At 39.6% G+C, this 57,671-nt stretch carries 57 protein-coding genes and 4 pseudogenes; 18 read left to right on the top strand and 43 right to left on the bottom strand.

The genetic code is table 11. The features are described from left to right. Nucleotides 1-306: 306 nt before the first annotated feature. Nucleotides 307-1,242, top strand: coding sequence for a replication initiator protein A (locus ArsFIN_RS24100; RefSeq protein WP_135678972.1), 936 nt, complete (start codon nt 307-309; stop codon nt 1,240-1,242). A gap of 142 nt (nt 1,243-1,384) precedes the next feature. After that, entirely contained in the window at nt 1,385-1,747 is a 363-nt protein-coding gene (locus ArsFIN_RS24095; protein ID WP_135678970.1) for a ParA family protein, read from the top strand. Between the two features lie 155 nt (nt 1,748-1,902). Here ArsFIN_RS24095 and ArsFIN_RS24090 read toward each other — a convergent pair whose 3' ends face one another. Both ArsFIN_RS24090 and ArsFIN_RS24085 read right to left on the bottom strand, forming a co-directional pair. Next, a complete protein-coding gene (locus ArsFIN_RS24090; protein WP_135678014.1) occupies nt 1,903-3,105 on the bottom strand; it encodes an IS91 family transposase in 1,203 nt (400 codons plus the stop codon). Between the two features lie 9 nt (nt 3,106-3,114). Beyond that, complete coding sequence (locus ArsFIN_RS24085) at nt 3,115-3,573, bottom strand: hypothetical protein (RefSeq protein WP_135678317.1); 459 nt, start codon at nt 3,571-3,573, stop codon at nt 3,115-3,117. A gap of 402 nt (nt 3,574-3,975) precedes the next feature. Between ArsFIN_RS24085 and ArsFIN_RS24080 the strand changes: the two genes are divergently transcribed. The 3 genes from ArsFIN_RS24080 to ArsFIN_RS24075 all read left to right on the top strand — a co-directional run bounded on the left by ArsFIN_RS24080 (nt 3,976) and on the right by ArsFIN_RS24075 (nt 4,961). Continuing rightward, nucleotides 3,976-4,230, top strand: a complete 255-nt coding sequence (locus ArsFIN_RS24080) for a hypothetical protein (RefSeq protein ID WP_246067604.1) — start codon at nt 3,976-3,978, stop codon at nt 4,228-4,230. A 75-nt stretch (nt 4,231-4,305) separates the two neighbouring features. Next, the gene (locus tag ArsFIN_RS26820; RefSeq protein ID WP_167876780.1) at nt 4,306-4,446 is read left to right on the top strand and encodes a hypothetical protein; all 141 of its coding nucleotides are present in this window, start codon (nt 4,306-4,308) and stop codon (nt 4,444-4,446) included. Next, nucleotides 4,443-4,961 carry a helix-turn-helix transcriptional regulator gene (locus ArsFIN_RS24075; protein WP_135678968.1) on the top strand — a complete coding sequence of 173 codons (519 nt, stop codon included), beginning with the start codon at nt 4,443-4,445 and terminating at the stop codon, nt 4,959-4,961. Before ArsFIN_RS26820 ends, ArsFIN_RS24075 begins: the two co-directional genes overlap by 4 nt. A gap of 162 nt (nt 4,962-5,123) precedes the next feature. Here ArsFIN_RS24075 and ArsFIN_RS24070 read toward each other — a convergent pair whose 3' ends face one another. Together ArsFIN_RS24070 and ArsFIN_RS24065 are read right to left on the bottom strand one after the other, a co-directional pair. After that, the gene (locus ArsFIN_RS24070; RefSeq protein ID WP_135678014.1) at nt 5,124-6,326 is read right to left on the bottom strand and encodes an IS91 family transposase; all 1,203 of its coding nucleotides are present in this window, start codon (nt 6,324-6,326) and stop codon (nt 5,124-5,126) included. A gap of 9 nt (nt 6,327-6,335) precedes the next feature. Next, nucleotides 6,336-6,794, bottom strand: a complete 459-nt coding sequence (locus tag ArsFIN_RS24065; protein ID WP_135678353.1) for a hypothetical protein — start codon at nt 6,792-6,794, stop codon at nt 6,336-6,338. A gap of 272 nt (nt 6,795-7,066) precedes the next feature. On the opposite strand from ArsFIN_RS24065, the gene ArsFIN_RS24060 reads away from it, so the two are divergent. The 4 genes from ArsFIN_RS24060 to ArsFIN_RS24045 all read left to right on the top strand — a co-directional run bounded on the left by ArsFIN_RS24060 (nt 7,067) and on the right by ArsFIN_RS24045 (nt 10,636). Then, complete coding sequence (locus ArsFIN_RS24060) at nt 7,067-7,561, top strand: hypothetical protein (RefSeq protein WP_135678966.1); 495 nt, start codon at nt 7,067-7,069, stop codon at nt 7,559-7,561. A 62-nt stretch (nt 7,562-7,623) separates the two neighbouring features. Then, on the top strand, nt 7,624-8,394 hold the full coding sequence (locus ArsFIN_RS24055; RefSeq protein WP_167876779.1) for a DsbA family protein: 771 nt from the start codon (nt 7,624-7,626) through the stop codon (nt 8,392-8,394). 161 nt (nt 8,395-8,555) lie between these two features. Beyond that, complete coding sequence (gene traA, locus ArsFIN_RS24050; protein ID WP_246067603.1) at nt 8,556-8,927, top strand: TraA family conjugative transfer protein; 372 nt, start codon at nt 8,556-8,558, stop codon at nt 8,925-8,927. Between the two features lie 191 nt (nt 8,928-9,118). Further along, nucleotides 9,119-10,636: a UvrD-helicase domain-containing protein gene (locus ArsFIN_RS24045; protein WP_026823384.1), complete on the top strand. Its 1,518-nt coding sequence runs from the start codon at nt 9,119-9,121 to the stop codon at nt 10,634-10,636. 199 nt (nt 10,637-10,835) lie between these two features. On the opposite strand, the gene ArsFIN_RS24040 is transcribed toward ArsFIN_RS24045, so the two are convergent. Next, entirely contained in the window at nt 10,836-11,042 is a 207-nt protein-coding gene (locus ArsFIN_RS24040; protein WP_026823385.1) for a hypothetical protein, read from the bottom strand. Nucleotides 11,043-11,576: 534 nt separating this feature from the next. Beyond that, nucleotides 11,577-12,218, bottom strand: coding sequence for a helix-turn-helix transcriptional regulator (locus ArsFIN_RS24035; RefSeq protein WP_167876778.1), 642 nt, complete (start codon nt 12,216-12,218; stop codon nt 11,577-11,579). A 243-nt stretch (nt 12,219-12,461) separates the two neighbouring features. Here ArsFIN_RS24035 and ArsFIN_RS24030 point away from each other — a divergent pair, with 243 nt between their 5' ends. Beyond that, complete coding sequence (locus tag ArsFIN_RS24030; RefSeq protein ID WP_026823387.1) at nt 12,462-13,754, top strand: purine-cytosine permease family protein; 1,293 nt, start codon at nt 12,462-12,464, stop codon at nt 13,752-13,754. An 829-nt stretch (nt 13,755-14,583) separates the two neighbouring features. Here the strand turns inward: ArsFIN_RS24030 and ArsFIN_RS24025 are convergent. From ArsFIN_RS24025 to ArsFIN_RS23970, 14 genes are all read right to left on the bottom strand, one after another. Further along, nucleotides 14,584-15,159, bottom strand: a complete 576-nt coding sequence (locus tag ArsFIN_RS24025; protein ID WP_026823388.1) for a hypothetical protein — start codon at nt 15,157-15,159, stop codon at nt 14,584-14,586. Between the two features lie 86 nt (nt 15,160-15,245). Then, the gene (locus ArsFIN_RS24020; protein WP_026823389.1) at nt 15,246-16,124 is read right to left on the bottom strand and encodes a hypothetical protein; all 879 of its coding nucleotides are present in this window, start codon (nt 16,122-16,124) and stop codon (nt 15,246-15,248) included. 107 nt (nt 16,125-16,231) lie between these two features. After that, the gene (locus ArsFIN_RS24015) at nt 16,232-17,164 is read right to left on the bottom strand and encodes a restriction endonuclease (protein ID WP_026823390.1); all 933 of its coding nucleotides are present in this window, start codon (nt 17,162-17,164) and stop codon (nt 16,232-16,234) included. 270 nt (nt 17,165-17,434) lie between these two features. Next, complete coding sequence (locus ArsFIN_RS24010) at nt 17,435-17,803, bottom strand: hypothetical protein (protein ID WP_026823391.1); 369 nt, start codon at nt 17,801-17,803, stop codon at nt 17,435-17,437. After that, a complete protein-coding gene (locus ArsFIN_RS24005) occupies nt 17,781-18,374 on the bottom strand; it encodes a hypothetical protein (protein WP_026823392.1) in 594 nt (197 codons plus the stop codon). Before ArsFIN_RS24005 ends, ArsFIN_RS24010 begins: the two co-directional genes overlap by 23 nt. 2 nt (nt 18,375-18,376) lie before the next feature. Further along, a complete protein-coding gene (gene lepB / locus ArsFIN_RS24000) occupies nt 18,377-19,132 on the bottom strand; it encodes a signal peptidase I (protein ID WP_135678964.1) in 756 nt (251 codons plus the stop codon). 48 nt (nt 19,133-19,180) lie between these two features. Next, nucleotides 19,181-19,615 carry a hypothetical protein gene (locus ArsFIN_RS23995; RefSeq protein WP_026823394.1) on the bottom strand — a complete coding sequence of 145 codons (435 nt, stop codon included), beginning with the start codon at nt 19,613-19,615 and terminating at the stop codon, nt 19,181-19,183. Between the two features lies 1 nt (nt 19,616). Further along, nucleotides 19,617-19,793, bottom strand: a complete 177-nt coding sequence (locus ArsFIN_RS26815) for a hypothetical protein (protein WP_167876777.1) — start codon at nt 19,791-19,793, stop codon at nt 19,617-19,619. 49 nt (nt 19,794-19,842) lie between these two features. Further along, the gene (locus ArsFIN_RS26810; RefSeq protein ID WP_155846998.1) at nt 19,843-20,001 is read right to left on the bottom strand and encodes a hypothetical protein; all 159 of its coding nucleotides are present in this window, start codon (nt 19,999-20,001) and stop codon (nt 19,843-19,845) included. Continuing rightward, nucleotides 19,998-20,963 carry a tyrosine-type recombinase/integrase gene (locus ArsFIN_RS23990; RefSeq protein WP_051297076.1) on the bottom strand — a complete coding sequence of 322 codons (966 nt, stop codon included), beginning with the start codon at nt 20,961-20,963 and terminating at the stop codon, nt 19,998-20,000. Before ArsFIN_RS23990 ends, ArsFIN_RS26810 begins: the two co-directional genes overlap by 4 nt. Nucleotides 20,964-21,407: 444 nt before the next feature. Further along, nucleotides 21,408-21,812, bottom strand: a complete 405-nt coding sequence (gene vapC, locus ArsFIN_RS23985; RefSeq protein ID WP_026823396.1) for a type II toxin-antitoxin system tRNA(fMet)-specific endonuclease VapC — start codon at nt 21,810-21,812, stop codon at nt 21,408-21,410. Further along, on the bottom strand, nt 21,805-22,044 hold the full coding sequence (gene vapB / locus ArsFIN_RS23980; protein WP_026823397.1) for a type II toxin-antitoxin system VapB family antitoxin: 240 nt from the start codon (nt 22,042-22,044) through the stop codon (nt 21,805-21,807). Before vapB ends, vapC begins: the two co-directional genes overlap by 8 nt. Nucleotides 22,045-22,150: 106 nt before the next feature. Further along, nucleotides 22,151-22,534, bottom strand: coding sequence for a hypothetical protein (locus ArsFIN_RS23975; RefSeq protein WP_026823398.1), 384 nt, complete (start codon nt 22,532-22,534; stop codon nt 22,151-22,153). 17 nt (nt 22,535-22,551) lie between these two features. Next, complete coding sequence (locus ArsFIN_RS23970) at nt 22,552-23,241, bottom strand: hypothetical protein (protein WP_026823399.1); 690 nt, start codon at nt 23,239-23,241, stop codon at nt 22,552-22,554. Between the two features lie 451 nt (nt 23,242-23,692). On the opposite strand from ArsFIN_RS23970, the gene ArsFIN_RS23965 reads away from it, so the two are divergent. The 3 genes from ArsFIN_RS23965 (at nt 23,693) to istB (ArsFIN_RS23955) (ending at nt 26,645) form a co-directional block, all read left to right on the top strand. Next, a protein-coding gene (locus ArsFIN_RS23965; protein ID WP_135677411.1) for an IS3 family transposase occupies nt 23,693-24,852 on the top strand; the annotation gives its coding sequence in 2 pieces (ribosomal slippage) (nt 23,693-23,972 and nt 23,972-24,852; 1,161 coding nt in all). Next, nucleotides 24,842-25,897: an IS21 family transposase gene (istA, locus tag ArsFIN_RS23960; protein WP_135678962.1), complete on the top strand. Its 1,056-nt coding sequence runs from the start codon at nt 24,842-24,844 to the stop codon at nt 25,895-25,897. The genes ArsFIN_RS23965 and istA (ArsFIN_RS23960) overlap by 11 nt, the downstream gene beginning before the upstream one ends. Next, on the top strand, nt 25,884-26,645 hold the full coding sequence (istB, locus tag ArsFIN_RS23955) for an IS21-like element helper ATPase IstB (RefSeq protein ID WP_135677409.1): 762 nt from the start codon (nt 25,884-25,886) through the stop codon (nt 26,643-26,645). Before istA (ArsFIN_RS23960) ends, istB (ArsFIN_RS23955) begins: the two co-directional genes overlap by 14 nt. Here the strand turns inward: istB (ArsFIN_RS23955) and ArsFIN_RS23950 are convergent. The 11 genes from ArsFIN_RS23950 to ArsFIN_RS23910 all read right to left on the bottom strand — a co-directional run bounded on the left by ArsFIN_RS23950 (nt 26,545) and on the right by ArsFIN_RS23910 (nt 32,886). After that, a complete protein-coding gene (locus tag ArsFIN_RS23950) occupies nt 26,545-27,732 on the bottom strand; it encodes a ParB/RepB/Spo0J family partition protein (protein WP_051297172.1) in 1,188 nt (395 codons plus the stop codon). The genes istB (ArsFIN_RS23955) and ArsFIN_RS23950 overlap by 101 nt on opposite strands. Before the next feature lie 85 nt (nt 27,733-27,817). Beyond that, nucleotides 27,818-28,321, bottom strand: coding sequence for a hypothetical protein (locus ArsFIN_RS23945; protein ID WP_026823980.1), 504 nt, complete (start codon nt 28,319-28,321; stop codon nt 27,818-27,820). Then, on the bottom strand, nt 28,318-28,608 hold the full coding sequence (locus tag ArsFIN_RS23940) for an LptM family lipoprotein (RefSeq protein ID WP_026823981.1): 291 nt from the start codon (nt 28,606-28,608) through the stop codon (nt 28,318-28,320). Before ArsFIN_RS23940 ends, ArsFIN_RS23945 begins: the two co-directional genes overlap by 4 nt. Next, the gene (locus ArsFIN_RS29060) at nt 28,493-28,765 is read right to left on the bottom strand and encodes a hypothetical protein (RefSeq protein WP_071846911.1); all 273 of its coding nucleotides are present in this window, start codon (nt 28,763-28,765) and stop codon (nt 28,493-28,495) included. Before ArsFIN_RS29060 ends, ArsFIN_RS23940 begins: the two co-directional genes overlap by 116 nt. A gap of 14 nt (nt 28,766-28,779) precedes the next feature. Further along, nucleotides 28,780-28,911: a hypothetical protein gene (locus ArsFIN_RS28460; RefSeq protein WP_276324687.1), complete on the bottom strand. Its 132-nt coding sequence runs from the start codon at nt 28,909-28,911 to the stop codon at nt 28,780-28,782. A gap of 39 nt (nt 28,912-28,950) precedes the next feature. Beyond that, nucleotides 28,951-29,142, bottom strand: a complete 192-nt coding sequence (locus tag ArsFIN_RS23930) for a hypothetical protein (protein WP_026823982.1) — start codon at nt 29,140-29,142, stop codon at nt 28,951-28,953. Beyond that, a complete protein-coding gene (locus tag ArsFIN_RS23925) occupies nt 29,139-29,687 on the bottom strand; it encodes a ProQ/FINO family protein (protein WP_051297173.1) in 549 nt (182 codons plus the stop codon). Before ArsFIN_RS23925 ends, ArsFIN_RS23930 begins: the two co-directional genes overlap by 4 nt. A gap of 2 nt (nt 29,688-29,689) precedes the next feature. Next, nucleotides 29,690-30,634 carry an Rpn family recombination-promoting nuclease/putative transposase gene (locus ArsFIN_RS23920; protein ID WP_135678960.1) on the bottom strand — a complete coding sequence of 315 codons (945 nt, stop codon included), beginning with the start codon at nt 30,632-30,634 and terminating at the stop codon, nt 29,690-29,692. Beyond that, the gene (locus ArsFIN_RS23915; RefSeq protein WP_135678959.1) at nt 30,631-31,575 is read right to left on the bottom strand and encodes a replication initiator protein A; all 945 of its coding nucleotides are present in this window, start codon (nt 31,573-31,575) and stop codon (nt 30,631-30,633) included. The genes ArsFIN_RS23920 and ArsFIN_RS23915 overlap by 4 nt, the downstream gene beginning before the upstream one ends. A 487-nt stretch (nt 31,576-32,062) precedes the next feature. Then, on the bottom strand, nt 32,063-32,284 hold the full coding sequence (locus ArsFIN_RS26805) for a hypothetical protein (RefSeq protein WP_167876776.1): 222 nt from the start codon (nt 32,282-32,284) through the stop codon (nt 32,063-32,065). Between the two features lie 233 nt (nt 32,285-32,517). Next, on the bottom strand, nt 32,518-32,886 hold the full coding sequence (locus ArsFIN_RS23910) for a hypothetical protein (protein ID WP_026823126.1): 369 nt from the start codon (nt 32,884-32,886) through the stop codon (nt 32,518-32,520). Between the two features lie 140 nt (nt 32,887-33,026). Here ArsFIN_RS23910 and traN point away from each other — a divergent pair, with 140 nt between their 5' ends. Beyond that, nucleotides 33,027-35,810, top strand: a complete 2,784-nt coding sequence (gene traN, locus ArsFIN_RS23905; protein ID WP_051297046.1) for a conjugal transfer mating pair stabilization protein TraN — start codon at nt 33,027-33,029, stop codon at nt 35,808-35,810. Nucleotides 35,811-35,868: 58 nt separating this feature from the next. Here the strand turns inward: traN and ArsFIN_RS23900 are convergent, their stop codons facing one another. The 4 genes from ArsFIN_RS23900 to ArsFIN_RS23885 are packed head-to-tail and all read right to left on the bottom strand — an operon-like array spanning nt 35,869 to nt 38,344. Beyond that, nucleotides 35,869-36,696, bottom strand: coding sequence for a hypothetical protein (locus ArsFIN_RS23900; RefSeq protein ID WP_026823127.1), 828 nt, complete (start codon nt 36,694-36,696; stop codon nt 35,869-35,871). Between the two features lie 31 nt (nt 36,697-36,727). Next, entirely contained in the window at nt 36,728-37,261 is a 534-nt protein-coding gene (locus ArsFIN_RS23895; protein ID WP_026823128.1) for a FlhC family transcriptional regulator, read from the bottom strand. Continuing rightward, on the bottom strand, nt 37,261-37,800 hold the full coding sequence (locus tag ArsFIN_RS23890) for a hypothetical protein (protein ID WP_026823129.1): 540 nt from the start codon (nt 37,798-37,800) through the stop codon (nt 37,261-37,263). Before ArsFIN_RS23890 ends, ArsFIN_RS23895 begins: the two co-directional genes overlap by 1 nt. Then, entirely contained in the window at nt 37,793-38,344 is a 552-nt protein-coding gene (locus ArsFIN_RS23885; protein WP_081700662.1) for a transglycosylase SLT domain-containing protein, read from the bottom strand. The genes ArsFIN_RS23890 and ArsFIN_RS23885 overlap by 8 nt, the downstream gene beginning before the upstream one ends. A gap of 416 nt (nt 38,345-38,760) precedes the next feature. Here ArsFIN_RS23885 and mobI point away from each other — a divergent pair, with 416 nt between their 5' ends. Next, complete coding sequence (mobI, locus tag ArsFIN_RS23880; RefSeq protein WP_135678953.1) at nt 38,761-39,210, top strand: conjugative transfer protein MobI(A/C); 450 nt, start codon at nt 38,761-38,763, stop codon at nt 39,208-39,210. 1,063 nt (nt 39,211-40,273) lie between these two features. Beyond that, nucleotides 40,274-41,191: a DUF4942 domain-containing protein gene (locus ArsFIN_RS23875; RefSeq protein WP_026823132.1), complete on the top strand. Its 918-nt coding sequence runs from the start codon at nt 40,274-40,276 to the stop codon at nt 41,189-41,191. A 26-nt stretch (nt 41,192-41,217) separates the two neighbouring features. Here the strand turns inward: ArsFIN_RS23875 and ArsFIN_RS23870 are convergent. The 3 genes and pseudogenes from ArsFIN_RS23870 to ArsFIN_RS26800 form a co-directional block, all read right to left on the bottom strand. Then, nucleotides 41,218-41,787, bottom strand: a pseudogene (locus ArsFIN_RS23870) (IS91 family transposase); the annotation flags it as partial. Nucleotides 41,788-41,796: 9 nt separating this feature from the next. Further along, a complete protein-coding gene (locus tag ArsFIN_RS23865; protein ID WP_210409137.1) occupies nt 41,797-42,255 on the bottom strand; it encodes a hypothetical protein in 459 nt (152 codons plus the stop codon). A gap of 300 nt (nt 42,256-42,555) precedes the next feature. Then, nucleotides 42,556-42,726: a hypothetical protein gene (locus tag ArsFIN_RS26800; RefSeq protein WP_155847022.1), complete on the bottom strand. Its 171-nt coding sequence runs from the start codon at nt 42,724-42,726 to the stop codon at nt 42,556-42,558. A 1,230-nt stretch (nt 42,727-43,956) separates the two neighbouring features. Between ArsFIN_RS26800 and ArsFIN_RS23860 the strand changes: the two genes are divergently transcribed. Both ArsFIN_RS23860 and ArsFIN_RS23855 read left to right on the top strand, forming a co-directional pair. Next, nucleotides 43,957-52,422, top strand: a complete 8,466-nt coding sequence (locus tag ArsFIN_RS23860; protein ID WP_135678950.1) for an Ig-like domain-containing protein — start codon at nt 43,957-43,959, stop codon at nt 52,420-52,422. A gap of 54 nt (nt 52,423-52,476) precedes the next feature. Beyond that, entirely contained in the window at nt 52,477-53,478 is a 1,002-nt protein-coding gene (locus ArsFIN_RS23855) for a fimbrial protein (protein WP_026824060.1), read from the top strand. A 493-nt stretch (nt 53,479-53,971) separates the two neighbouring features. Here the strand turns inward: ArsFIN_RS23855 and ArsFIN_RS23850 are convergent. The 5 genes and pseudogenes from ArsFIN_RS23850 to ArsFIN_RS23830 all read right to left on the bottom strand — a co-directional run. Beyond that, a pseudogene (locus ArsFIN_RS23850) lies at nt 53,972-54,274 on the bottom strand (IS91 family transposase); the annotation flags it as partial. A gap of 69 nt (nt 54,275-54,343) precedes the next feature. After that, nucleotides 54,344-55,105: pseudogene (gene istB / locus ArsFIN_RS23845) on the bottom strand (IS21-like element helper ATPase IstB). Beyond that, nucleotides 55,092-56,096 (bottom strand): IS21 family transposase, encoded by a 1,005-nt coding sequence (gene istA, locus ArsFIN_RS23840; RefSeq protein WP_135678948.1) that lies wholly within the window; start codon nt 56,094-56,096, stop codon nt 55,092-55,094. The pseudogene istB (ArsFIN_RS23845) and the gene istA (ArsFIN_RS23840) overlap by 14 nt, the downstream one beginning before the upstream one ends. Before the next feature lie 87 nt (nt 56,097-56,183). Next, a pseudogene (locus tag ArsFIN_RS23835) lies at nt 56,184-57,089 on the bottom strand (IS91 family transposase); the annotation flags it as partial. Between the two features lie 9 nt (nt 57,090-57,098). Next, entirely contained in the window at nt 57,099-57,557 is a 459-nt protein-coding gene (locus ArsFIN_RS23830; protein WP_246067600.1) for a hypothetical protein, read from the bottom strand. Between the last annotated feature and the right edge of the window lie 114 nt (nt 57,558-57,671).

Raw genomic sequence — 57,671 nt, 5'->3', positions numbered from 1 at the left:
TTTAATATAAAAAATAAAATAAATTTTTCCTAAATCCCGATAAATTTTTCCTAAATCCCGATAAATTTTTCCTAAATCCCGATAAATTTTTCCTAAATCCCGATTAGGACTATTACTTATCCACAAAAAAGCTAGTTTTTTGTGATTAAAGTTTAAACATATTTGACTGTTTTCTTAAATCCCGATATTATTTTCTTAAATCCCGATGTTTAGGGGGATTCCTAAATCCCGAAAACAAACCTGTTAAATGATGTTCGCATTTAACAGGTTCTAACTAACAATCCTAAATAAGCTAGGAGTGAAGCTATGGCTGATCATACAAAAAAAATAGGAAAACGCAATTTGACAACGTTACGCCCACAAAAACATAATCAATTAGAGTTTTTTATTGCTGATGAGATTGATGTTTCAACTTTTCGCGATGAAATGGCCAGTATGGAACACCCTTTTTTTGCTCTAAAAGGTGGTGATACCAAAGTCAGGGAATATAAAAATGGCAACGTGACTGTCACGGTTAGGCCAGCAGCTGAAATTGGATTAGCCACAATTTTTGATAAAGATATTTGGATTTATGCCATATCGAAATTACAAGAGGCAATTAATAACGGTAAACCTATTAGCCGTATTATCACCTTTACCCCGTATGATTTTTTTGTAACGACTAACAGAGATAAAGGGGGTAAATCTTATAAAGAATTAGAAAAAGCATTGGACAGGCTTTCGGGTACTCGTATTACTACTAATATTGTTTATTCGGAAGACAAACAAGAAAGTATTGGCTTTGGATTAATTGATAGTTGGAGAATTTTAGAAGAAAAAAAAGGAAAACTTGATATCGGTATGGTTGAAGTGACTTTACCAGACTGGCTTTATCAGGCTATTACTAAAACCAAGGTGTTACAAATTAGTCCTGATTATTTTCGTATACGGAAAGCTATCGATAGACGATTATATGAAATAGCCCGTAAACACTGTGGCAATCAGCATGAATTTATTATTTCACTCGATAAATTATATGCTAAAACAGGTAGTACAGCCGCTTTATCTAAATTCAAATTTAATATTAAGCAATTAGCTAAAACGAATGATCTTCCTGATTATGAAATTCTTTTTGATTCGATCACAGATAAGGTTATTTTCAAAAACCGTAATCAAAATACTCCACAAGCAGAAGCTTCACGTAAGCGAGAAAAAGGTAAAAAGGAAATTCATAAAATGAAAAATAAATTATTTAACAAATAAATTTTTATTGCCGTTAAAATATTGCTTTAATGCTTTAATGCTTTAATGCTTTAATGCTTTAATGCTTTAATTTTTTCATGAAATAGAGTATCATTAATAATGATATTATGAATTAATTAAATCATGATTTAATGAGGTGGTGATGGCTATCATAAGTTGTATTGGACAAAAGGGCGGCGGATCAAAAAGTACAACTGCCAGAACACTTGTGGCTGGTTTTACCGAAGCAAATTGGAGAACTCATTTAGCAGATATAGATGAGAAACAGCAAACTTCTTTAAAATGGTGTAAAAGAAGAGAGGATTTAGGTTTAAGTACTATAGATTGTGCTCTTTACCGCAGGGTTGATACCGTAATAAGGATGAAAGATCATTATCATTTAATTGTAATTGATGGTCGACCAGCAGCTGAAACTACATCATTTGATGTAGCAATGGAATCTGATCTCATTATTATTTCAACAGGAACGACAATTGATGATTTAGAGCCATCTCTTGATGGTTAGGAAATTGAATCGCTTTTAAAGTGAGTAGCAAAAGCCATCCCTTATTGCAAAAAGGAGATGGGGATCGATTTATTGTGTTTAGTGCCAGTTAACATTTCCTCAGAGAGTGTAATTTCTAACCTGATTTCCTTATTTTAGACACATTGATCCTGCGTTTAGCTGCGTAACCATCGCTTTTTCTCCAGGTTATGCAGTCTTTCTGACAACAATTCCGTTGCTTTTTTACCCATTTGCGCCCCGGTGAAAAGCAGCCTGTCGCCACACAGAATACATTTGTACGGATCGGTACGCAGAAATCCTTTCATCAGCACAGAAAAACCTGGGTTCTCCGGTTTTTTACGTGCCGTCATCTCAAGTGCCTTATACACTTTCGGCAATAGTTTTCCTCGTTTACGATTCGACAAAAAACCAGAGTAACGCACCATTTTAAAATGCCTGGCCGGAATATGGCTTATATAGCGTCTAATCATCTCTTCCTGCGGCAGAGTCTGCTGCCGATGCTGGCCAGTTCGGTGGTCATGGTAGTGATGAACAACGGCACCCCCTCGGTAATGCCGCAGTTTTGACGCAGATACCGGTGGGCGTTTAAGGTAGCGACCGAGGTACTTAACACTATGCCATGCCCCTTTCGTTTTTTTAGCAAAGTGCACTTTCCAATAACGTCCGTACTGCGCCCTCAAGTAACGCCGCCAATGTTTTTTGTCACGGATATGGCCAAGACCGGGAAGAAGGCCAGGGTTAATTAAATCATAACTGTGACGCAGTAGTCGGATAACAGCCCCTCGCCAGATTTCTTCGACATCCTTTTTTTTGAAAAACAGCTTTCGCCATACACTATGTTTACTATCCAAACCCCCTCGAGTGACGGAAACATGAACATGCGGATGTTGATTGAGTTGCCGGCCATAAGTATGCAAGGCACAGAAAATACCAATTTCGATACCCTGTTTGCGAGCCAACTGCAGCATAGCTCGAGTGGCTGCCCGAAACAGAGCATTAAGTAGCGGCCAGTTATTGTTAAAAAAAGGCCAAAGGAGATGTGGCATGGTGAAAGTAATGTGTTGCCAGTCGCAGTCGGGTAAAATATGAACCTGCTGTGCTAACCACTGCTCGGTGGCTTTAAAGCCACATGAACTGCAGGCTTTTGACTTACAGCTTTGGCAGAAAAAACGGCTGTGAGAACAATCAGACGAAGCGCAACAATAGCGCCGGACACCCATGGCACAAGTGCCGCAGGCAAGCATGCGCTCCACAGATAAACTCGTCCACGAACTAACGCTATCGCCGTATTTTTCGAGGAATTTATTCCAACCGTCATCAATGGTGAAAAGTAGTTTAGCAGGACGAGGGATATACATCTGACTCAATTACCTTATGGGCATCTTGCCAAAGAAACAGAAATTGTCAGATTCGTCAGCCCAGTTATCGGTGTGTTTATCCCAGGGTTCAAAGGAAACAGGGATTATTCCCAGCTCCGTATAGGTGATGAATTCATCGGCAGGCAGACTTTCAGTTATTCCCCCCTCAGTGTAGTCGTATCCAGCGTCATCGGCTTGGTCTTGGCGTTGTTCAAAACTCCTGATAATCGTGACTAGCGGCGGGTAATACTGCGTGTCGAGAAAAAATTGGGGGCCGAGTCGGACGCAGTGGCGTATGGCTTCTTTTAGGGTGTCATAAAAAAATTCAGGCGGTCTGTCATCATCATTTTCGGGTGGGAGAGAGATCATAAAACGTTTCAGATAAACAGGCGTTGTGGCACGTGAAGTGACGGGCAGCCTGCCTGATTTAACCGGTTTACGCTTTCTGGGAGATTTATTGCGAGCCATCGAGATGAATCCCTGAAAAAAATTAACCTACTGCAGAGTATAAAACAGTACTCAACTCATTAACATCCCCGAAGCAGCACCGCTGCGCCGCTCACGCGTAGCGTGCTACGTTCAACTAGCTAGAGAATTAACAAAAAAAGGAATTAATAAAGATAATATAGTTTTTCTTGTTTCTAAAGCCTCATCAGAATCAGAGGGATCTAAAGCGCAAAAAACTATAAAAGCATGGGGGTTTCACGTTCTTGATACTGTTATACCTCTTAAAACTAGCTATGGAAATGCTCTTGATGAAGGACGGGCATTATATGAAACACCATTTAAAAGTTTAAATTTAATTGCTAGAGCTATGGTTGAAGAAGTTCATGATTTAATTAATTCATGATTTCATGTTAAGATGAAATCATGTTATTGCTAATATGGTTAGATTTTATGAAATTACCTAGTAAAAAAATTAAAATTGCTCCACCGCCGGACAATGAACCAACGTTAAACGTGACAGGGAAGAATATTCAGCCTGATACAATTATAAAACCCATTCAAATAAAGGTCTCTATTAATAAACATAAAGAGATGAAAACATATGCGGCTGAGCAAGGAATAACAATTACTGAAATGCTCCTTGCTGGTTATGAAATGTATAGAAATAAAATGAAGTAAAAAGTCGCTAACTGAAGGGAGTAGTGATCCCGACAGCTAGCTAACCCAAACCCTAAGCAATCTAGGAGTCGGACTATGCGAAATAGTACGCACATTGCACGCATAATGAAAGCGTGTGGCATATCAATCGAGCAGCTTTTGAGCTTTGCTAATACGTCAAAATACCTTACAACCCGTCAGCGTGAGTACCTTCGTAGTATTGGGGGTGCAGTATGAACGCCGAGATGATTAAATTCTTTTTGAGTGGTGGTGTTCCCTGTGGTTTTGCAGATAGTGAAGGGGAAATTAATGCCAATGCTAAAATGGTAGATTTTCTCGGTTTGAATAAAGATGCACCTGAAATGGTGATTTTATTAGAGAAAATCCGCACTGAAAAATCACCGTTTTTTGTCATTATTAATCTGGTTTCTGACTTCAAGAAAGCACCCAAAATTTGGCAATTTCATTTTTTACCGCTTTTTTGTAGTGAAAATGGCTACCTAGGTACTTTCTTTCATGCCCACGAATTCCTGTTTTTGTCGCCGTTGGAGTATGTCGATGGGATTAAGCCTTATGCGGTTACCACCGAAAAGCCTAGCAAGCTGTTTACTGAAAGGGAGTGGCAAGTCTTGTTTTTCACGATGCGCCGCTTAAGTAGCAAGCAAATTGCTAGAAAGTTAGGCATTTTCCCCTCAACGGTTGAATTTTATTTGAAGGCTATCTACGGAAAAGCCAATGTTCATTCTGCTTGATGGTTAGGAAATTGAATCGCTTTTAAAGTGAGTAGCAAAAGCCATCCCTTATTGCAAAAAGGAGATGGGGATCGATTTATTGTGTTTAGTGCCAGTTAACATTTCCTCAGAGAGTGTAATTTCTAACCTGATTTCCTTATTTTAGACACATTGATCCTGCGTTTAGCTGCGTAACCATCGCTTTTTCTCCAGGTTATGCAGTCTTTCTGACAACAATTCCGTTGCTTTTTTACCCATTTGCGCCCCGGTGAAAAGCAGCCTGTCGCCACACAGAATACATTTGTACGGATCGGTACGCAGAAATCCTTTCATCAGCACAGAAAAACCTGGGTTCTCCGGTTTTTTACGTGCCGTCATCTCAAGTGCCTTATACACTTTCGGCAATAGTTTTCCCCGTTTACGATTCGACAAAAAACCAGAGTAACGCACCATTTTAAAATGCCTGGCCGGAATATGGCTTATATAGCGTCTAATCATCTCTTCCTGCGGCAGAGTCTGCTGCCGATGCTGGCCAGTTCGGTGGTCATGGTAGTGATGAACAACGGCACCCCCTCGGTAATGCCGCAGTTTTGACGCAGATACCGGTGGGCGTTTAAGGTAGCGACCGAGGTACTTAACACTATGCCATGCCCCTTTCGTTTTTTTAGCAAAGTGCACTTTCCAATAACGTCCGTACTGCGCCCTCAAGTAACGCCGCCAATGTTTTTTGTCACGGATATGGCCAAGACCGGGAAGAAGGCCAGGGTTAATTAAATCATAACTGTGACGCAGTAGTCGGATAACAGCCCCTCGCCAGATTTCTTCGACATCCTTTTTTTTGAAAAACAGCTTTCGCCATACACTATGTTTACTATCCAAACCCCCTCGAGTGACGGAAACATGAACATGCGGATGTTGATTGAGTTGCCGGCCATAAGTATGCAAGGCACAGAAAATACCAATTTCGATACCCTGTTTGCGAGCCAACTGCAGCATAGCTCGAGTGGCTGCCCGAAACAGAGCATTAAGTAGCGGCCAGTTATTGTTAAAAAAAGGCCAAAGGAGATGTGGCATGGTGAAAGTAATGTGTTGCCAGTCGCAGTCGGGTAAAATATGAACCTGCTGTGCTAACCACTGCTCGGTGGCTTTAAAGCCACATGAACTGCAGGCTTTTGACTTACAGCTTTGGCAGAAAAAACGGCTGTGAGAACAATCAGACGAAGCGCAACAATAGCGCCGGACACCCATGGCACAAGTGCCGCAGGCAAGCATGCGCTCCACAGATAAACTCGTCCACGAACTAACGCTATCGCCGTATTTTTCGAGGAATTTATTCCAACCGTCATCAATGGTGAAAAGTAGTTTAGCAGGACGAGGGATATACATCTGACTCAATTACCTTATGGGCATCTTGCCAAAGAAACAGAAATTGCCAGATTCGTCAGCCCAGTTATCGGTGTGTTTATCCCAGGGTTCAAAGGAAACAGGGATTATTCCTAGCTCCGTATAGGTGATGAATTCATCGGCAGGCAGACTTTCAGTTATTCCCCCCTCAGTGTAGTCGTATCCAGCGTCATCGGCTTGGTCTTGGCGTTGTTTAAAACCCCTGATAATCGTGACTAGCGGCGGGTAATACTGCGTGTCGAGAAAAAATTGGGGGCCGAGTCGGAGGCAGTGGCGTATGGCTTCTTTTAGGGTGTCATAAAAAAATTCAGGCGGTCTGTCATCATCATTTTCGGGTGGGAGAGAGAGCATAAAACGTTTCGGATAAACAGGCGCTGTGGCACGTGAAGTGACGGGCAGCCTGCCTGATTTAACCGGTTTACGCTTTCTGGGAGATTTATTGCGAGCCATCGAGATGAATCCCTGAAAAAAATTAACCTACTGCAGAGTATAAAACAGTACTCAACTCATTAACATCCCCGAAGCAGCACCGCTGCGCCGCTCACGCGTAGCGTGCTACGTTCTTTACCTTAGCGGTTGCAGGCTGTAATTCAAATAATTCACGGCTAGAAAACGGTGACTATGCCAAAACATCCACTATCATCATTGATTCTGCTGGACCGTACTTTGATAGCTCACAAAAAGGCAAAATCAGTCAGAACGTTGCGATAAAACCTGTAAAAGTGAATTATCCACCTGATTACACTTACCGCGAAAGTTGGAAGAACGTAGACAGGGGCGGTGCAGCCTTGAGAGAACAAGGTTATCGGCATGTTATCGCATCGCCCTATGAAATTTATGAACAAGGTAAAAAGCATCTTGTTATCGACCGTAGTTTTCATACCGACTTACTCTTATCCAGCGTAGAGAGAACGGGTAAGAACTTCAAAGGCCGTTATCTTACAAAAACCCAATCACCTTCATTTTGTGGTGAAAACTGGCATGGTTATTTACTCAACGAAACGCCTGAAAACAAATCAATCCGTGATGAATATATCAGAGTCAAAAACAAATATTGCTCAGATCCAAATTACCGACTTACCGAAGAAGAACTCAGCATTTTGACTCGCGGTGAACCAAATAGTTTGAGGGATTATCGCCTTAAAATGTATATCGACAACCAACGTGAACCTATCAGCATTCAGTCAACTAACTTATATCAAAAAGGTATTTTTTAATGGATTCAAAAAAGAATAATACATTATCTACTAAATTACCTATTGCACTGTATTTACTGGTGGTGAGTGTTATAGGAGTAGTTGGATTTGGTATATGGAAGCTATACCAAGCAAATACGAAAACCAACGCATTATTGACATCACTTGTGAAACAGCAAGAGGTTAGCAATAAAGAACTAGCTAAACTCAGATCTTCTTTTAATAAAATCATTGAACTTTCTGAAAATAGTAATGTACCTAGCCATCCACAACAGAAAAGGCAACCAGCAAGGGATTCGAGTTTGAATATCGAGACCGTCAAAATCAACAAAGACGTGCTGACCTACGGTAGCAAAGATGCACGGTTCTCTTTGGTAACGTACATGGATTTTCAATGCACGTACTGCCAACGCCTCGCTGCTACCCCAAGATCTCTGGTAGATTCTGCTAATGAAGGACTGGTGAACTGGAAGTGGAAAAACAGCCCGTTACCAATGCACGAACCGATGGCGACTGAACAGGCGAAGAAATACATTTGCGCTGGCAAACAGGACGAAAAGAACTATTGGGATATTATTGCAAGTTGGGGAAGTAAAAACCTCGATTTGACGGATGCGGCGATTACCGCAAAATACAAACTTGATCTTGCTAAATACGAAGCATGTTTGAAAGATGCAAGCGGTGAAATAAAAAATATTATTGAAAATGATAAAGCAGAAAGCCAAGCGTTAGGTATTTCCGCAACACCGACTACCATTATTATTGACAATAAAACTGGAAAAATGAAACCGATTATCGGTGCATTACCGATGGAACAGTTTATTAATACCATCGAAGAAATGGCGAAAGAATAACCATAGGTCAATATTTTATTACTGCACTGGTATGTTTTTGAAAAACTATTGGTTCGTTTCTTTCATGTAATGAAGCAATCTATAGTATGGTTTTTCGTATATTTACTTTGTAACCAATCTGGTTACGTCTCTTTTCGTAAAAATGAAAAAAGGAAAGAAACATGAGTCAATCTGTACAAGCTGTAAAGACACCACTGATGAAATCGTTCAATGCTAAGAACGTAATGTTAATCGTACTCGCTATCGCCACCGTTGCTGCTCTGGCTCTCGTAGTTGCTTATGGGAAGGGTACTGAACAAACAGGCTTTAAAGACGTTTGGCTGCAAATCACTCAATACATGCAAGGTTCGTTGGGGCGTGTGTTGGTTGGTCTGATTGTGGTTGTTGGTATCGCTGCTGCGGTAGTTCGTCAATCTCTGATGACTTTCGCGGTTGCTGTTGGTGCTGCCATCGGTCTGTACTATGCGCCTGACATCGTCAACGGTATTATGTCTTCTTCGGAAGCAGTTACAACTATCCTACCAGTTCTGTAAGTTTCAAAATACTCTCTCCATGCAAGAAGTCACATAAAATGTGGCTTCTTCTTCAAGATGGTGATGATAAAACAGCCATATTTTGCGTTAATTGATAATTGTAAACTTAAAATAATTCTATGTTTACCAATTTAAAATCATCTTTCAGTATGTTGGAAAATTTTTTTTTACGTTTTTACACGGGAAATGATATGAGTGATGTGATTACCATTTCGAGAGAACAGCAAGACTTCCTTAATTGCCAATCAAATTATGTTTGCTGTATGGCGTATGCTGGCTCGGGTAAGACGTTTATTCTTAAGAAGTTTTCCGAAAAGTACAAAGAGCATCGTATTTTGTATTTAGCGTACAACAAAGGCGTACAGCAAGAGGCACAGCGCAAATTCCCTGACAACGTGAAAGTGGTTACGACACACGCACTCGCATATCGCTATTTTGCTGACTTAAAGCAAAAGATTAAGTTAAATTTTGGCATCTTTGATCTGGCGAAAGAATTTAACATCACGTCATTCTCTTTGCGTTTCATTGTGTATAAAACGCTCTCAAATTTTTACTTTTCTGCTGATGAAAGCATCAATATATCGCATGTTCCAAAGGAAAGCCAAAACAAGAAAACGGTTTACAAAGAACCTGAAAGGATTGAAGCCTTGTCTATTGCAATAAAGGCATACTGCTTACAGGCTGATCCTGAAAATGATTTTCCATGCCCCCCTGACTTCTTCATTAAACATTACCAATTAACAGGTCCATCATTAGACAAATGGTACGACATTATTCTTTTAGACGAAGCTCAAGACGTAAACATGGTGACGAAAGCACTACTGGATAAATGTAGCTGTATGCGGATTTATGTTGGTGATCCGCACCAGATGATTAACCGTTGGCGTGGCTCATTTGATGTGTTGAGTGCTGCTGCCAGTGAGGGCGCAAAGGTGTTGCGTTTGACTGAATCTTATCGCTTCGGGAGAAAAGTTGCTGCCATTGCCAATGTAGTTTTGCGGTTGAAAGGTGAAAATATCCCTCTCCGTGCGTACAAAGAGGATAGGTTGCTACCAAAAAAGACCATTCAGGAAATATACCCTAGAACCATCATATCTCGGAGTAACCTTTCTGTTATCTTCAATGCGATAGATGCTGGCAGTAAAGGGAAAAAAATCTGCTTTGTAGGCGGCGTGGAGAAGTATTCGTTATGGGATATTGTTGATTATTACTATCTGAAGCTGAATGAAAAAGAAAAAATCAAAAACAAAGCAATTTTGGAAAAATACCCATCGTGGGATGCTCTAGTTAAAATTGCAAAAATTACGACTGATTCCACTCTCACCAGAGCTATTGTTTTGATTGACGAGCACGGGAGCAACGTTACCGATATTGTTGATTCAATTACTAAATCATCCATAAAATCTCAGGATGAAGCCGATTTAATACTTGTTACTGCTCATTCATCAAAAGGTTTAGATTGGAATGTGGTAGAGATTGACGGTGATTTCCCTTCAATGATTGAGTACCTAGAGAGAATTGGCAATAAGACAGATCAGATAGATTATGCGTATATCAATGATGAATTAAACTTACTGTATGTGGCTGTAACCCGCGCAATCGACACCTTAGGCATAAGTGCTTGTGTGATGGAACTTATCATGCACATACAAAGGCTACAAAAGGCGAACAAATTTAAACCGCTTGTTTCTTTTTCTCAACTACAGTAACTCAATAATTATAAGGTTATATCTAGGGCCCCCTATCTATCATAAGCCCTTTTTTTATAAAGACAGGTTCATTGTGTCAATGATCACCGAAACCTGATCCGCTTTTTAGCTAAATACGATAACTCGAAATTGATCAACTGCTTTACTCGGTTATTGCTCCTGAACGACACTTATCTTTCAATAGATAGCCTGAAGGTCTTCATTTATTTTTAACAAATATTCGCTTGCCACTTTCACCTATAAGACTTCCGTTACCACCATTAACATCAAAATGATACATCAAGCCTTTCTCGGTCATTTTTCGCTCCCGTAATTTGATGATTTTCAGAATTTCGTCGTTATGAAAAACGAACATACCAGATTTTAATCGCCGAAAGGTGGTTCTGTGTTTGTTGGGTTGAATCATGATTATTTCCCCTTGTTCTCAAACGAAAAAATAGAAATATCAAAAATCTTTTTTTTATTAAAGAAAAGGGAATATGCGTCATTGACGCTACATATTCCCTTTTGGTTTTTCCCTGATATTGGCCAGTTCGCCAGCCAAAATTAGCTATCAAAGCCCCGTTTTTGAGGGTGTTTCATTATTAAAATTCTTTTATTTTTATTTAAAAAATCTAAAGCGTACTCGTGCATCATCATTCCTCTTGAAAAAAAGAATTGAGGCAGAAGTCTAGACACCCAGATTTGAATTGAGATTGGGCGGTAGACTGGACAGGGTTATCACAACCGGAATCAAGATAACGGCCAGCTTTTCAGCTGCCCCATCCAGCCCACCATAGAAGAGATGAGCGAAGGATGCCGGCACTATACTACATGCCGGTCTTGATTCTACGGGGTGATAATCCCGATCTCTAACTTCTCAGAGACATTTTTAGATTACTTACTTTTTTTTAAAAAAACACACCTAAATATTAGGTGTTTAGCTATAAAAAATAAATCACTAATTGATTAACTGTACGCCTTTGCGAATAAAATCAGTAGGAATATATCTATCTAGCCCTGTATGTTTACAATATTCAATTAGCTGAAAATTACTATGAACATCAGCTTTTTTATAGATTAATTTCAAATGCCCTTCAACTGTTTGATAAGAAATGTCTAATCTTTTCGCTATTTCTTTAGCAGTGAGCCGTTGTTGTGCCCAAAAAATAACTTCCAATTCTCTTTTGGTGAAGGTGTCATTAGGCGCATCAAATTGAATAGTGTTTCTATTTAACCGATTCATATAATACAAACATGTAGGGATCTCGATAGCTCTTCCATGACAAACAAGACCAATTATTTGATTTTTATCATCATAAAGAGGGCTTTTATTGCAAAGATGGGGAACCTGATTATTACTCTTTCCATAATAATGAATTTCGATGGCTGATAACATTTTGTTTTTTTCAATAACATTTTTATCATGCTCAACAAGCTCAGGCCAAAGATCTTGACTTGATTGCAATGGAACTTCCTTATCTAACCTACCCTCCATACTAAATCCACTAGGTACATTAAAATAACTTAATGCAGTATTATTCATGTAAATATATCGTGATTCAGTATCCTTTATGAACCAATGTTCTTCGCTATGTTCCATAAAAGATATAAGCGATTGAGGCGACGATGAATATCGTTTAATGCTATTTTGGATGCTAGTCATAATATTGATTCTCCATTTCACTTATTCTAACTTAAGAATAGTTAATTAAATAAGGATAACACACCTAAAAATTAGGTGTATTTGTTATAAGTTTCTTACTAAGGTTAAATTTTAGAATGTTTTTTATTTCCAATAAGAAAATGTTTTCTGATGCAACCATATAACCAAGGATGAAGAAAAATGATAAAAAGAAAAATATCGGAGGATACTTACTCTCTTGATAGAGTTCCAAAGGAAGCAAGAGTTAGTTTAGTTAATGTAACTTTGGTGCGTATGGGAATGGCAACAGCTTTATCACAGTTTATGTTAGGCGCCACTTTAGGCCATGGAATGACCTTCTGGAACGCTATGCTTGCGACATGTTTAGGTAGTTTACTTTTGGAATTTGTTGCTCTTGGCCTTGGTCTTGCAGGGATGAAAGAAGGATTATCAATTAGTCTTCTTGCAAGATGGACTGGATTTGGGCGTTTAGGGTCAGCATTAATCGGGTTGGCAATAGCAATTAGCCTTCTTGGTTGGTTTGGCGTGCAAAATTCAATTCTTGCGGAAGGACTATCTTATGCATTAGATTACAAAATTAACTTTGGGTGGATAACTGCTTTTTCAGGAATATTATTAACTGTATTAGTCGCTTTTGGTTTTCGAGCATTGAGTTGGACAGCAAAAATTTCAGTTCCTTTGTTTTGTTTGGTTGTCGGATGGATTATTTTTTACTTATTTAAAGATGGATGCTATTTAGATTTAATGAATTCTTCACCAAAAGGTAATCCACTGACACTTGGAGAAGGAACTACGATCATATCAGGAGTAGTTATTATTGGCGCATTAATTACGCCCGATATAAGCCGATACTGTAAAAATAATAATCATGTGTTTTGGATGATAACATTATCAGTTATTGTTGGTGAATTTATTATTAATGCAATTGCCATATTAATGGCGCATGCATTAGAGACCGCTGATATTGTAACTATAATGACACATAGCGCAGGATGGATAGGTCTACTATCAGTAATATTATCCGCAATAAAAATAAATGATATTAATTTATATTCTTCATCACTTGGATTATCTAATACAATAAAAATAATTAGCAAGAAAAAAACAAATTATGTTTTTTTGACAGTATCTTTAGGAATGATAGGAACATCATTATCGGTGTTTGGTATTTTAAACTATTTCGTTGATTTCCTTTCCATGCTTGGCGTTATTTTCCCCCCAATAGCAGGTGTGATGCTGGTTGACTACTATATTTTGAAAACGAGTCGGAAATTATTAGACGAAACTAGAGAACAAGGATTACTGCCGAATGATTCATCGACTCATCTCATTGGCTGGTCGGCTATTATTGCCTGTATTGTTGGAACTTTTGTTGGTGTAATCTTTAGATTTGGCATCCCTTCTTTAAATTCTATTCTGGTGGCTGGAATTACTTATTGGCTATTAATGAAATTTAGGAAGCAAGTTGAATAAATAGTCTAGTGCCCACAACAAATTAAGTCTATATTTTACTGATAAACAATTGATTATTATATTTAATCATAAATTTTAAAAGGCTCTCATCTAAAAACACCTAAGACTTAGGTGTTTTTTATTTTGTATATGTTACTTATATTTAATTTAAATAAAAATATTAATTGAACTTTAATTCCAACACTAGGGAAATATCGAAGCATAGTAATTTAAAATCTTCATATTTCTATTATTAATATAGATAATAATTATTTTAATAATAAATAAAGGAGAATAATATGTGGGTATTAATTATTACTATGTTTTCAACTCCTTATTCAACAAATAATTTTGCCAGTATTCATACTCAGAAATTTAAAACATAACAAGGTTGTCAGCTTGCAGTAAAGGAATTTAGAAATAATTTTGAGAATGAATCACTAAACTACCTTGATTCCAAAGCCTTTTGTATTAAAGATGATGTAAATACAAGTAAATAATAAATTGTTATTTGATTGAATTTAAAATAGATATTGTTAGTCACCTCCTGACTTTTTAACTTTCAATATCTAATTTATTGGTACAGTTTTATTTCTGTACCAATATTTTTTTATTAAAGATAGATGATCCTATTGAATCTATTGGTGACTTCCATGATCTTTATTTTATTCGTTAGCCGTAATTTCATTCAGCCTTGCAGATAATTCCGGTTGTTCTTCAACACTTAATGTACTGTTGTCTATCCCATCTCCTGATGATTTCGTTTCCGTAGGTTGATGAGTACGGATTTGGTTGTTATTTTTCCCTTTAGAAGCGTTTTTTTATCACTAGTGGATCAATGCCTGAAAACTTAAAACAGGTTCTGTAGGTTATCTTTGTTGATGATTTTTTCTAAGTGTCGGTTAACTAGCAATTTCAAAATGATTCTTTCATAACCAAGATAATCCGAATGATGAAGGTTAGCGATGTACGCAGCTTCCGTCATAGTTAATCCGGTCACGTTTTTTTCATAATCTAAAATACGTCTAACTGCTTCGGACTCTGCACCTTGCTTTAATGTGAATACTTCATTGGCGGTGCAATGTTTTGGTAGCTGTTTTCTGTTGATAGCGGTTGGGTTGACTGCCCCAAAATAATTATGGTTTTTTTCTTTTTTTGTCAGATTAATATCCGCCATGTTCAACCGTACATTCTCGCACGGATCAACAATCATCCCATCTTCCGTTTCTATCCAAGCATACTCTATGTACTCAGTAGCAAACGGCAGATTGGTTTCTGGCGCGGTAATAAGCTCTTTTTGGTATGTTCCTATCACCGATTCCCCGCGCACAAGGCGGTTGTCGGTCAAGTGACGACATAGGACGTAGGAGTAAGGGATCATCATTACTTCATCAGTCACTTCGATGATATTAATTTTATTTTTCATAGAGAGAACTCTTGTGGTAAAAAAAAGCCCCAAACGGGGGCATAAAAAAATGACTTACAATGTTGAATGCTACATGGGTACATAATCTACTTTTTGGCGATTGTTGATTTCTTGGTGTTGCTGATATATCGGATAGAGTCTGTTCTTTCAGAGGGCGTAGTCGCATTCAATAATATAAAAGTATAGTTTTTGCCCCCAGTCGTTACAAACAGGTCAGTACCGCCCCAACTCTCAACATTTGTGTTTTTTGACAGCAACAAGACGTTGTTTGGTAACAGACGAAGTTTATATGAATCACTATCATCCGATCCGTTAATAAAGTAATCGAGAGTCGTAATATCTTTCTGGTTTTTTTGCTTACCAAGAAATATTTTCACAGAAAAGTTTTTGTACAAATATATTTTGGTTTGTTCACCCTCATTGTAAGGGATCATTACCTGTTGACCTTCATAACTGATATTTTGTTGTGAGTCTTGTTCCGATGTTTTCCCGTTAATTGCATTGTGGTATAGATCGGATAATTGTTTTTCTTGCTGTTCTTTGGTTGTGACATAATCTTTTTTAAATGCGTCAGGATCAGGAGTTAACTCCGTTGAACCCGCATTTGCTTCTGATGCGCTCTCAGCGGCTTTGTTTGCCTCTAGTGCAGGAGGTAGCTCAGTTGAACTCGCATTTGCTTCTGGTGCAGGAGTTGACTCACTGGTTGCCGTTTGCGCTTGTGGATCTTTCTTGTCCTCGCTCTTGAATACAGCTACGGAGCTATCAAGATCACTGTAGAAGTCTACAGTTTCAGGGATTTCTTTATCTGATGTTGTCGGTTTTAAATAGAGTAAAGCGGCAACTGCAACGAGAACCACTATCAGTACAATGAGGTATCGCCCTTTTTTCTTATCTAGCTTAAATTTTTTTTCTTTGCCAGCAATAAATGAGCTACCTATTGTGTTTTTGTTTTCGTCTGGTTTCATCGTGCCTCAGCCTTTTAAACAATCTGTTAATATTGTTGTGATGGTATCTTAAATAAAATGTCGTTTTATTGAGTTAAGCGTCATAGGATGGCTTTAATCCCTTAATTTTAGTTTTTCGAGTTCAAAAAGTGATTCACTATCTCATTACCGTCTATCAACGTGAGCCTGTCAGCGACTTGTTGCCTGAATAGAATAGCGTCATTCGAGAACGATCCCGAAGTCACTAAAAAAACGTGAGTGGCTTCTTTATCTGCTTCCAATACGCCAATCATTTCCCTTGCCACTGCGATTCCAACCTGTTCTGTTTTCCAGTGTTTACATTGTGCAATGGCTTTCATGCCGTCCTTTTGCAGGATAATATCTTTCACGTTGTCTAGACCGTACTTTGTCGTTTGGGCTTCAAACCCTTTGCTTTTGAACAACTCCCTGACAAATTCCTCAAACTCACGCCAAGAGAGCGTTCGGATAAACTCCAAAGTTTCTTTGCTTTGCGTGGCTTGCCTAATAACGCCAGTGAACATGGTTTGTTGCTTATATCGGTACAGGGAGGTTGTTGCATAGAGGGCGATCAGATATAGCGTGATGGCGTGAATCAAGCCTACTATAAAATAGCCATAGGCATTTATGTGATCGCGATTGAAGTAGGTATTAATGATGTTTTCACTACGAAATATCGCCAGTGCATCTCTAACCTCAAAAACACCGTAATGAACTATAAGCCGTGCAAAAACATAGTCATAGCCCATAAAAAATATTGCTAATATCGTAATGATAATAATAGGTATCGTCATATACGGATTTAAAAAAGGAGATTTTATTTTAACGTTGATTGTCGCCCACTCAGGGTTCCCTTTTTTGTAAAGCCGAACGACTTTCGCATACGGGGATAGGGTTATCACCCCCAAGTAAGGGATCACCAATCCAATCAATAAAACGATAAAGTGAAAATCCATGAAAACAGCACCCGCGATATAAAGAGCACACAGAAACAGATGTATATTCAGTGGCGGTGTTTTCTTCCTGTAACGTCTTCTTTTCATTTTTTACCTTGATTTTATTGCATGAACGTCAGTGTTTGAAAAGTCAACCTAGCACTCGCATCGATCACATGTATGCCTTCATTGGTGATTATTTGTTGCCCGTTCATGTATTGAATATATTCCGTTCCTAGCACAGTCCTCATATCCGCAGAAGCGACTTTACTGTATGTTTTTGCTAGCAAATAGGTGAGTGAATATCCTATGAAAAGCAGTTTTCACATTGCTGTTGCGGATAATGCGGTGAACAATACCGTGCTGGTGATTAAGTGTTCAATTGGCATAATCACCTTCGTTTTCATAGCAACTCATGTCAAATACGGACCACATCAGACCCGATGATGTATTATGCTTTTTCAGCAGCATGGAACACGGCATAGTTGAAAGGCTTACTTTCATTATAGTTTCCTGACTCCCATCCAAAAAATAAAAGTCTTTTATTTTTCGGTTATCTAGGTTCAGTTCGTTTCTCACTATCAACAATTCATCACTTTTTTTACTGAATCCAGTAAAATCTTGATATTTGCTGTTCGCGTAAGCCAATTCGGTATTGCGGGTATTTGTGTTTGCCCCGCAGCCCGTTAACAACAGACAAACAACACCGCATATAACCGTTAAATTAGATCGGATGCCTAACTTCACTCAATAATCCCTTCATGTAGAGCTTTTTAAACTCGCTCGCTTTTATCTCCCACCAGTCATTTTCATCTAACTTTTTGTAATTTATGTCATTATCCAAAATCAGAGTTGGATAAATAAGAATAAGCTCGTCTTCCACCAACCACGCCTGACTATGCGTTTCGATGCCAATGTGCTTCGCTATCGAAAACGCATCTAAGGTGTATGTCACAGCATGGCTGAACGAGTGATTTTCCTTGTTCCCGTAAGTGTCTTTTACTTTCATCGAATGTAAGGCGGACTGACTATATTCTGAGAGTTTTTGGTAGAAGTCTGAATGTTTACCCTGTTCTGTAAAAGACATGATTGAACCGACTTTGGAAATTTCCACAAAATCATTTACATTCACAATACCCAGTGATTGTGAGCGAAAAAAAAATATTGGGATCATTAAATCAATCCCCATAAATTTACCAAACCCAGCCCCAACACATGATATTTTTGTATTGGTTTTCCAGTCGTCATAGACGTTCAGAGCGTCTTTATACCTTTCCACCAGATTTTTATTACTGGTTTTAAAGGTTAATGAAATCATTGTTACTTCTCTCCTTTTTTTTGAGCATCACCCATTATATTTAATCCCAAGCGTCCAAAATCAAAATCCTCTTTAAAAAAGGGGATGTTAATCGCGGTTTCCATGTAGCGACTGATTATGTTTTTTGTCGGCAATAAGCCCCTCAATTCTTTCGGTGTACCCACTGGATTTTCCCAATAGCGAGAATCCCAAGAATTATCTCTGTTGTCTCCCATGACAAAAACATACCCGTCTGGAACGTGCCAAGTGGTGTATATAGGCTCAACAAACGGTTTATTCCTGTCGGTCATATATTGATATGTTTTACCGTCACGATCTTGTATTCCTTCGTATATTATATTGAAATTGTTTTTTTCTTTTTCAATTCTAACGGGTTTTCTATTAACCAGTATTTCTTTGTTCGTATTAAAAGAAACGGTATCCCCCGCAACTCCAACGATGCGTTTAACATAAATAAAGCTAGGAAACGCAGAAGGATGAAATATCACAACATCTCCCCTGTATAGCTTGTCACGGCGATCTTTGTAGGGTAAGGAGAGCGTTAAATCGCCCGAATGGATGGTTGGAGACATTGAGGCTGTCGGCACAATGTAAAAATCAAGAAAGAATGATTTAACGATGCTTACAACTGCCATGCAAACTAATAGTGCGATAGAAAAAAAATGTATTTTCTTTTTTTTCAGGTAACGCCTCATTTCAAATAGGATCACCGCAACGGCAAGCACATACATGAGAATATTTTTCAGTTGATGATTCAATCATACGATAGTACCGAATAGTTTTTTTGTTTTCTGGCGGTTTACCGCTTAATCTTTGCCCTTAATGATTAGATTTCTATGTTTTGCGTAGTCAACAATATATTCAATATATTTGATGAAAAAAGTTAATATGACAGGCTTTACGTGGATTAGATTAAGTGTTCTGATTTTTCCGTTATTCTCCAGCGTCAGTGAAAAATTCCTCGCGTCCTCATGTGTAGAGGCTCGAATGATATTCGGGATCTCGCGCTTAATTGGCAGCATGAAGTAGGAATAGCAACAAATTGGAGGCACAAAAGCCAGAACCAGTGTGGTGCTTTTCGCCATAAACTCAAAAATAGGCACATGAAAAATCGTACCCACACAGTATAATATCAGCGCAATATAGAATATCTGACGGGAAATGACTCTCGCGGTTGGGATAGACCAAAACGCCCCATACGAAAAAACAAATAATGAAAAATACATTTTTAAAACTTTCATGTCATTCACTCCACCACTCAGGGGAAATCAAATTGTGACCGTCCACTTGCCATCCGTGCTTAATCAGGTTTCTTTTGGTGTGGGTGGGTTTATCAAAAAACAGCGACATTTCAATAACTCTTGGTTTTTCAGATTTATTTTCAGTTAAACTTACCAACCAGATATACTTAAGCGCCATGTTGTAGGGCGTAGGGTGTCTGTCACCGCTGATAGTGTCCACTTAAATTTTAATGGACACTATCAGCGCTGGATTGACGATGATCTGACAAACGTCCCACACGAGGCGCTTCAGTGTAACTTGCTATTTTTTCGACAAAAAACGGTGCTCTCAGGGTGTTAAACCGTTTCGTATGTTCTGATGCCGTCCACAACATTATATCTCTCATGTTTTTTTTCCAAACGAAAAGTTTAGCGCAGCAGCCTCTAAACGCTTGATACTCCGTTTGTCGTATTGTTGAGTCGTTACCACGCTGGCGTGACCCAGAGCTTCTTTTACTGTCAGTATATCTTCGCCATTTTCCAGTAGTAATGAAGCGTAGGATCGCCGTAAATCATGCGGTGTGAATAATTTAAGTGACAGTTTTGTAACGAGTTGTTTAATAATAAAGCCAATTCCGTTTGTGGTAAGCCTGTCACTGGTTACATCATCGTTTTTTCGGATCCGAGTAAATAGTGGTCCACTATGATCGCCCCTCACCGTGTCTACCCACAGAGACATTCGCTTGGCAGTTTCAGGCGGCATATAGTTGATCCGTTCCTTGTTGCCTTTCCCGTGTATGTCGATTTTGTTATTTTCAAAATCAATATGGTCTATATCGAGGTCAGCCACTTCTGAACGCCTCAACCCACAGCCGAACATGAGCGATATGAGCGCAGCATCCCGTATCGCAGCTCCCGTAGTCTGAATATCCAAAAAAGTAAAAAGATGTTTAATTTCAGTACATTCCAGCATTCTACCCCGACTTATCCGTGCGCCCCTAATTCTCTTTATGTTTTTTACATCATGGTAATTGTCTGCATCCATCAGTCGTGACGCTCTAGCTTCTTCGGCAACCCCTTTAATAGCACAGAGAATGAGGTTAATGGTATTTGGGGCTTTGTGTTCGTTCAGTAGCCGTTGGAGAACCACCTGTATCATATCCCTCGTCAGCGAGGACCAGTCAAAATGCAACGGTTCGTTGCACCCGAACATCGAAGAAACGGTAGTCAGACAGGAACGCATCGTTTTTTGGCTCTTCTTCGATCTCAACCGTAACAAATAACTCAGTGCAGGATTGTTCGGTGATTTCGTTTTGTTTTTTACATAACCGATTGTTGTTACAGCATCACATAAAATCAACTCATTCATAACGCTCTCCGTGAACCCGAAATCTTCACTCGAAAAAAAAGAAAATTTTTGTCGTATAAATTCGCTAATATTCCTCTACTACCGCCCTAAAACGCTCATAGAATTTTCCTTACTGTATTAAATACATATTTAACCAAGTAACGTTGCTTTTAAAAATCCGTCAAAAAAAACGGAGTTGTCACCCTGTAAACTATTTTCGCAGTTAACTGTTATCAACAAAAATAAAACCACTATGGCAGCTAATCCAATCGGTCAATGTCTCACATAGTTTGAAAACGTAAAAAGCATTTTTAAATTTCGTGCTGTTGCAACCACTCACATTAAATAATAATGTAATTTACTTTCTTAAATATTGCACCTTCATCCTCGCATCGTTGGCGGACTCGATGGTAAAAACCGATTTCAAACAAAAATACTGATGATGTTAGCTCTGCGTAACATCTCTTATAATTGTGTCCAGTCTTCGATTCTTAACCCCTCAACTCTTTCAAACTCTCTAGTGTTGTTTGTTACTACAACAAGCCCTTTGCTTCTGGCATGAGCGGCTATATGTAAGTCATTGTCACCAATTGGTTTTTCTTTTTTTTCAAAATTAGCCTTTATATCACCGTAATGAAATGCAGCTTGTTCGTCATAAGGTAAAACGGTTAATCGAGAAACAAAGTCATTAACTGTTGCTAAATTTTTAGCAGAGTTCATGCTTTTTTCAGCACCAAAAATTAGCTCTGCAAACGTTATCGCAGATATAGCCAGTTGATTAGTATGTTGATTGAATTTAGGCAATAGCGATACTGGTTTCCGTTTAATCGTAAATATAACGATATTTGTATCGAGTAAATATTTAATCAAAGGATTCTCTTTCGCTTGTTATCTGTTCAGTTCTGTTTGATAAAAAATCATCCGTTACAGACTGCTCTGATAAGAAAAAACTATCCCATGCGTTTTGTACAGGAGAAATGATGCGTTCTTTACCCTTCACTCGAACAATAACGTCTTTAACATCATCAGGAAAACGTGTGTCTGCTGGCAGTCGAACATTTTGAGTTCGATTGCTCATAAAAACTTTACCTTGCTGTATCATAGTTCACATCCTCCTAATGCTTGCCATATAGCATATGTATATAGCAAGCATTAGGATACACGCAAGAGCAGATAAACGATAGAATATTTTTTCATACAGCCCCCCATTAATTAAGTATTAGCTCTATTTTTTTCTGCACCTTATTAGCCCAATTTTCGGAGTTACCGCAATCGTTTTCTGCAACCACGAGCCGTAACACCTTGCTGTAGACACTCGCACCGACCATATGCTTGACGCTGTTCAGATACCCGTAGAGTGCGTCAGTCACAATCACATCATCTGGACTCAGGGTTTGACCGCAAACCCGACTGCGGATCTGAATAATGTCGTTTACTACGCTCATACATTCAGGGCAGCTTTGCTTGTAGGCGGTCAAATCCTTGTAGGTATACCCCTTTGTACCTTGTTTTTGAGAATAGTCTTCTACAGTTGCTGCCCCGATGCCAGCGCAAAGGAGAATGAAAAGCAGAATTAATTTTGTCTTTTTCATTTTCATTTTCGTGCGAATTAATTGGTCTTTGTGGCGTTTAAATAACGAATGTCTTCTTCAATCTGCTGTTCGGCAGTATCTAATACCTTTTCCAGTTCTTCCGGCGTTTTGGCTTGCAATACATCCTGCATTTTTTCTTCCAGCAACATGCCTTTTAGTATTCGCGTACCCACCATCAGCATGTTGGTGTAAACTTCTATACGGCTGTTCTCGTATCCATCACACAGACAATTCAGCATATCCAGCACACCATGATACATCAGCGATTCTTCATGGGTTGTGATCCCTAACGGTGCAAGGTAAGTCGCTATGTGGGATGCCTCTTGCAGCTTTGACCGTGCTTTTACTAGTGCAAACGACAGCATCGCTTGTTCACGTAGGAATTGACGTTTCTCCACCTCGCCAGCGTTCATATTCTCCTTTTTTAACGCAGCCCGAAACTCCTGTTCAAAGCCCTTAAACGTAGCTCTTACCCGTTCCCGTAAAAAGTCAACTTCTTCACTGATGAGGGGCATATCAGTGAGATGGGTTGGCGTGTATTGCGCGAGGAGCGCTTTAATATCGACTTTTCTACCGTCAGATACCGCATAATCGATATTTTGGGTAATCATCATGTAGTGCTTAACCATTTCTCTCAGTACGAGATTTCGCTCAATTAATTCTTGTGATGAAGCAGTATGAGCATTAAATGATTCTGTCTTTTTCATTTTTAAATGTCCTTTTTTAACAGTTACATTTTCCCCGATTGCTTACTGTTGGAATGAAAAGTTAAAATACTGTTTTTTACGTTTTCTGACTTTGTAAGACAGTTCATTAACTAGGCTGACTATTCTAATATACTACCAGTGGGATCACGGCTCTTTCGCATCGTCAGGCTGGTTTGGTACTTCTAATTCTGTATCGCCAGACAGCTTAATCACGCCCTCGCTGGCATCGTCAGACAACACAACAACAGCTTCTCCCGTATCGGCTGGTGTCACCGATCATGCAAAACTGATCCACTAACGATCATCTAAAACTGATCCACTTGGTATTATTCGCACATTTTTGTACGGATAATTTATGTTAACCAAGGAGATATTTGTGGATATTGTAGTGGTCTAATAAAACTGTAGAGATTTATAGCTTATAATTAAGCAAAATCTTATAGGTATAAATATGACCCGAAAAGTAAAAGTAACCTTTAGCGGAAAGCAAAAACTGGAATATGCAAAACTCATGGTTGAAGGTGGATATAGCAATATCCAAGTTGAAAAAATATCCGGTGCGGGTAAATCTGCCGTATCACGATGGAAGCAACAATATCTTGCCGAGTTAAATGGGAATACGCCTGTAAAATCAAAAGCGTTAACACCCGAGCAACAGCGCATACAAGAATTAGAAGTTCAACTTAAGCGTGCTCAGAGGGATAATGACATATTAAAAAAAGCCGCGGCTTACTTCATCCTCGACAATCAAAACTCAAAATCGTGAAGCAACTGAAAATCATGTACCCCAATTTTACGGTCACTGAGTTATGCCATCTTTTTGAAGTAAGCAGCAGTAGTTTTTATTATGAAACGAAAATACCGACAGTTGAAAATGAAAGACTGTGTGGCGAAATCAAACGTATTTTTTATACATCGGGTCAAATTTATGGCAAAAGACGTATTCAAGCCGAGTTAAAGGGTTTAGGGCACCAAATTGGCACTTATAAAATATCGAACATCATGAAATTAAATCAATTAGTTGCAATTAGACCAACGAAAAAGCACTACTATCACTCATCGGGTAACGAACATCGATATGCCCCTAATTTGCTTAAACGACAATTTTCCCCTGAACAGCATAATCACTATTATGTCGGGGATATCACGTATATTAGACATCACTATGGGTGGAGCTATTTAGCCTGTGTGTTGGATTTAGCCACCAAAGAAATTATTGGTTATGCCTTATCAACAAAACCGGATTCGAAATTAGTGAAAGAAGCCTTAGATAACGCAATTGAACGGCAATTACCGGATACGACAAGTTTGATGTTCCATTCAGATCAAGGTTGCCAATATTCATCGGAGGAGTTTAGGGCGCACCTCTTTGAACGGAAAATAACTCAAAGCATGAGTCGGCGAGGTAATTGCCTCGATAATGCCGTGATGGAAAGATTTTTTAGGAGTTTAAAGACAGAAAGACTTAACCGTTTATCGTTTATGAATCATCAATCTGTTGTCTGTGAAGTTGAAAATTATATTCAGTTTTACAATTATTATCGACGCCATTCAACGATTGGTTATTTAACGCCACATCAAAAATATCATGAACTAAAAAATGCCGCTTAGATCTTCTACAGAATTTGTTGACCATTACAATATTCATGTTCGCTTTGCACAAGGACAAAGCCTTCGAAAAATTGCCAGTGAGTTGGGTATATCCCGTAACACCGTAAAACATCATTTACAACAACAGACAATGCCAACTTATGCTAAAAGAAGTCAACAACCGACTAAATTATCCCCCTTTAAACCTTATTTGCTTCAGCGAATTGAACTGGCTAAACCTGATTGGATCCCTGCAACAGTCTTATTTGATGAGGTAGTTGAAAACGGCTATCAAGGTGGTATTGCTCAATTACGCCGATTTGTTTGTCAATTTAAACCAAGCATTGTTCCCGAAGTAGTCGTCCGTTTTGAAACACAGCCAGGTCAACAAATGCAAATCGACTTCACCAGCATCCGGCGAGGTAAAAAATCGCTGAAAGCGTTTGTTGCAACGCTAGGCTATTCGCGTGCGAGTTATGTAAAGTTCTTTGATAATGAACGAGCAGAATCGTGGCAGCAAGGTTTAAGAGAAGCTTTCGACTACTTTGGTGGTGTACCACAGGAAGTATTGTGTGATAACGCAAAATCCCTCATCATCGAACGGGATGCTTATGCAGAAGGTGATCATAAATTACATGTCGAAATGCTTCAAATGTCGAAAGATTACGGGTTTAAATTGAAGGCTTGCAAGCCCTACAGGGCAAAAACGAAAGGGAAAGTAGAGCGCTTTAACCACTATTTAAAAAACAGCTTTATCGTGCCATTAAACACCGACCTTCGTGCTCATAATCTTGAACTGGATATTGAAATAGCTAATGCAAAAGTGGGTCCATGGTTACAACGCGTTGCCCATCAGCGAATTCATGGAACAACGTTAGAGAAGCCAGCAGATAGATTAGCTAAGGAAGTTAAGTCTCTTCTACCCTTACCAGCAAGGGTTTGCCAATCTATCCCACAGACTAATACGCTTAATATCCCTATCGTACCGCCCCTTGAATCTGTCAGTTTGCAACACTCAATCAGCGTATACGAAGCATTACTGGGAGGTGAACATGTTATTGCATGAACAAATTGAACACCTGTGTGAGTCATTGAAATTAAATTCTATTCCGACTCATTGGTCATCACTTGCCGAAAAATGCATTGCCCAAGACAAAAGCTACGGAGAGTTTTTACTGTCCCTGTTAAAATGTGAGCAACAACAACGAGATGAACGAACTCGTAATCTTTTGAGTCGGATGGCAGGATTCCCAGCACATAAAGAACTTAATACGTTCGATTTTAAGTTTGCAACGGGGATCCCCAAACAACACATACAGGAATTAAGCGCATTAACGTTTATTGAACGTAATGAAAATGTCGTGTTGCTTGGCCCAAGCGGTGTAGGCAAAACGCATTTAGCTATTGGGTTAGGATTAAAAGCAGTACAGGCCAAGAAGAAAACCCGCTTTACCACGGCAGCTGAACTGATGTTGCAACTCTCAACTGCCAAACGACAAAATAAGCTCAAACAATATCTATCACGTTCGGTGATGGCCCCGAAGTTGTTGATTATCGATGAGATTGGATACCTGCCGTTTGGGCGAGAAGAAGCAAACCTGTTTTTCAATGTGATTGCCAAGCGTTATGAGCATGGCAGTGTCATATTGACGAGTAACCTATCATTTGGGCAATGGCCAAGTGCTTTTGCTGATGACGCAACATTAACTGCCGCTATGCTTGATCGTTTACTTCATCATTCGCATGTACTGCAATTAAGCGGTGAAAGCTACCGATTGAAAGATAAGCGGCGCTCAGGAGCAATAACTGAGTAAAACAGTGGATCAATTTTGATTGATCGGATTTAGATAAAAAGTGGATCAGTTTTCGGTGATCGTTGACAGCTGGCACAGCAAACGCAACTTCTTCCACCTTTTCTTCTGTCTCCCGTGCCGATTGTTCCCACTTGGTTAACACATCATTCAGTAGGGTAAGCACATCTTTCGGCACAATCAGACTGACCTTTTCTTCCTTCTCATCGACGCTGTTGAGCGCATTCTCAACTTCGTTTTGGATCGCACTCAGGGATGAAAAGCACGATACCAATTCCTTTTTGGTAAAAGGCACTTTGTTTTTGGACGGTACGCTGCGGCGCGTAATTTTGGATTTCCCCGTCGCTTGAGCTTTCTGCAAACCTTTCATCATCACATCGTAGGCATTTTTGCCGTTACCCTCACACTCCACGATGATTTCTATCGCCAAATCTGCGGTAATCAGGTTCGATTTCACTAGTTGGGTAATATTCGCATCTCCACAGCGATAAAGGCGTAACAGGCGTTCTATCGTGACCAACGTATTGCCTGTTTTTTTGCTGATCTGTTTTTTGTTCCATCCCCAATTCATCAGGCGGTAAAACCCTTCCGCCTTTTCCAATGGCGTGAGTGGCTTCCCTTCGGCAGACGTGATCATGTTAATCACTTCGTCCTGTACTGACCCTATAAACTCGGAAACCGGGACAAACCCAATATCAACCCCTGCCGCTTTTGCCATCTGGAGTGCGAGGTAACGGTGATGCCCGTCAATGATTTTTAAGCGTTGCTCACCGTCAACAAGAATGACTTTCACCGACAATGGCGGAACATACACGCCAGATTGGTATGATTTGAGGAAATTTCTAGCATGTTCTTCATCAATATCACGCAGATTAAAGCCTTCTTCGATATACAGACTGTCAGGCGGTACATTGAAAATGCTGCTGGCATTGCTCACGCTCTCTTTATGGGAGGATGCGTATTTTTTAAGCGGTATAATTGTCGTTTCGTCAGTCGTTACTTTCGTTTCTGTCGCTTCCGTATCTTTGTTCATGGCGACGATAGTGTCTTTATTTAATTTATTTTCAGTGGCTTGCGTATTATTTCTCATTATTCCTCTCTCCAATGGACTATGCGCGTCCACCATATCACAAAGAAAAAGGTATTTTTTTCAACTTACCACCGATTTTCTCCCCTTAACCGTACAGGTACACAAGCGCAGACGAATTGAGTTCTTCTGGTTCACCCACCTCATCGGGAATCAACGTAGCATCAAACAGTATTGATAAGTATCTTTTGCTTTTTTTGATGTACTCACAACATGCGACAGCCAAGTCACCAACGGGTTCCTGATCGAACGTCAGGAGCAAAATCAGCGTGTTGGGTTTCTTCGGGTACTCAAGACCAATCCCAAAGCAATACTGTTTGTTACTTGGTATGTAGTCCATCGAAACCCTTGATTTTGAAAATGATTTAATCAGTTTGTAATTACCACCTTCCGTATCAAACAGCAGTGGTACGGGATTCTCAAGCATCCGTAGGTAGTCCGTTGGTGTGATCTCGTTAAAAATTTCACCGATTTTGTCCTGCCCGTGGGCGCGTACGAAAAAATGCTGTTGGTCTTTTTCCTTATAGGACGGTTTGAAGTTTCTATTGATATCCTCAACGATAGCGTGATGTATATCGAAATTGGTTTTCATTGGTCTTTGTTCCTCGCGTATTGTTTGAAATATTCGATAAAGCCCTTGTCGCTCTCTCTGGTAGCTTTGTCAGCTTCCCGTTGGGCTTCTTCCGCATTCTTTTTCTGCATCTTATCTGCCAGTTCCATGTAGCGTTTAATATTCTCGTCATTCGGCTCTTTCACCACAGCCTCATACGCAGCTTTCTCGCGTTCTTTCAGTGAGTTGATGATTGGCAGCGTTCCGCAACCACTCAACAAAGCCACAAGAGAGACGGCAGTGATATTTGAAAATGTTTTTTTCATCATCTATTTTCCTACGCTGGAGGCTCTGATCCGTATGGTAAAGCGCTAACGGGCCGTACTGGAACTGCTCATCCTGCAATACAATAAAAGGCATAGGCGCGGTGACACACCGCTTCTTACCGTTCGCAAAGCAAAGATTGCCGATAGGCTGCGGTTTCAATGTGCGTCTGACTCTTAATTCATCAGATTGCGGTACAGGTGCAACACCATCACGCCAGAAAAACTGGCTCTGATGGCTGATAAGCGGTCTTCTTTTGGCATCGCATTGACTAGCAATTTTGTTTTTTCATCATTGATTGTATTCACACATTCAACAATTTATATTCTGATTTTTACCTAACCTAATCAGTGATTTATTTTCCCCACTCTTTGGAGGATTTTAAATGCAGCAGATTTTTGTTTTGGAGATATCTTATTCCATTGCCGATACGAAGTAATGACGTTATTTAAAAAACGGATTTCCCAATTTGTTAATTTAGGATATTTTTTCCACAGAGTCGCATTTTCTGCATGAGCAATTAATTCAGACTCTTTCATTTATATTTATTTCGCTTTGCTAAACGTTTCAGGTTATCGTCAACATCCGTTTGAGTGACCTCTCCAACTATCTGACCCTCTTTGTCATAACGAAACGCGCCTAACTGAATAAGCCAACGATAACTGGTATGGTAGCCTATACTCCCTAAACAGGCTCTCAAACGCTTTCTCGCTATCGGTAATGACTTTTCCTTCACCTCTAGCCACATATCTTGCTGTATACCAATTTTCATTGGGCACAACTTGCCATCATGGAAAAGATAAGGCCAAAAAGTGCGGATTTGTGAAATTGCTTCATGTAACGGTAATCGCTTTTTAGGCGGTGTGGACAGTTTTGGAATTTTAACCTTCACTTCCTGTTTAGGTTTAACAACCGGTTTCTTGGGCTGCTGTTTTGCTACCTTTTGGGGTTTCTCTTTTTTTACCTTTTTTTTGGGCGTAGCGTTCACCCAGACCTTTTTACCGTAAACGGGGTTACTTGAGGTCTGTTCTTCCGGTGAAATCTTTCTTGGGCGATTGAGCGTTAATTTCTTGCGTTCTGTCATGGTTAATCTTTAAACAGGTTAGTCATTTCAGTATCAGTCAAGCCCGTAAATTTCATCACAGATTGCCTGTCCATGCCACTTTCCAGCATTTGGCGCGCTATCTTCATCGAAGCCTGTTTCTCGCCCCTTTGTTCGCCAAGATGAATACCTTCTTCACGACCTTTCAAGATACCTTTTTCTATACCTTGTTTCTCGCCCTCTTGCCGTAGCTGCTCTGCAATGGTCATCACTACCTCCCGATAATCAGTCGCTTTCTCCGCAATCTGATACAAAAATTGCTTTGCATCAGAAGTATTTCCTCGTTCTACAATATAACATATTAATCCTCGAAATAGCTCAGGCTCCAATACCCACTGATTGAGCAAGGACGCTATCTCCTGACTTAATTCTAGCATATCGCTGCTGCGGATATGCTTCATCACAAGCTCCATCAGCGCAACGTGCCGATGCGTGACAATCTCCTCGTCAGGGATAACCGTCACGTCAACCAGTGGGAACGTCTGCATATAGACAGACTTTGCCAGTTCTGGATCACCAAAGCAATCCAACCAGTGGGTGCTGTAGGGATAGGGCGAGGTTTTACCCTGATAAAACAGCAGCGGTATCACCACGGGTAAGGTATCATTGCCCTGCTCAAGATGCCGTTGCATGGCAGCAACCGCATACCTTAACAGCCTGAACGCCATCATCTTTTCGGGGCGGCTTTGGTGCTCGATGAGAGTATAGATATACCCCATTCCCGTTGTCGTCTGTACCGAATAGAGCATATCCGAACACTGGCTACGCAAGTCTGGCTCAATAAAACTGCCGGACTCCATCGCCAGTGTACTAAAATCACACAATTGACGAAGTTTTTCAGGTAAATGAATTTTCAGAAAGTCCCTTGCAATCGTGATATCACCGAGGAATTTCTTAAACAGGCTGTCGTGGTGGGATAGTTTACTCAATTTTTAGCCCTTTTTTCTGCCAGTGAATTTTTTAACTTATAAATCTCACGTTTCCCTTTTTCCCGTTGTTGCTCTTTCTCTTCCTGATCCGGCGTCAGATTACGGTTATTAAAAATAACCATATCCGTTTTTGCATCGTAACGAATACTGTAATCTGGCAAGTCATTCGCTTTTTCTAAATTCTTTAACATTCTCTTAAACTCTGCCTTATTCGCTGTGCTTCCTGTTTTCAAATGCAGTTTTTCAAGAGATATGGTAAACTCCCCCTGATTACCACAATGCTTGCGGACTATCTCATAAATTCGTCGATCTACCGCCTTTCTGATACGGAAGTAATCAGGGCTTATTTTTAGCATTTTTTTCTTATGTAATGCCTGATAAAGCCAGTTGGGTAATGTTACCTCAACCATACCAATATCGAGCTTGCCTTTCTTTTCATCAATAATACGCCATTCATCTATTAAGCCAAATCCGATTGATTCCTGCTTTTCATCAGAATAAACAATATTTGTCGTTATTCTTGTTCCTGATAGTCTATCCAATGCTTTTTCCAAATCATTATATGCCCTGCCACATTTAGCTCTATTCGTTGTGACAAAAAAATCATAAGGCGTAAAGCAAATTGTTCTACTAATTGGCTCATTATTATTCATCGATTCCTGCAACTTTGAAATAGAATAAATCCAGACATCTTTATCAAAGACAGTTGCCAAACCAATTTCCGCAGCAGGACGAATTGTCACAGATGTCACTCCATTCTTGTACTCTCGAACTTTCGTATCTCCAGCTTTCAGTGCAAAAAAAGGGTGTTCCATAGTAGCCATCTCATCACGAAAGCTGGAAAGCTCTATCTCGTCGGCGATAAAAAAATCTAGCTCATGTTTGCGGGGGCGTAACGTTTTCAACTTGCTTGCTCTCACTTTGTCAGTATGATCGGTCATAGCCTCAATCCTATCTAGTCTAGGTTTGTTGGTTAGAAGCAACTACATGTTCTCATCATGTGGTTGCTTCGCTGTTCACATCTATTCGACTTTCACACATAGCAAAAAAATCGACCTTTACACATATAATAGCGACTTTTAAACATAAAAACAAAAAAAGATAGCTGAGGCATCTTAAAAAAACTAGATTTGTGTGGATAACCACTCATTAGTTCGACTTTTACACATAAAAGATTCGACTTTTACACATAAGAAATCGACTTTCACACATAATTAATCGACTTTCACACATAGCTAGGCGAAAAAAAATCTTATTTATTATATAGTTGTGTCAGTTTTTTTCCTTTAACTCTTTTAACTTATACATAACTAGTCTTTTAACCGAGTTTCCCCCCCTTGAGCCTGTGGATAACTTCACATCTGACAAACCCATCAGATCCCTAATTTTGCTCTTTCCTGATAAGACTCTCCGTGTCAGTCTCAGGCATCAGTGTGAACGTGCTTCAATCAGCATTTGATGATCTTCCGCTTCCTCGCTTTGGCTGTTCGTTCCTCGTCGCTTCGCTCCTGCGGTACGCCTCAGCCAAAGACTGCGCCGAGCGGTGGAAGTTACAGCAACGTCTTCTTTTTCGATTTTAAGGTGCCTGTAAGCCTCTCTACGATGTTTTCTCCCATCAACCCACTTATTTAGTCTCCTAGTGCTCAGCATCGCGTCTAGGGGCTTACCGACATAATCAATCAGTTAGTATGATCTGACTTATATTTTTGACTGTATTTTAACCAAAATCACTTTGAAATTCCTAGACGTCAAGGATGATGATAAATTTGTCCGATTTGAGTGAACAGGAAAGCATTGAGATTTATTTAATGAATGAGTGTATTAACATTTTCAGCTAATGTATTGGTAGAAAAAGTAAAGCCCTGATTCTGCACTGAAATCTATTAAATAGGAGTAAACAACAAGAAAAATACAACAGCACAAATAGCGACAATACCATAATTTTCAATAAAGCCGTCTAATCCCAATCCAGCAAACATTTTATTGGCGTTGTCACGCTTTCTGACATAAGCCCTTCCATACAAAGCCAAATCTTTTTCGCGTTCAATAGCGCGTTCCCTTTCAATTTGTTGTCTGCTTTTTCTTAACGGTATACTGTTTACACTATCATGTGGTAAGTCAACTTCATCAATCACCCAGTCCATATAGTCATGATAATGAATGTTATTAGGAAAAGCCTCCAACATTTCAGGTGGATATTCAACCAGATTATTTATGTCGTTTAATATTTGATAATCATCGTCAAAATCCATAATCCCTCCAAAGGCGGTTTTTGCGTATTTTGAAAAAACTGCCACATTTTCGTATCGTTTTTTTCTTTATCCGACAAGAAAAAAACTTTGCTTACCGATAGTATAGCCAAAAATACAATTACTTTAAATCAGGAGTGTTCATGTTCCACTGGATGAGAGGTCAGCGCACTTCTGCCATAATCACAAACATATCGCTGGTTGCGTATCTTTCCGTTTTGTTTACACCACTTTATGCGTTTTCAGCAGATACAGTACCGACAACGCCCACAAATCCAAGCGTATACCAGTCAGACAAAATCAACCTAGACGGGGCAAAAGCTGGCACAAAAACTTCACAAGAAGCGATGGACTTCTACAAGTCACTGCCGAACATGAACTTTGATGCTTCTGGTAAATCACAATTTGGTAACGGTCAATCCGTTGATTTTAATACAATATATCCCAAAGACCAAACCAGCCCAACACTGAGTGATATTTCAGGCGTTTACGGAGACGATAAAGGAACAAACGCCATCGGTATCAAAGAGTCGAAAACGCTAAAAACCGAAAAAAGCGCAAAGGGAGAAGCTTACCGCACGATGATAGGCGCATCCCGCCACACGTCTATTGATTTGAAAAAAGAAGATCCAATTTTCAAAGGTCATAATAATTTCATTGAGAACGAACAGAAATTTGTCAATGGTTTGTCAAAATGCGAAACGAAATACGTCTTTGACGAGTTCACCGATAAAAAGCATCTACCAGACTACAAAGAATGCACCAAGACAGTTGATGTTACGGGTCGCTACATCGTAGATCATCCGTTCAGCGCGGGTCTGGTGTCACACAATGCAGGACCAGCCAATATCAAATCATGCGGAGATAATTGCGTGGATATTTGGTTGGGTAAGGTAGGAGATGACTATTGGTATGGTCATTGTCGAATATTTGAAGATTTCATGTCTGTTAATGTGATTAATCCCGAGGCGGTCAAAAAAGCAACAATTACCCGCGCTAAGTGGGATGATTACATGCAAATTTATGTTGGCTCAAAAGATCGCCTCGAAAAAGTATGGGGTGGACCAACCGGAAAAGATGTGTTTCCGCCTGAAACGAAAGGTCGCTGTGAGTTAAGTACCAGTTGGGATCAGAAGCTCAATGTAGATGTGACAAAATATTTCAAAGATGCAAAACCAAATGAAGAAATTTTCTTCAAAAATAGGGTGTCTGTTACTGGTAAAGGTGAAGGGTTTGCACAACTGCGTATTGAGTTCGACAAATCACGGGCTATCACTAATGACGTTTGGACTTCCCCAAATCAGAATGAATTTGATAAAGCAGTAAAAGCTATCAAAGAAGGGTACTGTCAAGATTATCAGGTCATTTGCCATGATAAGATTGTGCCAGATGAAAACCATTGTACCACGATTGATGGCGTAAAAATTTGTGATCCCGATTTTGCCCCGCCTCCACTTCCTCAAATATCCCCTTTCTGCAAACGAGCCGAAGTCATTACCAACTGTGGTAAAGACTTCGGCGTAAACAACACCTGTAAAAATTATGAAAAACAGGGTTGTGCATTCATCAAATCGTCCTGCATTGTGGGTAAAGAAGGGGGGGAATCTGGTTGCTGGCAATCCTCCGAAGTATGGGATTGCGGAAAAGATGTCCCTATCAGCAACGGGCGGTCAAACGAGCAGACCGTATGCGATGGAGAGATGCAATGTTTAGACGGTAAATGCCTTACGCCAGCTACACCGCCAAACGGTGATTTTGCAACGGCAGCAGCTATGCTACACGCTGCAACATTCGCACTGGGCGATACCTCTTGCCAAGATGCAGAAGCCGTGAAAAACGGTGAATCCTCACTCAATACCAATTCATGCGTAGTTTTCCAAGGTGAAGCATTAACGTGTCGTACCGCGATGGGCGGGTGGGTTGACTGTTGCGATCAGCCTGTCGGGGTCAGTTGGATAGAATATGTCAAACTCTCAATGATGACGATGAAAGCTGCCGATGCGCTTGCTGCAAAAGCTGGACTGTTTGAGAGTGGAAAAGGCGTCTTCGACATGGCAAGTGACGCTGCTTTGCAAGCTGTGGACGCTATCACCAAACCCGCTATTTCCGCATTTAACTCCTTTATCGGTAATGCGGGAGCAGACGTAGCCAAAAAAGCGACTGAACAAGGGATTGTGAGTCTGGCAAATGCCGCAATTAATGACCTGACAACGAAAGTGGCTGAATGGACGCTGAAAACATTTGGTGAAGGAGTAACCAATGCCATATTTCAAGGTGCTGCTAATGAAGGAGCGCAAACTGCATCTCAAGCATTGGCTGATAATACAGCACAGCAAGGCGGTCAAGCGGTCGTAGAGTTATCGTCCTCTATTACTACTGCTATCTCCGTTGTCGGCTACGCATACATGGCATACCAGATTGCAAATATGCTGGTTCATATTATATGGTCTTGTAGCGAAGACGAGTTTAAATTAGCGGTCAAAAAAGAAACAAAACTGGCAACGAAAGTGGGTAGTTGGTGTTCCAAAAAGTTGTTAGGGGCATGTATAGAGAAAACTAGTAGTTATTGTGCCTACAACTCTCAAGTAGCGAGGATAATCAATGACTACAACCACAATCAACAGGGTGGTTACGGTGATAAAAAAAATCCAAATTGTGAAGGAATTAAGCTAGGAGATTTGAAAAATGTAGACTTCACTAAAATAGATTTTTCAGAATGGACCGCTACACTGAAAGAAGCTGACATGTTGCCAGACTTCAACAAATTTGACCTCGATAAATACACAGGAAAAGGTAGTGCGTTGAACGCCAACGGAGAACGTTTAAATTCAGTAGAGCGCTTTGAAAAGGGGCTAGATGGTGTGGATATGGAAAAGGTCAGAGAAAAAGCCAAAGACAACTTGAAGGTAACTGAGCAACAGGAATAGGACTTTCTTTAGCAGATTGGCGTTATCTATAATCTAGGTAACACCAATCTATCTTACATCACATTCTGAATTTCATCACTTTACCATCGTGCAAGATCATCGGTTCACTTTTCAATGTTGCGGGAAGATACATGGCGTAAGTTCGACCAAGATCTTTACTGATTTCAATAAACTGTGGCAAATACTTACCTGTATCATGCGCCATAAGGTAGCACCTGTTGGAAGAAAAAAGATTCAGATATTGTTTATTTTCAAATGGAGGTTTATTTACCGTTTTATATTCTGTTTCACTTTTCATACCAAGAGGAATAGTAACTATATCTATCCCTTTATCACAATTAGTTAATCCTGATGCGGGGGCTATATCATTCATAGGTCCATCTAAGTGACGTTTAAAAATTGGTGCGATTAAATTGCGTTGTGCTATTAACTGTTGATGAGAACTAAGCTGTTCATTCCAGTGAGCAATCTTGATGGAACTTTCATAAGGAAAAGCCTTTTCTTTTTGACTACGAGTATCCAAAGCAAAAAAACCAAATACAGGATTGATTACCATGCCTAAACCAATTTGCCCCAAATCAATAGGGTTTCTGCCTTCGATTTTCTTAGCATTTTCAATATCTTTAATGCGTACAGGCTTTTTGAGTTTAGTACGAAACGTTTGTTGTTGGGTAACTCCATAGGCTGCGTAGATTTTGTAGTTATCGCCATCATCGTCCAAATCATCGAGCAGCATGGCTTTAGCAAATTTTTTGGCATTACTACCAGTCGGGTAAACGGGATCAGTAGCGATGGCGTTGTAATTGTAACCAAATATTTTAGGTTCAGAGGCGCACCCTGAAAGCAGAAGCGCAGCCAGAAAACAAATTATTTTCGTTTTTTTCATTTTCAAATCCTTTCTCCTTATACCATTATGATTAATAATGGCTTTTTCCACAAAACGCGCATTTCATGTTACAGACCGTATCAGCATTGCAAGTCAAATACATATACTTATTTCTGCAATAAAAACAGCCTACCAAATCTATCACATCACTACGGTATGCTGTGGCTATCTGCCAAGCCATATTTGCATCAATCATCTCTGACTTCAAAGTATCGTTGTAGCTATTGCAATGAACATTGTACAACTCACGATAGGAGCTGTAGGCACTCACGAGTTCTTCAATGTTCATTTTATTTTTTGGATTTGAAGCCATTATCAAATAAACATAAAGAAAAAGAGAACCATGTTTTTTCAAATTATCGTCTACGAAAACCCTGTTAACTTTCTTTAACCGCCTTAACCGTTTTTCATCGTAACCGTTACCGCTTAACCCTGCTTCATTTTTAAGACAATCAAAAGCAGAAGAAGAGAGTGAAGGTATTTCAGATAATATAATAGCTTTCCTGAATCCGAGCTTTATCATTTCCACTGCTAATCCAGCTTCATCTGGCATTATAAGTAACATTATTTTTCCTTACAGCACATAGCCATTCTTGATTTCAGATAAATTGCAATTACATCACTCCTATTTAGTTTTTTAATATCCATAATCAATATTTCTGATGGTCGGTAAATTAGGTTTATTTGAATGCTATAATTACAAATAGCATGAATTAATTCCTTAAATGATAACGAGCTTATTTTTTGAAAAGATTTATTATCAGAGAACCAAAAGAAATAATTTCCACTTGAACTTTCCATGCTATTAATTATAGCTGTGTTAATCAGGGAATGAAATTTTAAATAATAAACATTATTGATAGCTTCTCTAATAATATCATCAGTATGGGGGGTTAAACTTTGCCTTTTATTTTTTTCACTGTAAGAAATAATAAAAGCTGGGCTTTTTTGTTGCTCAATAAAATCACATACACTTTCATAACTTTCTGAGAAATAGCTTTTATCATTAGCAGATAGTGAAATATTTTTACAATTTCCGATCTTGATTGAATCAAGGAAAACGCTACACATTAAAGTATTATATTCCTTTATTTTTTTATTCATAGCTATTCAACCTTTGCCATATTAATAGGACGGATTCACCGTATGCCTTAGATTTTTTTCGCATAGCTGGATTCGGTGTATGGTAATTACCAATCGCTTGCGCTATATCATTTGGTGATAGTGCTATGGCAGCGCACAATATTTTTGCTGATACTTCAATGTTCTTGTCTAAATCTAGCAATTCAGAAGGAGTTGAAACATATCTACTCCCGTTCCACTTCCAATTTATTTGTGTAATACCAATGTCCGTGAGGTTGGAAACTTTAACGAACTCATTAACTTTTCGGACGGCTTCTGCCTTATTTTTGGGATAGTAGGAGCCTAAAACAGGGTTATTCAGTGCATATTTGTAAGGCGCAACAAAGCTACCACTACCTATCCGATGAGAACTTTCTTTAAGTGCAATAGCATATAGAAGCAGTGGGTCAATATCGCAAATCTTGGCGTATTTTTCCCATGCTGTATTTTTCAAATCAACCATCGAGGAATGACCGAAAGGGGAAGTCATCAAAGCACTTATTACAATGAGTATTTTATTTTTCAATTTTATATTCCTGTCAGATAATCAAATAACGCAATCGGGAATAATTTAAAATTTATACCTTTTCTTTAATTTTATTTAAAAATAGGTATATATTATATGATCATGTTTCGTGACACATGTCAATATTTTAAGGGGTGATTTACTGGTTAAATGATCAGCATACAGAAGAGGGTTTTTGAATTGATTGGTTTCTGGTGGCGTTCATTCTCAATAAGTCCACATAGGGGGTATATGGACTTATTGTATTCTATGATAGAGGTTTTCAATAAGTCCATATAGGGGGTGTATGGACTTATTGGATTTTTGAGGTTATCATTCCCAATAAGTCCATGCATAGGGCTTTAGGCTATAGTTAATAATCGTAAGGAACGTTTTTTTAGGTAGGTTTTATGGGTATGATATACGAGAAGTTAGCTTTGGAAAAACTGCAAAATGCTCTCAAGGTCTGTGAGACTATGGTCGAGTTTGATGCAAGTGTGGCGCGGCAATTGATTCAGGAATTTCTTACCGAGGTGAAAACACTCGGCATTTTTACGCCCTACCTGCCAACCTATGCTTTGAATGGTGTAAGTCACCGCATCAGATGGACAAAAATCAAAAGAGATCTTGAAACAGGCAAGGTCGTTGCGGTCAGGGATGCACCAAAAACAGAAGACGGGCATTACATGGTGTCGAAATTCTCTATGCGGAACGCAAAATTACGGGAGTTAATTAGCGAGTACGAAACTAAGTTTAGGATATTGAGAACAAGCATCAAGCAAACCAAAGAGCTTACAAAAAGCCTCAATAGTAGAATTAACATACTTGTGAAGGGGGTAAGAAAAACAAAAATAGGGGAAATAGCTCTACACAGCTTAGATGATTAAGTGTTGGCGCTTGTCCTGTGAGCCGTAGGCGATCCCTTTCTTTTGAACTTACTATCAAATCACATCAAACCGTAAAAGTCCTACAACGAATTATAAGCGATTCTGTGAACGTGACGGTAGCTCTTCTCTGGCTTGATGGCAGGAAATGCCGTCACGGAGCTTACATACGCCTTAAAATCGATTTCTGAACCAGACCTTTGGCGAAAATCTGCCAGGTGTCGATTTGCATCCTCTAGACTGCTTCGTTCATCAGAAAAACCTCCCTCAGTGGCGTACAGTGCGAATTTAAGGGTGTTTTTTCCATAATCTGACACGGTAAACCCGATGAAAACTCAGTCTTTAGAAATTGCACATCTCATTTTGTTTTTTTATTAACATAATCAATCGATTGAAACTCACTTCGCCACGCTATCACGCCAAAGATCTGTGTGGCAGAAGTTTTTACCTAGTGCGCCGTAAAGTCCTGCCCTTTGGAGGCTGTCAAGTTGGAGAGAAGCTAGTGCGAAGCAGTCAAATCGAAAATGGCTTTTAGGGTAGTTTTATAAATCATTAAAAGGTATATTTTTTTATAATCCTATACTGAATATAAAAATGGAATGTTTTTTTTCAAAAAAAATAACAGATATCCGTATTGTTTTTTCTATTCTGTAAATGCTTTTTTCATTCTCAATTTAATATTAATGGCTCAAAAATTCTTTTTATTCTGGTGTGGCATTTGGTAGAGGAATCGGAGAAAAAATAAAAACAAAAGATAAAATGAATAAGCAAATAATAAACGAATGATTCCTGTTAATTTAATTATGTTTAAATCATTACCTAATTGATTCCAGTTAAGGTTAAAATAAACTTATATTTAATTATTCTTTTTTGAAATGTGATTTAATATTATTGCGATTGAAATGTGAATTATTCAAAAACAAAATAAATGCTATCTCACACCTTTATTTTATTGATTTTAATTCTGTGTGTAATACAATTATCATTGCCTAACAAGAAACATTTAATTTTATATGTCTACGTTGATATTTATATCATCGTATTATCCATAAAAAGGTAGGAATATATGACCATCACCATGAAAAGTTTAATCCACCATGATAGTGCAGAAGTATTAAATTACAATGAGATAGATAATATTGTTGCAATTCGTGACAGGGCTGTTGACCTCTACACGCAAGGATTAAAACTCATAGCTGAATCAGTCAGCTTAGCTAAAGAAGCTGTAAGCAAGACTGGCGTAACCTTGTACTATCCAGATGAAGCAATCAATTCCGACATTTTTAACATTGATTCATTGACAGGAACGGATAAAGAATATAGGAAACAGGAGGGGTTAGGGGCACATTTTTTTAACTTCGACAAGAACCTAGATACTCGGCTTTGGAATTTAACTGTAGAAAAATCTGAATTACATCAGTTTGCTTCTGATGAACAAATCAAAAGGCTACAGGCAACCTTGGGTGGCATAGATAAAGCAATCCCTTTATTTAATTCTGAAAATGTAAAAAGTTTTTTCATCGAGGAAGAATGCAACAGGGAAACACTACTGATAGACAACTTCAAGTCTGTAGTAAAAGGGTTGTCATGGCATAGCGAATCCGACCGTCCGTGTCTGTTTGAAAAAAAACTTGTTATTGAAGATGCTATTCATCTTACATCAACCTCCGGTAGAACAGCTACATTTCTAAAAAGGTCTGAAATAAACCAATTGCACAGCATATTTTCACTGCTGGACGGCAAAAGAGTACCCGATACACAAAAAAGATTAGGCAATGAAATCAACTACAAGGTATCGAGAGATATACGGACGTTCGAGACTGAATATTTTCTTGTGCGCTGGTTCAAAAAAGGTTCGATGCAGTTAACCTTTACCAGAACTGATTTGATTAGGCAATTAAATAATCTCATTACGGTAACATTCCCTGCCTTTTTTTCCAAAAAGGCTAACGATGCAACGCTATCTGATAGGGGGCTTTACTGAAAGGAACTAAAGGGGCAGTGATTCCGAATTTTTTCGACTGCCTTTTTTTTGAAGAACAGCTTTCGCCATACACCATGTTTACTATCCAAACCGCCGCGCGTGACGGAAACATGAACATGCGGATGTTGATTGAGTTGCCGGCCATAAGTGTGCAAGGCACAGAAAATACCAATTTCGATACCCTGTTTGCGAGCCAACTGCAGCATAGCTCGAGTGGCTGCCCGAAACAGAGCATTAAGTAGCGGCCAGTTATTGTTAAAAAAAGGCCAAAGGAGATGTGGCATGGTGAAAGTAATGTGTTGCCAGTCGCAGTCGGGTAAAATATGAACCTGCTGTGCTAACCACTGCTCGGTGGCTTTAAAGCCACATGAACTGCAGGCTTTTGACTTACAGCTTTGGCAGAAAAAACGGCTGTGAGAACAATCAGACGAAGCGCAACAATAGCGCCGGACACCCATGGCACAAGTGCCGCAGGCAAGCATGCGCTCCACAGATAAACTCGTCCACGAACTAACGCTATCGCCGTATTTTTCGAGGAATTTATTCCAACCGTCATCAATGGTGAAAAGTAGTTTAGCAGGACGAGGGATATACATCTGACTCAATTACCTTATGGGCATCTTGCCAAAGAAACAGAAATTGCCAGATTCGTCAGCCCAGTTATCGGTGTGTTTATCCCAGGGTTCGAAGGAGACAGGGATTATCCCTAGCTCCGTATAGGTGATGAATTCATCGGCAGGCAGACTTTCAGTTATTACCCCCTCAGTGCAGTTGTATCCAGCGTCATCGGCTTGGTCTGGACGTTGTTCAAAACCCCTGATAATCGTGACTAGCGGCGGATAATACTGAGTGTCGAGAAAAAATTGAGGGCCAAGTCGGACGCAATGCTGTATGGCCTCTTTTGGGGTGTTATAAAAAAATTCAGTCGGTCTGTCATCATCACTTTCGGGTGGGAGAGAGATCATAAAACGTTTCGGATAAACAGGTGATGTAACACGTGAAGTCACCGTAGGTCTGCCTGATTTACCCGGTTTACGCTTGCGGGGAGATTTATTGCGAGCCATCGAGATGAATACCTGAAAAAATTAACCTATCGCAGAGTATAAAACAGTACTTAAATCATGAAAACCCCCGAAGCAGCGTAGCTGCGCCGCTCACGCGTAGCGTGCTACGTTCTAGGCTGTCAAATCCTTAAGCATGTTGCTAAATAGTGAAATTAATTATGACTTGCAAAAAAGTTAGGAATTGATGATAAAATAACCATGCATTGAATTAAAAATAATCTACATTAGATTAATAAACATACTGATTTTGTGTTTTTTAGATGTATCTGAGTCGTTTTTGTTTAAAGCCAATTAATTTCACTATTTAGCAACAGGTTTAAGGTAGTTTAGTGATTCATTCTCAAAATTATTTCTAAATTCCTTTGCTGCAAGCTGGCAACCTTGTTCCGTTTTAAATTCCGGAGTATGAATACTGGCAAAGTTATTTGTTGAATAAGGAGTTGAAAACATAGTAAAAATTAATACCCACATATTATTCTCCTCTATTTATAATTATAATAATGACTATCTATATTAATAATAGAAACATGAAGATATTAAATTACTATGCTCCGATATTTCCCTAGTGTTGGAATTAAAGTTCAAAGTATTTTTATTTGAATAAATTTTATTTAACTTAAATATAAGTAATATTAAAAAATAAAAAAAACACCTAAGTCTTAGGTGTTATTAGATAAGAGCGTTTTTAAATTTATGAGTAAACATAATAATCAATTGCTTATCAGTAATATATAAATATAAACTTAATTTGTTGGGGTTATAAGGAAATTAACGAAATGATTTAAGATGCCGGCCATTGATAAGGCTGTGCCCGCTAGTTCAACACGGATTTTTATTTTAAAATAATCGAATTTTCTCCCAGTGAAAATCTAGAGGGCATTAGCCAATCCCAAAGATGACGTATATAAATTCACGTCATTTACTTTTACGACAGATAAAATAATTGAAATTAATACAATAATCCCTGCGTTAATTAAGCCTATTGCTAAATAGTGAAATTAATTGGCTTTAAATAAAAACGACTCAGATACATCTAAAAAACACAAAATCAGTATGTTTATTAATCTAATATAGGTTATTTTTAATTTAATGTATGGTTATTTTATCATCAATTCCTAACTTTTTTGTAAGTTATAATTAATTCCACTATTTAGCAATAGGCTTAATATAACCTTCATTCATACTCAATACACCTAATAAAACTCACTCAATCGCTCTGTGAAGAATTTTTAATGGATAAGTGAAGGTGGATAGGGAAGATATGTTTAAAATTTAAGATGCGCTCAGAATAGCCTACAACGTGTTTTAATTGGTTTGTGTGAATCCACAGTATTTTAAGTTATCGATTTGCAGCCGTAGGCTGATTCGTTCATTATTTTTCAAAATATAAAAATAATATTTAATTATTTTTTGTTAAAATATTTAACTTAATAGTTTTTATTGTTAATTAATGACATATTTTATGTAAAAACATATTATTATTTTAAATAAAATAATTATCAAATATAACATTAATTTTAAATTAAAAAAATATAAGTTAACATATTAATTTTTTCTTATTATTTTATATAATAAAATTAACTTACAAAAAAATTAATGAAAAATATATATATATTATTTCTAATATTTATTATAATATGTATTAAATCTATTATTTAATACATAAATACGAAATATTTCATTCCTTTTTAGGTAAATATTATGTTAGTAAAACAAGGTGATTTTAATAAAATCCCTGCTTATTTTTTATTGTTTTTTCAGTTGTTCTCTATTTTATTTTTTCCTCTATCTCATGTAGCAAAAGCTATTGAAAATGCAGAGATGGCTGAAACAATAGCAGGTATACAGTCTTTGATCGACAATGATAGAAAAAATAATCATTCTATTGTAGAACAAAAGCATGGATATCAGGATTCATTCCCAGAGAATATAAAAAATAATGATAATGTAGAAAACATAACAAAATATTTACCAAATTTAGGTAGTACTAAAATTTTACCAGAAGAAAATAATAATGAAGAGAAATTTGCTTCATCTTTTACATTAATGGGTGATATTCTATCAAGTGATAATTTCGTCGATAATTCCATTAATTATGCTAAAAGCATAGGACAAGGATTAGTTAACCAACAAATTAATGATTGGTTAAATCAGTATGGAAAAGCAAGAATTTCTTTTAGTTCAGATAAAAATATTTCTGGGGATTTTTTATTACCTGTTATTGATGAACCCAATAATCTTTTGTTTACCCAATTAGGACTCAGAAACAATACTGATAGAAATACGATAAATCTGGGTTTAGGATATCGAAAATATTGGCGAAATTGGATGTTCGGAATTAATACCTTTTATGACTATGATTATACGGGCGGTAATGCTCGATTGGGTGTTGGGGGTGAAGCCTGGATCGATTATCTAAAATTGGCAATTAATGGTTATTTTGGATTAACTGACTGGCATCAATCAAAAATATCTGTAATGGATGATTATGATGAGCGCCCTGCTACCGGTTTTGATGTTCGCGCAGAAGCCTATTTACCAAAATACCCTCAGTTGGGTAGTAGTATTAAGTATGAAAAATATTTTGGCAAAGGGATTCATCTTGGAACAGGGGTAAATCCCGAATATCTAAAGGATGATGCGCAATCGTTGATAATGGGATTAAATTATACCCCTATACCATTACTTACTTTAAAAGCTGAACGTTCAATCGGTGATCGTAATGATACAAAAATTAGTTTAGATGTGAATTATCGTTTTGGCGTGCCTCTTTCTCAACAATTGAATCCTGATGCAGTTGATGTTATGCGTAGTTTAGTTGGGAATAAATATGATTTTGTTGACCGAAATTACGATATTGTGATGCAATATCGTAAACAAGATTTATTGAATATCTTTTTACCCCGGGAGATAGTAGGTGAAGCCAGAGATACTCATCGGATTAATGTTACCGTAAATAAGACGAAATATGGTTTAAAGAATATCAAATGGATTATTGATCCTAAACTTATTGAAGATAAAGGACATTTTAAGCAAATTTCACAAACAGAAGGGATCATAACCTTTCCTATCTATAACAGTCTCAATGAAAAAAACAACCTCCCCGCGGAATATTATATTAGTGCTATAGGGACTGATAATAATGGCAATGAGTCCAATAAGGCAACAACGATCATTAGGGTTAATCGGTCTACAAATGATTTTAGTGGTGATCTGACTATTAGCCCTCAGTCGATTTTATTAGCAAATGATATTGAATATTATACAGTTATTGCGATTGTTAATGACAAGAATGGATCTCCACTTAAGAATGAAAATATTGCTTTTAATATAAGTGGTCTTAATTTGTCAAACGGACAATCAGGTGTGACATTATTCTCCGGTAATGATACTGATAATAAAAAATTAATCGTAAAAACAGATAGTCACGGCAAAGCATCTATTAATGTTAGTAGTAAAGCTGCTGGTGAAGGTTGGATTACTGCACTGATGGATAATGGTAATAGTAAAAATGCGAAAATTAAATTTAAGGCAAATAAAGAAACAGCCACAATAAGAGCAGGAAAACTAGAAATTATCATTAATAATCAGGTGGCTAACGGTAAAAACCAAAACAAAGTAAAAGCAGTAGTTATTGATGAGTATGGGAACAAAGTTTCTGGTATTTATGTAGGCTTTACTGCTAATAATAATGCTATACCCAAAAAAGATGAAATCTTAACGGACGTTAATGGTGATGCTTTTTTCAGCGTCACCAATACTAAAGCTGAAAGTGTTAAGATTACAGCAGCTGCAAATAATAGCAAATCTGAAGCAGATCTTACTTTTATCGCAAATACTTACACGGCAGAAATTACCGAGGCCAATTTGGTAATTGATCCGGATAACTCCCCAGCAAATGGAAAAGCCGAAAATGTGGTGACGGCCACGGTAACGGATAGCGAAGGTAATCGGGTATCTAATATTGACGTTACCTTTACGGTTAGCGCCGGGGCAACTATTGGGCCGGTAACAGGTAAAACCGACGCAGATGGTAAAGCAACCGCCAAGATAACCAGTAAAAAAGCCGGCTCTTATGCCGTAACGGCCACGGTTAATGGTAAAGACACCATCAAGAAGACCACCTTTAGAGGCGATAAGGAAACGGCAGAAATTACCGAGGCCAATTTGGTAATTGATCCGGATAACTCCCCAGCAAATGGAAAAGCCGAAAATGTGGTGACGGCCACGGTAACGGATAGCGAAGGTAATCGGGTATCTAATATTGACGTTACCTTTACGGTTAGCGCCGGGGCAACTATTGGGCCGGTAACAGGTAAAACCGACGCAGATGGTAAAGCAACCGCCAAGATAACCAGTAAAAAAGCCGGCTCTTATGCCGTAACGGCCACGGTTAATGGTAAAGACACCATCAAGAAGACCACCTTTAGAGGCGATAAGGAAACGGCAGAAATTACCAAGGCCAATTTGGTAATTGATCCGGATAACTCCCCAGCAAATGGAAAAGCCGAAAATGTGGTGACGGCCACGGTAACGGATAGCGAAGGTAATCGGGTATCTAATATTGACGTTACCTTTACGGTTAGCGACGGGGCAACTATTGGGCCGGTAACAGGTAAAACCGACGCAGATGGTAAAGCAACCGCCAAGATAACCAGTAAAAAAGCCGGCTCTTATGCCGTAACGGCCACGGTTAATGGTAAAGACACCATCAAGAAGACCACCTTTAGAGGCGATAAGGAAACGGCAGAAATTACCAAGGCCAATTTGGTAATTGATCCGGATAACTCCCCAGCAAATGGAAAAGCCGAAAATGTGGTGACGGCCACGGTAACGGATAGCGAAGGTAATCGGGTATCTAATATTGACGTTACCTTTACGGTTAGCGCCGGGGCAACTATTGAGCCGGTAACAGGTAAAACCGACGCAGACGGTAAAGCAACCGCCAAGATAACCAGTAAAAAAGCCGGCTCTTATGCCGTAACGGCCACGGTTAATGGTAAAGACACCACCAAGAAGACCACCTTTAGAGGCGATAAGGAAACGGCAGAAATTACCGAGGCCAATTTGGTAATTGATCCGGATAACTCCCCAGCAAATGGAAAAGCCGAAAATGTGGTGACGGCCACGGTAACGGATAGCGAAGGTAATCGGGTATCTAATATTGACGTTACCTTTACGGTTAGCGACGGGGCAACTATTGGGCCGGTAACAGGTAAAACCGACGCAGACGGTAAAGCAACCGCCAAGATAACCAGTAAAAAAGCCGGCTCTTATGCCGTAACGGCCACGGTTAATGGTAAAGACACCACCAAGAAGACCACCTTTAGAAGCGATAAGGAAACGGCAGAAATTACCGAGGCCAATTTGGTAATTGATCCGGATAACTCCCCAGCAAATGGAAAAGCCGAAAATGTGGTGACGGCCACGGTAACGGATAGCGAAGGTAATCGGGTATCTAATATTGACGTTACCTTTACGGTTAGCGCCGGGGCAACTATTGAGCCGGTAACAGGTAAAACCGACGCAGACGGTAAAGCAACCGCCAAGATAACCAGTAAAAAAGCCGGCTCTTATGCCGTAACGGCCACGGTTAATGGTAAAGACACCACCAAGAAGACCACCTTTAGAGGCGATAAGGAAACGGCAGAAATTACCGAGGCCAATTTGGTAATTGATCCGGATAACTCCCCAGCAAATGGAAAAGCCGAAAATGTGGTGACGGCCACGGTAACGGATAGCGAAGGTAATCGGGTATCTAATATTGACGTTACCTTTACGGTTAGCGACGGGGCAACTATTGGGCCGGTAACAGGTAAAACCGACGCAGACGGTAAAGCAACCGCCAAGATAACCAGTAAAAAAGCCGGCTCTTATGCCGTAACGGCCACGGTTAATGGTAAAGACACCACCAAGAAGACCACCTTTAGAGGCGATAAGGAAACGGCAGAAATTACCGAGGCCAATTTGGTAATTGATCCGGATAACTCCCCAGCAAATGGAAAAGCCGAAAATGTGGTGACGGCCACGGTAACGGATAGCGAAGGTAATCGGGTATCTAATATTGACGTTACCTTTACGGTTAGCGCCGGGGCAACTATTGAGCCGGTAACAGGTAAAACCGACGCAGACGGTAAAGCAACCGCCAAGATAACCAGTAAAAAAGCCGGCTCTTATGCCGTAACGGCCACGGTTAATGGTAAAGACACCATCAAGAAGACCACCTTTAGAGGCGATAAGGAAACGGCAGAAATTACCGAGGCCAATTTGGTAATTGATCCGGATAACTCCCCAGCAAATGGAAAAGCCGAAAATGTGGTGACGGCCACGGTAACGGATAGCGAAGGTAATCGGGTATCTAATATTGACGTTACCTTTACGGTTAGCGCCGGGGCAACTATTGAGCCGGTAACAGGTAAAACCGACGCAGACGGTAAAGCAACCGCCAAGATAACCAGTAAAAAAGCCGGCTCTTATGCCGTAACGGCCACGGTTAATGGTAAAGACACCACCAAGAAGACCACCTTTAGAGGCGATAAGGAAACGGCAGAAATTACCGAGGCCAATTTGGTAATTGATCCGGATAACTCCCCAGCAAATGGAAAAGCCGAAAATGTGGTGACGGCCACGGTAACGGATAGCGAAGGTAATCGGGTATCTAATATTGACGTTACCTTTACGGTTAGCGCCGGGGCAACTATTGAGCCGGTAACAGGTAAAACCGACGCAGATGGTAAAGCAACCGCCAAGATAACCAGTAAAAAAGCCGGCTCTTATGCCGTAACGGCCACGGTTAATGGTAAAGACACCACCAAGAAGACCACCTTTAGAGGCGATAAGGAAACGGCAGAAATTACCGAGGCCAATTTGGTAATTGATCCGGATAACTCCCCAGCAAATGGAAAAGCCGAAAATGTGGTGACGGCCACGGTAACGGATAGCGAAGGTAATCGGGTATCTAATATTGACGTTACCTTTACGGTTAGCGACGGGGCAACTATTGGGCCGGTAACAGGTAAAACCGACGCAGACGGTAAAGCAACCGCCAAGATAACCAGTAAAAAAGCCGGCTCTTATGCCGTAACGGCCACGGTTAATGGTAAAGACACCACCAAGAAGACCACCTTTAGAGGCGATAAGGAAACGGCAGAAATTACCGAGGCCAATTTGGTAATTGATCCGGATAACTCCCCAGCAAATGGAAAAGCCGAAAATGTGGTGACGGCCACGGTAACGGATAGCGAAGGTAATCGGGTATCTAATATTGACGTTACCTTTACGGTTAGCGCCGGGGCAACTATTGAGCCGGTAACAGGTAAAACCGACGCAGACGGTAAAGCAACCGCCAAGATAACCAGTAAAAAAGCCGGCTCTTATGCCGTAACGGCCACGGTTAATGGTAAAGACACCACCAAGAAGACCACCTTTAGAGGCGATAAGGAAACGGCAGAAATTACCGAGGCCAATTTGGTAATTGATCCGGATAACTCCCCAGCAAATGGAAAAGCCGAAAATGTGGTGACGGCCACGGTAACGGATAGCGAAGGTAATCGGGTATCTAATATTGACGTTACCTTTACGGTTAGCGCCGGGGCAACTATTGGGCCGGTAACAGGTAAAACCGACGCAGACGGTAAAGCAACCGCCAAGATAACCAGTAAAAAAGCCGGCTCTTATGCCGTAACGGCCACGGTTAATGGTAAAGACACCACCAAGAAGACCACCTTTAGAGGCGATAAGGAAACGGCAGAAATTACCGAGGCCAATTTGGTAATTGATCCGGATAACTCCCCAGCAAATGGAAAAGCCGAAAATGTGGTGACGGCCACGGTAACGGATAGCGAAGGTAATCGGGTATCTAATATTGACGTTACCTTTACGGTTAGCGCCGGGGCAACTATTGAGCCGGTAACAGGTAAAACCGACGCAGACGGTAAAGCAACCGCCAAGATAACCAGTAAAAAAGCCGGCTCTTATGCCGTAACGGCCACGGTTAATGGTAAAGACACCATCAAGAAGACCACCTTTAGAGGCGATAAGGAAACGGCAGAAATTACCGAGGCCAATTTGGTAATTGATCCGGATAACTCCCCAGCAAATGGAAAAGCCGAAAATGTGGTGACGGCCACGGTAACGGATAGCGAAGGTAATCGGGTATCTAATATTGACGTTACCTTTACGGTTAGCGCCGGGGCAACTATTGAGCCGGTAACAGGTAAAACCGACGCAGACGGTAAAGCAACCGCCAAGATAACCAGTAAAAAAGCCGGCTCTTATGCCGTAACGGCCACGGTTAATGGTAAAGACACCACCAAGAAGACCACCTTTAGAGGCGATAAGGAAACGGCAGAAATTACCGAGGCCAATTTGGTAATTGATCCGGATAACTCCCCAGCAAATGGAAAAGCCGAAAATGTGGTGACGGCCACGGTAACGGATAGCGAAGGTAATCGGGTATCTAATATTGACGTTACCTTTACGGTTAGCGACGGGGCAACTATTGAGCCGGTAACAGGTAAAACCGACGCAGACGGTAAAGCAACCGCCAAGATAACCAGTAAAAAAGCCGGCTCTTATACCGTAACGGCCACGGTTAATGGTAAAGACACCACCAAGAAGACCACCTTTAGAGGCGATAAGGAAACGGCAGAAATTACCGAGGCCAATTTGGTAATTGATCCGGATAACTCCCCAGCAAATGGAAAAGCCGAAAATGTGGTGACGGCCACGGTAACGGATAGCGAAGGTAATCGGGTATCTAATATTGACGTTACCTTTACGGTTAGCGACGGGGCAACTATTGGGCCGGTAACAGGTAAAACCGACGCAGACGGTAAAGCAACCGCCAAGATAACCAGTAAAAAAGCCGGCTCTTATGCCGTAACGGCCACGGTTAATGGTAAAGACACCACCAAGAAGACCACCTTTAGAGGCGATAAGGAAACGGCAGAAATTACCGAGGCCAATTTGGTAATTGATCCGGATAACTCCCCAGCAAATGGAAAAGCCGAAAATGTGGTGACGGCCACGGTAACGGATAGCGAAGGTAATCGGGTATCTAATATTGACGTTACCTTTACGGTTAGCGCCGGGGCAACTATTGAGCCGGTAACAGGTAAAACCGACGCAGACGGTAAAGCAACCGCCAAGATAACCAGTAAAAAAGCCGGCTCTTATGCCGTAACGGCCACGGTTAATGGTAAAGACACCATCAAGAAGACCACCTTTAGAGGCGATAAGGAAACGGCAGAAATTACCGAGGCCAATTTGGTAATTGATCCGGATAACTCCCCAGCAAATGGAAAAGCCGAAAATGTGGTGACGGCCACGGTAACGGATAGCGAAGGTAATCGGGTATCTAATATTGACGTTACCTTTACGGTTAGCGCCGGGGCAACTATTGAGCCGGTAACAGGTAAAACCGACGCAGACGGTAAAGCAACCGCCAAGATAACCAGTAAAAAAGCCGGCTCTTATGCCGTAACGGCCACGGTTAATGGTAAAGACACCACCAAGAAGACCACCTTTAGAAGCGATAAGGAAACGGCAGAAATTACCGAGGCCAATTTGGTAATTGATCCGGATAACTCCCCAGCAAATGGAAAAGCCGAAAATGTGGTGACGGCCACGGTAACGGATAGCGAAGGTAATCGGGTATCTAATATTGACGTTACCTTTACGGTTAGCGACGGGGCAACTATTGAGCCGGTAACAGGTAAAACCGACGCAGACGGTAAAGCAACCGCCAAGATAACCAGTAAAAAAGCCGGCTCTTATACCGTAACGGCCACGGTTAATGGTAAAGACACCATCAATAAGACCACCTTTAGAGGCGATAAGGAAACGGCAGAAATCAATCTGGAGTGGATTAATAAAAAAGAACCAGCTGTTGCAGACAAAAAAGAAGAAAATGAAGTTAAAATTTCAGTTGTTGATCAATATGACAATCCGATTCCTTTTGCTAAAGTTCATGTTAATGCACCGGAAATTAGTTTTCAAAAAGATATTAATACAGATATTAATGGAATTTATAATATTAAGTTAAAAAGTGATACTTTTGGAGAAGTAAAAGTAAATGCAAAAACAGAATCATCTTCTTATGAGAAGAGTATAAAAATAATTTATATACCAAATAAATTTGATTTAGAATTAAATGTGAATATGTAAAAAACTAAGCTTTTAAGGAAAGATTTTATATATTTTCAATATAGAGAGAATATAATGCATTTATCAAACTTAATAAAAAAATTATTTACTATTTTTCCCATTACCATATTTATTTCAGTAAACGTATGGGCTAATGATAATTATACGTGTTTCAGTGATGAAGAAATAATTGTTAAACTTGGAAAATCATCTGAACAATACCCGTCAAAAGGAGTTGTTTATAATAGCGAATATAATATGAATAAAAGTTATAATGGAACATGTAAAGCTGATAAGTTCGATGATACACTCGGACCTTTTTATTATAAAGCCGTTTACGAAAATATAAATAGCGTTGAAAGTGAATCTGGGTATATCAGTTTAAATGATTTTGTAGAAGTAGAAACAAAAATACATGTTTATAGTCAAGGTTATAAGCAAGTTCCTTTTTATAATGTATCGAATAATGCTGAAAATATGTTCCATGAAGTAGAAGCATTTGATACGGGATCAAAGGGAATTGTTAATATTAGACTAAAAAAGAGCATCCTTGATGGGACTATTGTTGTCCCAGAGTTTTATGTTAAGTTATATACTTTATTTGCAAGTAAAACAAAAGAATACTCTGATAAACCTCTTGTTTTAATTAAATTTGAAGAATCTAAAATTAATGTAAATAAAATATGTAATATTAGTAACTTACCTATGAAATTTAATGTAAATGATATAATATCACAAGATATTTTTTCTCATGAAAAAAAATTTGATGGGTTTCAAATTAACATTATTTGTAAAAAAACACTTCCTAATGAAAAAATTAATTTAAATTTTGTTGGAACCCCATTTACTGCTGATCAAGCATATTTTAAAACTAATTTTGAAAATTTTGGAATTGGTGTATGGAATGATGAGTCACAGGAATTAATTAATGATAAAAAAACATTAAGTTTTGAACTTGATGGAAATAAAAAGAATTTGAAATTTAAGCTTATTCCATATTTAGTTAGAGATAATGAGGTATTTTCATCAAATAAAGTAAAAGCTTCAATAAAAGCTATTCTTTCAAAAGATGAATAGGCACAATTAAATTAGAAACTATAATAATCCTGTTGCTAAATAGTGAAATTAATCGGCTTTAAACAAAAACGACTCAGATACATCTAAAAAACACAAAATCAGTATGTTTATTAATCTAATATAGGTTATTTTTAATTTAATGTATGTTTTTTTTATAATCAATTCCTAACTTTTTTGTAAGTCATAACTAATTCCACTATTTAGCAACAGGCTTAATCTCATTACGGTAACATTCCCTGCCTTTGTCTAACGATGCAACGCTACCTAATAGGGGCTTTCCTGAAAGGAACTAAAGGGGCAGTGATTCCGAACTACAGTCACCCCGTAGTTCATGGTTAGGAAATTGAATCGCTTTTAAAGTGAGGAGCAAAAACCATCCCTTATTGCAAAAAGGAGAGGAAATCGATTTATTGTGTTTGGTGCCAGTTAATATTTCCTCAAATAGTGTAATTTCTAACCTAATTTCCTGATTTTAGACATATTGATCCTGCGTTTAGCTGCGTAACCATCGTTTTTTTTCCATGTGGTGTAGTCTTTCTGATAACAATTCCGTTGCTTTTTTACCCATCTGAGCACTGGTGAAAAGTAGCCTGTCACCACACAGAATACATTTGTACGGATCAGTGCGCAGAAATCCTTTCATCAACACAGCAAAACCCGGGGTTTCCGGTTTTTTACGTGGCGTCATCTCAAGTGCCTTATACACTTTCGGCAATAGTTTTCCTCGTTTACGATTCGACAAAAAACCAGAGTAACGCACCATTTTAAAATGCCTGGCCGGAATATGGCTGATATAGTGTCAACGATCACCGAAAACTGATCCACTTTTTATCTAAATCCGATCAATCAAAATTGATCCACTGTTTTACTCAGTTATTGCTCCTGAGCGCCGCTTATCTTTCAATCGGTAGCTTTCACCGCTTAATTGCAGTACATGCGAATGATGAAGTAAACGATCAAGCATAGCGGCAGTTAATGTTGCGTCATCAGCAAAAGCACTTGGCCATTGCCCAAATGATAGGTTACTCGTCAATATGACACTGCCATGCTCATAACGCTTGGCAATCACATTGAAAAACAGGTTTGCTTCTTCTCGCCCAAACGGCAGGTATCCAATCTCATCGATAATCAACAACTTCGGGGCCATCACCGAACGTGATAGATATTGTTTGTGCTTATTTTGTCGTTTGGCAGTTGAGAGTTGCAACATCAGTTCAGCTGCCGTGGTAAAGCGGGTTTTCTTCTTGGCCTGTACTGCTTTTAATCCTAACCCAATAGCTAAATGCGTTTTGCCTACACCGCTTGGGCCAAGCAACACGACATTTTCATTACGTTCAATAAACGTTAATGCGCTTAATTCCTGTATGTGTTGTTTGGGGATCCCCGTTGCAAACTTAAAATCGAACGTATTAAGTTCTTTATGTGCTGCGAATCCTGCCATCCGACTCAAAAGATTACGAGTTCGTTCATCTCGTTGTTGTTGCTCACATTTTTACAGGGACAGTAAAAACTCTCCGTAGCTTTTGTCTTGGGCAATGCATTTTTCGGCAAGTGATGACCAATGAGTCGGAATAGAATTTAATTTCAATGACTCACACAGGTGTTCAATTTGTTCATGCAATAACATGTTCACCTCCCAGTAATGCTTCGTATACGCTGATTGAGTGTTGCAAACTGACAGATTCAAGGGGCGGTACGATAGGGATATTAAGCGTATTAGTCTGTGGGATAGATTGGCAAACCCTTGCTGGTAAGGGTAGAAGAGACTTAACTTCCTTAGCTAATCTATCTGCTGGCTTCTCTAACGTTGTTCCATGAATTCGCTGATGGGCAACGCGTTGTAACCATGGACCCACTTTTGCATTAGCTATTTCAATATCCAGTTCAAGATTATGAGCACGAAGGTCGGTGTTTAATGGCACGATAAAGCTGTTTTTTAAATAGTGGTTAAAGCGCTCTACTTTCCCTTTCGTTTTTGCCCTGTAGGGCTTGCAAGCCTTCAATTTAAACCCGTAATCTTTCGACATTTGAAGCATTTCGACATGTAATTTATGATCACCTTCTGCATAAGCATCCCGTTCGATGATGAGGGATTTTGCGTTATCACACAATACTTCCTGTGGTACACCACCAAAGTAGTCGAAAGCTTCTCTTAAACCTTGCTGCCACGATTCTGCTCGTTCATTATCAAAGAACTTTACATAACTCGCACGCGAATAGCCTAGCGTTGCAACAAACGCTTTCAGCGATTTTTTACCTCGCCGGATGCTGGTGAAGTCGATTTGCATTTGTTGACCTGGCTGTGTTTCAAAACGGACGACTACTTCGGGAACAATGCTTGGTTTAAATTGACAAACAAATCGGCGTAATTGAGCAATACCACCTTGATAGCCGTTTTCAACTACCTCATCAAATAAGACTGTTGCAGGGATCCAATCAGGTTTAGCCAGTTCAATTCGCTGAAGCAAATAAGGTTTAAAGGGGGATAATTTAGTCGGTTGTTGTAAATGATGTTTTACGGTGTTACGGGATATACCCAACTCACTGGCAATTTTTCGAAGGCTTTGTCCTTGTGCAAAGCGAACATGAATATCCACAAATATCTCCTTGGTTAACATAAATTATCCGTACAAAAATGTGCGAATAATACCAAGTGGATCAGTTTTAGATGATCGTTAGTGGATCAGTTTTGCATGATCGGTGACAATATAGCGCCTAATCATCTCTTCCTGCGGCAGAGTTTGCTGCCGGTGCTGGCCAGTCCGGTGGTCATGGTAATGATGGACAACGGCACCCCCTCGGTAATGCCGCAGTTTTGACGCAGATACCGGTGGGGGTTTAAGGTAGCGGCCGAGGTACTTAACACTATGCCAGGCCCCTTTCGTTTTTTTAGCAAAGTGCACTTTCCAATAACGTCCGTACTGCGCTCTCAAGTAACGCCGCCAATGTTTTTTGTCACGGATATGGCCAAGACCGGGAAGACGGCCAGGATTAATTAAATCATAACTGTGGCGCAGTAGTCGGATGACAGCCCCTCGCCAGATTTTTTCGACTGCCTTTTTTTTGAAGAACAGCTTTCGCCATACACCATGTTTACTATCCAAACCGCCGCGCGTGACGGAAACATGAACATGCGGATGTTGATTGAGTTGCCGGCCATAAGTGTGCAAGGCACAGAAAATACCAATTTCGATACCCTGTTCGTTCGCCCACTGCAGCATCGCTCGGGTAGCAGCACGAAACAGGGCGTTAAGTAGCGGCCAGTTATTGTTGAAAAAAGGCCAAAGGAGATGGGGCATGGTGAAAGTAATGTGTTGCCATTCACAGTCTGGCAAAACATGGACCTGCTGTGCTAACCACTGCTCGGTGGCTTTGAAACCACATGAACTGCAGGCTTTTGATTTACAGCTTTGGCAGAAAAAACGGCTGTGAGAACAATCAGGCGAAGCGCAACAATAGCGCCGGACACCCATGGCACAAGTACCGCAGGCAAGCATGCGCTCGACAGATAAACGCGTCCACGAACTAACGCTATCGCCGTATTTTTCGAGGAACTTATTCCAACCGTCATCAATGGTAAAAAGTAGTTTATCAGGGCGGGGGATATACATCTGGCTAATTTACCCTATGGGCATCTTGCTAGAGAAACAAAAATTGTCAGGTCTGTCAGCCCAGTTATCGGTGTGTTTATCCCAGGGTTCGAAGGAGACAGGGATTATCCCTAGCTCCGTATAGGTGATGAATTCATCGGCAGGCAGACTTTCAGTTATTCCCCCCTCAGTGCAGTTGTATCCAGCGTCATCGGCTTGGTCTGGACGTTGTTCAAAACCCCTGATAATCGTGACTAGCGGCGGATAATACTGAGTGTCGAGAAAAAATTGAGGGCCAAGTCGGACGCAATGCTGTATGGCCTCTTTTGGGGTGTTATAAAAAAATTCAGTCGGTCTGTCATCATCGTTTTCGGGTGGGAGAGAGATCATAAAACGTTTCGGATAAACAGGCGGTGTAACACGTGAAGTAACTGGTGGTCTTCCTGATTTACCTGGTTTACGCTTTCTGGGAGATTTATTGCGCGCCATCGAGATGAATACCTAAAAAAAATTAACCTACTGCAGAGTATAAAACAGTACTCAACTCATTAACATCTCCGAAGCAGCAACGCTGCGCCGCTCACGCGTAGCGTGCTACGTTCT

This window comes from Arsenophonus nasoniae, from assembly GCF_004768525.1.
GTDB classification, from domain to species: Bacteria; Pseudomonadota; Gammaproteobacteria; order Enterobacterales; family Enterobacteriaceae; genus Arsenophonus; species Arsenophonus nasoniae.
The sequence above is the reverse complement of the archived record's forward strand: the minus strand, read 5'-3'. Positions and strand labels throughout refer to the sequence as shown.

Excerpts from the sequence above, each read along its gene's own strand:
- ArsFIN_RS24005 (WP_026823392.1), bottom strand. The coding sequence starts at position 18,374 with ATGATTTCATTAACCTTTAAAACCAGTAATAAAAATCTGGTGGAAAGG.
- ArsFIN_RS24085 (WP_135678317.1), bottom strand. The coding sequence starts at position 3,573 with ATGGCTCGCAATAAATCTCCCAGAAAGCGTAAACCGGTTAAATCAGGC.
- vapB (WP_026823397.1), bottom strand. The coding sequence starts at position 22,044 with ATGATACAGCAAGGTAAAGTTTTTATGAGCAATCGAACTCAAAATGTT.
- ArsFIN_RS23860 (WP_135678950.1), top strand. The coding sequence starts at position 43,957 with ATGTTAGTAAAACAAGGTGATTTTAATAAAATCCCTGCTTATTTTTTA.
- traA (WP_246067603.1), top strand. The coding sequence starts at position 8,556 with ATGAGTCAATCTGTACAAGCTGTAAAGACACCACTGATGAAATCGTTC.
- ArsFIN_RS23945 (WP_026823980.1), bottom strand. The coding sequence starts at position 28,321 with ATGAAAACCAATTTCGATATACATCACGCTATCGTTGAGGATATCAAT.
- istA (WP_135678948.1), bottom strand. The coding sequence starts at position 56,096 with ATGTTAACCAAGGAGATATTTGTGGATATTCATGTTCGCTTTGCACAA.
- ArsFIN_RS24045 (WP_026823384.1), top strand. The coding sequence starts at position 9,119 with ATGAGTGATGTGATTACCATTTCGAGAGAACAGCAAGACTTCCTTAAT.
- ArsFIN_RS24095 (WP_135678970.1), top strand. The coding sequence starts at position 1,385 with ATGGCTATCATAAGTTGTATTGGACAAAAGGGCGGCGGATCAAAAAGT.
- traN (WP_051297046.1), top strand. The coding sequence starts at position 33,027 with ATGTTCCACTGGATGAGAGGTCAGCGCACTTCTGCCATAATCACAAAC.
- istB (WP_135677409.1), top strand. The coding sequence starts at position 25,884 with ATGTTATTGCATGAACAAATTGAACACCTGTGTGAGTCATTGAAATTA.
- ArsFIN_RS24020 (WP_026823389.1), bottom strand. The coding sequence starts at position 16,124 with ATGAAACCAGACGAAAACAAAAACACAATAGGTAGCTCATTTATTGCT.
- ArsFIN_RS23990 (WP_051297076.1), bottom strand. The coding sequence starts at position 20,963 with ATGAATGAGTTGATTTTATGTGATGCTGTAACAACAATCGGTTATGTA.
- ArsFIN_RS24080 (WP_246067604.1), top strand. The coding sequence starts at position 3,976 with ATGTTATTGCTAATATGGTTAGATTTTATGAAATTACCTAGTAAAAAA.
- ArsFIN_RS23970 (WP_026823399.1), bottom strand. The coding sequence starts at position 23,241 with ATGAAAAAGACAGAATCATTTAATGCTCATACTGCTTCATCACAAGAA.
- ArsFIN_RS26820 (WP_167876780.1), top strand. The coding sequence starts at position 4,306 with ATGCGAAATAGTACGCACATTGCACGCATAATGAAAGCGTGTGGCATA.
- ArsFIN_RS24035 (WP_167876778.1), bottom strand. The coding sequence starts at position 12,218 with ATGGAACATAGCGAAGAACATTGGTTCATAAAGGATACTGAATCACGA.
- ArsFIN_RS24025 (WP_026823388.1), bottom strand. The coding sequence starts at position 15,159 with ATGAAAAATAAAATTAATATCATCGAAGTGACTGATGAAGTAATGATG.
- ArsFIN_RS24040 (WP_026823385.1), bottom strand. The coding sequence starts at position 11,042 with ATGATTCAACCCAACAAACACAGAACCACCTTTCGGCGATTAAAATCT.
- ArsFIN_RS23995 (WP_026823394.1), bottom strand. The coding sequence starts at position 19,615 with ATGAAAGTTTTAAAAATGTATTTTTCATTATTTGTTTTTTCGTATGGG.
- ArsFIN_RS24070 (WP_135678014.1), bottom strand. The coding sequence starts at position 6,326 with ATGTATATCCCTCGTCCTGCTAAACTACTTTTCACCATTGATGACGGT.
- ArsFIN_RS23855 (WP_026824060.1), top strand. The coding sequence starts at position 52,477 with ATGCATTTATCAAACTTAATAAAAAAATTATTTACTATTTTTCCCATT.
- istA (WP_135678962.1), top strand. The coding sequence starts at position 24,842 with ATGCCGCTTAGATCTTCTACAGAATTTGTTGACCATTACAATATTCAT.
- ArsFIN_RS23975 (WP_026823398.1), bottom strand. The coding sequence starts at position 22,534 with ATGAAAAAGACAAAATTAATTCTGCTTTTCATTCTCCTTTGCGCTGGC.
- ArsFIN_RS23930 (WP_026823982.1), bottom strand. The coding sequence starts at position 29,142 with ATGAAAGAGTCTGAATTAATTGCTCATGCAGAAAATGCGACTCTGTGG.
- ArsFIN_RS26805 (WP_167876776.1), bottom strand. The coding sequence starts at position 32,284 with ATGCTGAGCACTAGGAGACTAAATAAGTGGGTTGATGGGAGAAAACAT.
- ArsFIN_RS26800 (WP_155847022.1), bottom strand. The coding sequence starts at position 42,726 with ATGTGGGTATTAATTTTTACTATGTTTTCAACTCCTTATTCAACAAAT.
- ArsFIN_RS23890 (WP_026823129.1), bottom strand. The coding sequence starts at position 37,800 with ATGAATAAAAAAATAAAGGAATATAATACTTTAATGTGTAGCGTTTTC.
- ArsFIN_RS24015 (WP_026823390.1), bottom strand. The coding sequence starts at position 17,164 with ATGAAAAGAAGACGTTACAGGAAGAAAACACCGCCACTGAATATACAT.
- ArsFIN_RS23900 (WP_026823127.1), bottom strand. The coding sequence starts at position 36,696 with ATGAAAAAAACGAAAATAATTTGTTTTCTGGCTGCGCTTCTGCTTTCA.
- ArsFIN_RS23940 (WP_026823981.1), bottom strand. The coding sequence starts at position 28,608 with ATGATGAAAAAAACATTTTCAAATATCACTGCCGTCTCTCTTGTGGCT.
- ArsFIN_RS26815 (WP_167876777.1), bottom strand. The coding sequence starts at position 19,793 with ATGGCGCTTAAGTATATCTGGTTGGTAAGTTTAACTGAAAATAAATCT.
- ArsFIN_RS23875 (WP_026823132.1), top strand. The coding sequence starts at position 40,274 with ATGACCATCACCATGAAAAGTTTAATCCACCATGATAGTGCAGAAGTA.
- ArsFIN_RS23865 (WP_210409137.1), bottom strand. The coding sequence starts at position 42,255 with ATGGCTCGCAATAAATCTCCCCGCAAGCGTAAACCGGGTAAATCAGGC.
- ArsFIN_RS24090 (WP_135678014.1), bottom strand. The coding sequence starts at position 3,105 with ATGTATATCCCTCGTCCTGCTAAACTACTTTTCACCATTGATGACGGT.
- ArsFIN_RS24100 (WP_135678972.1), top strand. The coding sequence starts at position 307 with ATGGCTGATCATACAAAAAAAATAGGAAAACGCAATTTGACAACGTTA.
- ArsFIN_RS24030 (WP_026823387.1), top strand. The coding sequence starts at position 12,462 with ATGATAAAAAGAAAAATATCGGAGGATACTTACTCTCTTGATAGAGTT.
- ArsFIN_RS23830 (WP_246067600.1), bottom strand. The coding sequence starts at position 57,557 with ATGGCGCGCAATAAATCTCCCAGAAAGCGTAAACCAGGTAAATCAGGA.
- ArsFIN_RS23895 (WP_026823128.1), bottom strand. The coding sequence starts at position 37,261 with ATGTTACTTATAATGCCAGATGAAGCTGGATTAGCAGTGGAAATGATA.
- ArsFIN_RS24065 (WP_135678353.1), bottom strand. The coding sequence starts at position 6,794 with ATGGCTCGCAATAAATCTCCCAGAAAGCGTAAACCGGTTAAATCAGGC.
- ArsFIN_RS23950 (WP_051297172.1), bottom strand. The coding sequence starts at position 27,732 with ATGAGAAATAATACGCAAGCCACTGAAAATAAATTAAATAAAGACACT.
- ArsFIN_RS23910 (WP_026823126.1), bottom strand. The coding sequence starts at position 32,886 with ATGGATTTTGACGATGATTATCAAATATTAAACGACATAAATAATCTG.
- ArsFIN_RS23915 (WP_135678959.1), bottom strand. The coding sequence starts at position 31,575 with ATGACCGATCATACTGACAAAGTGAGAGCAAGCAAGTTGAAAACGTTA.
- ArsFIN_RS26810 (WP_155846998.1), bottom strand. The coding sequence starts at position 20,001 with ATGAGAGATATAATGTTGTGGACGGCATCAGAACATACGAAACGGTTT.
- ArsFIN_RS23925 (WP_051297173.1), bottom strand. The coding sequence starts at position 29,687 with ATGACAGAACGCAAGAAATTAACGCTCAATCGCCCAAGAAAGATTTCA.
- ArsFIN_RS24075 (WP_135678968.1), top strand. The coding sequence starts at position 4,443 with ATGAACGCCGAGATGATTAAATTCTTTTTGAGTGGTGGTGTTCCCTGT.